This window comes from Pseudomonas lactucae, from assembly GCF_016937615.1.
In the GTDB taxonomy this organism is placed as follows: Bacteria; Pseudomonadota; Gammaproteobacteria; order Pseudomonadales; family Pseudomonadaceae; genus Aquipseudomonas; species Aquipseudomonas lactucae.
Genome location: NZ_JAFHKI010000055.1, coordinates 1 through 48,018 on the forward strand (window position 1 = coordinate 1; position 48,018 = coordinate 48,018).

A 48,018-nucleotide genomic window follows, 5' to 3' on the forward strand; every position below is an offset into this window, starting at 1 on the left:
CTGGCCATGGATGAAGGCGAGATCTTCAACATGTACCACGAGATCCCATCCGTCGCGAAGAAAGCGGCTTGGGGCCTGAAATACACCCGTTCGATCTCCGATCCGAAGTTCGAAACCGGCACCGTCGACACCGACAAGGAACTGCTGCGCAACCTGGTCGCCTACTACTGCGTGCTGGAAGGCATCTTCTTCTATTGCGGCTTCACCCAGATCCTGTCCATGGGCCGCCGCAACAAAATGACCGGCGTGGCGGAGCAGTTCCAGTACATCCTGCGTGACGAGTCGATGCACCTGAACTTCGGTATCGACGTGATCAACCAGATCAAAATCGAAAACCCACACTTGTGGGATGCCGAGATGAAGGAAGAAGCGACCCAGATGATTCTGCAGGGCACGCAGCTGGAGATTGAATATGCGCGGGATACCATGCCGCGTGGGGTGCTGGGGATGAATGCGGCGATGATGGAGGATTACCTCAAGTTCATTGCTAACCGTCGTTTGTCGCAGATTGGGTTGAAGGAAGAGTATCCAGGGACGACGAATCCGTTCCCGTGGATGAGCGAGATTATGGATTTGAAGAAAGAGAAAAACTTCTTTGAAACTCGGGTGATCGAGTATCAGACTGGCGGGGCGTTGAGCTGGGACTGATAAAATAAAGCCACACAAGCTGCCTAACGGCAGCTTTTTCTTGAGCAATTCAATCGTGATGTCATAAAAGCCGAAGCTTAAAACTTAGGAAACTAAAAAGAGCGTTACGGAAGCAGCACCACAAAAAACATAACTTCATAGCGCATAACCGCTCTTTTTATAATTAGCATATACATCTAGTCGAGCAGCAATATCTACAGAGTCCCTTTGAAGATCACTAGTCACTTCAAAAAAATTACCCCACATTGCACACATGATCTTTTCATCCTTGAAGTCCGGACGATCTCCGACATTTCGATCAAACATCTCCCTATTCAAAACAGCAAGATTATTAAGTCTGAGCCAATGATGGGATAAAATCTGTAAGACCTCTGGCTCGACACCAACCTCAGTAAATATACTCCCTACAGTCTCCCAAGTAGAAAGTTGTAGATCCGGATCACGCATTATCTCTCCAACCTTACACAACTCGAACATTCTGCCCAATACTTTTTCATTATACCTAAGCGACTTAACAATCACATCTGCGACATCACCTCTACGCTTTTTCTCGAGACCAGCTTCATGGCGGCGCTGAAATATTGCCAGCCTAAAATTCACATATAGTGCAACTGGGAAACCAAGAATCACGCCACATACAGTTGCAAAAAAGCCTGGAAGAAACTCTATAAAAAAAGCAGACATATAAAACCCACAACACGAAACTTTGCCCTCTAAATAAGCAAAGTAACATTTTAGAGACTGTAGATAATAGCCCTGACTTCTACAGAGCTATTGATGATAGCGAAAACTTATACAGTTCAACCTTCGCCATATGCGTTTTCAAAATCTATTCTTTCTCTACCAAAGTCAATATAGAATTCAGATTCTCTTTGTGGTTTCTAATTAAAGAAAGAATTTCTTTGAGCTTTTGAACATCCCAGGGTTTTTCAGTGCGCCCGCTAAAAACCAACGCCCCATTGACCTGCCTATTCGCAACATGGGCTGCTTGAATTCGATACTGATTAATTTCATCATTAAACCGCCTGAGAACCTCAGAACAATCCTCAGACAGCCTGTCGCCGATCCTTTCTAGGACCTTAAGAACAAGATTAACCTTTATATATAAATTGAGATCTTTTCCAATAAACCGATCTATTGGTCGAGAAACGTGCTTGGCAAGCGCAGAAACATTTATATCTATGCTTTCTTTAAGGCCTTCAACAGCCAGCTCTCTGAGCTCGCCCTCATTCATATAGCGTGACTTAGATACTATACGAAGCAAAATATCTGATAGCAACTCATCCATCTCACTAACAGAGCCTACAACTATCCCTCTAAAATAGTTAGGATGAGCAAGACGATGAAAAGTCGGCTTTATTATTGAAAATATATCATCCGCTAACGACAACCCTCTACTTACGCAAAAAACCCCATCAATATCAAGTCCAAGCAATATCTCTCTTAACTCTCTTGGTTTTTTTGCGCTATAAAAGATTACCTCCCCCTGAGAATACCTACGAAGCTTGGAAAGGAGAGTAGCGCCGGTTTCGTTCTGCAAACCAAGATCGAAATCCACGAGTATTATGTCATAGTTACTATTTCTTCTGAGTTCATCCAAGATCGGATTAATTGTTTCATCATCAAATAATGATATTTTATTAGCCTGCAACTCCAAACCATAAGGAGAAATTTTTCGGTTTAGCTTTTGCTCCACCGCTTCAATGTACTCTAACTGGTCATCAAACCAGAGAGCCCTGTACTGATTTTCCATTATTTATTAACCCTAATCAAAAATGATGCGCCTGGCAGGCTATCCCCTTCGACTACTGAGATAGTACCTTTTAGTGCCTGCAAAACTTCCGTAACGTGATACAACCCCAGACCAGAGCCATCTGTGGTGGTTATTCCTTTTTCAAATATTTGGGAAACCTCTCCTATATCTTTTGAAATACCGTCACCGTCATCCTCAACATAAATCTCTAAAGTATTAGGAGAGATCTGTCTAATATCAAATTTAATTACCGACGCATTCGCCTTTTTAGAATTTTCTATCAGATTATCTATCATAATAGAAACCTCAATTGGAAAAAACTCCAATTCAAAGAGCTTGCTATCAGAAGTCACTACAGCCCTAATACGCTGAATATAAATCGGGCAAATTTTTTCAATATACTCAACTAGATACCTAGTGAAATCCTCAGTAATCTTGCTCGAATTCAACTTAAAGTTTGCTGAAGTAGCAAATCGAGAAGCTGCAATAATTTTTTTATTCAGAAGCATCAAGTTACCGAGCGACCTCTCAAGTTCGACTCGATCCAACTCAATACCGTCACGCACATCAGCTATAGTGCCCTCCAACCGGTGGTGTGCGCTTATTGCGTAAATTATGACCTGATGATGTAGATTCTCTAAAGTATCTTTATCACGACTTTTCAGTGAGGTGAGGAACAGATTTTTTGAACGTTCTGCGTCCAATGCTTTTTTGGTTTTAGCCGCTACCTTTTCAGCTAGATGTCGAGCTTCCCTTTCTCGCTCGGCGTAACGAATTGCTTCAGCTTCCGATTCCTGCAATGCCTGAAACTTATTGAAAGCCTCCAGGGCTCTGGTTCGTAGCCCCTCATCACCGGCTTTATCTGCCAGCGCAGCTAAGTCATTCATTGCACGCGGAAAGTCAGAAATATTGTCGCTCAAAATACCAAAAAGATCTTTATTAAAAAAGTCAACCTTTATATCAGGCACATTAGTTAGCTTTGATAAAACCTGAAGAGCCTTAGCTCTAGCCTCATGTCCTTCTAGAAAGGAAGCATCTTCAAGATCGTTATCAAACTTAAACTTCCAAGTCACTCCAACAACATAATTTTCAAGGCGATATAGACATTTACGTTTAAAACATTCTAAAAGTTCTTCATATGCACTAGTTTCAATCAACCCTTTATCCCGGCTAGATGACTCTTTAAATTTTGCCTCATCGCCATGAACATCTATTCGACCTAATAAGTCCCGCGAACCGAGATAACGTGAGGTACCCTGTTGTTTACGGCGGTCAATACCAAACGTATCATCAGCTTCGTCGCCAACCGGATATACACGAAAACCATTTTTAAACAAAAACACCGAACCAAAACTGATTGAGGAAATGCCCATCCTTCTAGCAAACGTACTTTTTGCCGACCTATTTAAATAAAAAAGATTGCACTCAAACCCTGTACCCTCAAGCTCAAGGTATGGATTAGGCTCAGAAACTTTGTATAAGGTCTCGCCTCTATCAATGAGCTCGGAGATGACCATTCCATCTAAAATCTTAGTTGACAACCAAGTCGTTTTTTGTTGCAACGTTTCAAATATAAAATTCTCAACCGAACTATTCACGATCGTATTTGGCGGCAACTCTCCTTCAAAGTTTGAAATCAACCTTTCATCTTCAGCTAATTGCTCAATACAGTGAAAGTCGATTCCGAAGCTTTCCGATGAACTATTGAAAGGGTTTATCAATTTAGAAAGTGAATTCTTGAGATTGAGTATTCGCTCTCTAGACCAGGTATCCCTTAGCTCATAAATTTTCAGTACAGTCCCGGAGCCTTCAGGAGGAACAACGTTTTTTGGCAACTTAAATTCTGACGTCTCATCATATTGAACTTGCACGTCAATAAAGCTTGCCACCGTAGAATCTTCAAAAGCTCCCCAATTCACTTGCAATCGGGATACAACATCACTATTTAACACCTTGGACATCAAGCTGAGATGAACACCAAGACGGTCACAAGAAAAACGACCTACCCCCTTACTTCCGGCATAATGATGTACGGAGTTATCCCCATCCTCGGTCCCATCACTCTTTGCTGAGTACGCCACGTACAGCCACTTGTTTTCAATGTCTTCAAAAGACATACCTTTGCCATTATCAATAATATAAATAGCATCAGAAAAAAAATGAATATGCACTCGAGTGGCGTGTGCATCATAGGAATTCTTTACCAATTCAAATATTGCAACGTAATCATCAGTTATTAGGTCTCTACCTATAATAGACTTAAGTTGCGGGCTCACCTTAAAGTTCAGCAGCATTCTTTTCATCCCTGTGACTTGCATTTTTTGCGTCTAACGACTTAATTACCTGCGCAATTGCTTCCGACAATAACGGTGGCACCGCATTTCCAACTTGAGTATACCGAGGGCAATCTAACTTCCGACGTTTACCTCCCGTAGTGTACTTACCTAAAAATTCAAACCAGTCTGGGAAAGATTGTAAACGCGCCGACTCTCTCACAGTTAAAATTCGCGCTTCCGAATAATGAATAATATCATCAGGCAACGTCGTCACTGTCGGCGAGGGCTGATTTTTTGCCAACACTGTTATTGCCTGTTTTTTAATCCCAAGACTATCTCTCACGCTCTTCGAAACAGAACGGCCGGGAGTAGATACAAGCTGCAATCTTTTAAAATTTACAATTGTATTAGGCGCATGTTTTGGCAGACGTAAACTATTTGGAGCCCCCTCAGCCCCCTCTCGCATTAAAGATAAAAAAGCAGATTTCAAGTCAGGCTCTGCATACTTTATCTCAAAAAAACCCATTCGATCACTATCGGTCGACTCGACCAATTGCTTTGTACCTATTTCTAAATCAGAAAGCGCCTCAAAAACACTAACAGAACGCTCAACTGGCAAGCTCTTCGCTCTCAAAAAACTTTCGGAATGTTTAATGAGCTCATCAAAAATCGAAACTTTCGTTTTCTTCAAAGAACAAACTATCAAGTATCTATAACGGTTTTGAGGCACCCCAAAGTTAGCGCAATTCACCAAACCAGAACTTACCGAGTAACCCAAACCTTCAAGACTATCAAGAATAAATTCCGCATAAGATTTTTTGCTAAACCGATCATTAATTTCATTACTCTTCGTTTCATTAAATTTAGAAGCAAACCCTGAAACATTTTCGATCACTAAGTACGTGGGTTTCAATATACTAATTAGCTTTAAATATTGTTCAGCCATCTGATTTCGCGGATCCGACGGATTACGTCTTCCAGCAGTTGAAAACCCTTGACATGGAGGCCCCCCGACGACCAAATCAATTGTTCCAGCCAACTCACTGAGCTCCTCAGAAAAATCTGAAAGTAGCTCTTCACAGCTCATAGCATTCATAGGCAAAAAGTCCGGCCAATCGAACTTAAACTTATTACCCTTGATCAGATTATGTTCAAGTGTGGCAAATGCCATTGGATTCTTCTCAATAGCAAAAACCCCAGACATACCAGACTTAAGCAGCCCTAAAGATAGTCCTCCACAACCGGCAAAAACATCAACAAATCGCATTTACACACCATTCAAATATTACAGCCGTCAACGACACTATCTGCTAGATAGATAGGCTAAATAAAAACCATCTTATTTCTACACGTCATAATAATATTAAATGGAGAAAGCACCACACTGCTCTGAAAAATCAAATACTTTGATATCCGTTCAGATTTACGCACTTCCACACTCCCTGTATTGTTTTTTTTAATTAGTTATAAAAACCCGAGCCTTTAGTATTGCTAAAGATACGTATGTGGTGTATCGAAAGCCGTCACGCTACTGGTTTGCCATCATTTTGTCTACTAAGCGCCGACACACCGGTAATTTTGTAACGTACTCGTTCCCTTGACCTACCGCCGTTTCGCTTTTAGTCTGCGCTCCGGTGCCTAAGAAACACCTCACACAGCGGACCGACCGCACCCGACAGTAGCGGTTTTTTTGTGCCTGCGGTTTCCCCGTGGGCATAGAAAATCTCTGTTATGCCGGGAGTGGGCTAATACAAGACCCGAAAGGGGAATATGTCCGGCCCTCTGTGTGGGGTTTCTTAACTCCCGGCACCCAGCCCTAAGAAAGCTGACATCACACAGAGGTAATGGAAAATGCCTAGAATTTTCACCTTCCTCGCGAAGGCTATATGCTGCGTAAGAACCATCCTTCAAGCACTTCCAATTCCGGAGGTGTGCCATGCATGACCCTTTTGTCCCCACCGTCTTTACCCGTCAAAACCTGCCTCTACACGCCCTCCTTCTGGAAAACCAACCATGGTTCTGCGCTCGCGACCTTGGGCGTTTGATGGGGTGGTATCTGGATGAACGAACGACTCGTAAGCTCGATGAAGACCAACGTAAAACCGTAAAACTGCTATTTCACGGTCAGCCAGAAGAAATGCTGATGATCAGCGAATCCGGCGCTTATGCGTTGCTGGTCTATCACTACACACCTGGGAATCGCCTACTGCGTAGCTGGCTCACTCATGAAGTCGTTCCGACATTGCGGGACGAACGTCAGCCTCGGACAGTGGAGCGGCCGTTGCTGAGCATGTTGGATTGGCCTGAGATGTCGCTGAACCTGCTGCATTGGCAGGATGAAGGCTGGATTCGCCTTCGAGACATGCCATATCTGTTGGTCAATCGAACCAACCGGAAAGAGTCGGCAAGGACTCCGTGGTGGCGCAAGCTCACTCAAACTTTCCGAGTGAAGCAGCGAATCTACTAAGGCGGACGACCGCCGAATCCTACCAATGCGTAGGAAATTTCGTAGACGCAATAATGGCTACTCAGTATCGTCGAGGGTTTTCTACCCTCGGCGGCTGTATGGATATTACGAAAGACAAAACGGACTGGAACGACGCGGAGTTGGCAGCAGCGGTCGAGGCTTACTTGAAGATGTTGGCCTGGGAAAAGAACGGCCAACCGTTCAACAAAGCCCTTGAAAACCGCCTTCTACGCGAAGGACCGGTGGCCGGCCGTGCAAAGGGCTCCATTGAATTCCGCATGCAAAATATCTCCACCGTGCTAGACCGTATGGGCCTGGACCGCATTGAAGGCTATAAGCCTGCAAAGAACGTGGGCACAGGCGTAGAGCAACGTATCCGCCAAGCCCTCGCCGCACAGGGTGTATTCGAATCCGACGACGCCGCCCAAACAGCGGATGAGCAAACGCTTATCCGCCGCGCGTCCAAACTGCAGCAGCAACCTTTCCCTAAGCAACCGGACGGCATTGCCCAGCCGCAGAAGGTATCGACCGTCAGCACGGCCTTCGTCCGTGATCCAAAGGTCCGCGCCTGGGTGTTGAAAGAAGCCAACGGCATCTGCGAAGGCTGCGGCTCAAACGCGCCTTTTGAAGTCGACGGTTTGCCATTTCTTGAAGTACATCACGTCAAGCACCTCGCCCAGAAGGGTTCGGATCGCATCTCCAATGCTGTAGCCTTGTGCCCCAATTGCCATCAGCGTTGTCACCGGTCGAGTGACCGGATGGCTTTCACCGAAGTGCTTTACGCCAAGATTGGAAGATTGGCACGGGAGTAAACTCCTGCTGTCACACCTGATGCACACTCAAAAAAATACTAGATAGGACCGAGGCCAACCCGTGAACCCAGACATGCTCGAAGCCGGCCCCGTTGACGCCAAAGTACTTTCCGTCTTTGACTTCGACGGCACCCTCACCCACCACGACAGTTTCGTGCCCTTCCTCAAGTTTGCCTTTGGCACCGGCGCGTTCTATGGCCGGATGGTCAAGCTGGCGGTGCCGGGGCTGCGTTTTTTGGTGCGGCAGGTCAGCCGGGATGAGTTGAAGGCGCAGTTGATTCGCACCTTTATGACGGGCGTGGAAAAGACCTGGGTGCAGCAGAAGGCCGAGGAGTACTGCCAGCGCAATTGGGCGCGGTTGATGCGCCGGCGGGGGTGCTTTCGGTGGAGCAGGAGTTGGGCTCGGGGGCGGTGGTGACCCTGTGTTCGGCGTCGCCGGCGTTGGTGTTGCAGCCGTTTGCCGATCGGCTTGGGATCCGCTTGATCGGGACTGAGCTTGAGGTGGTGGATGGAGTGCTGACCGGTAAGCTGACCGGGAATAACTGCCGGTGTGAAAACAAGGTGCTGCGGCTTGAGGCGGTGTACGGGGATTTGGGCGAGTATCGGCTGCGGGCCTGGGGCGATACGCGAGGGGATCGGGAGTTGCTGGCGGCGGCGCAGGATGCGCATTTTCGGCATTTTCATGCGAAGAAGAAAAAGCGGGCTCGGTTGCAGCGGTGAAGCGGGTGAGTGGGGTTTGCGGGTGAACCGAGGCGCTCCCTTCGCAGCCTCGCTGGGGCTCGACAGCTCCCACAGTTGAGCGGTTCAGGCTTGAGGGTCACGCACTAGCATGGGGTGCTTGGGGTTGAGCGGTTAAACAAGGTTAACTCAATGCTTTTTGATAAAGCCCACTCTTAAAAGATTGGGCTTTTCTGCGAAAGGTATCAGTCGATATCGAATTCGAGACTCACGAGCGTTTTCTATAGCCTTCAGCCGCTGCTGGATTACTTGCCTTAATTCCAGATCATCTAATCGGTCATCTTCAGACATAAAATCGTCAGAAACTGATTCGCCATTGAGGAAGTAGCTGTCCCAGGGGTTTTCTGCCGGGGCGCTGCTTTTTGTTTGAGTCATGGGCATCCCTCCTATGGGTTGGCTGAAGACGATACAAGTCAGATGACTTGTTGCCTAGGCGGAAAATGTATCGATGCAGATGGCAGGTTCGGTATGTAAACCGAGTCGATCCCATCGGAGCCTCGCTAAAGCTCGACACCTCCCACATTTGAGCTGTATCGCCCGGGAGAGCTATGTCGTAGCTTTGAGGTCCACGCCCAAGGCTGTGGCGAAGGCTTTTACCATCGGGCTTCTCGGCGCGTTGTGGCGCAGGATCAGGTTAAACGCCGTGCTCAGGTGAACCTGTTCCGGGCATAGCGCGCGCAAGCGCCCTTCCCTTACCAGTGGCGCGGCGTAGTGTTCCGGCAGGAAGCCAAGGAAGCGGCCAGTCAGAACCAGGATGGCGACGGCTTCAACCTGCGAGGCCGAGGCGGACTGGCTGTCGTAGTGGACGAAGTTGGGCTTGTCACGGTGGATCGCATAGCGATGGTTCACCACTTCATATTGGCGCAGCACCTCGGGCGTAATGTCGTCCGCGGTGAACAGCGGATGTCCTACGGCGCAGTAGACGTGGGCCTTTTCCTCGTAGAGCGGGAAGTAGTCGAATTCTTCACGGCGTTGGTAAACCGGGACGATGCCCACGATCAAGCGACCCTCGACAACGCCGCGCTCAACTTCATCCAACTGCGAGGCGTGCAGGCGCAATCTGATCTTTGGTGATTCGCTATGTAAAGTGCGCAAGGCGGCAATAAGCGGGGAATTAACATCGGAGACGGTGTTATCAATAACGTCCACACTAAGGTCGCCAATCAGCTCATTTTGCGCCGAACTAAGCTTGTCGCGAAAACTGTCCACCGAAGTAAACAACTCGATGGACGCCTGATACACCAACTTGCCTTCTTCGGTCAGCCCGAACCCTTCCCGGCCCCGTGTGCACAGGCGCATGCCGATGCGAATCTCGAGGTCGGAGATCTGTTTGCTGATCGCCGCCAACCCTACATTCGGCTCATTTTGCGCGGCGCTGAAGCCACCGGCTTCGACCACAGCCATAAATACCCGCAGTAACTTGAAGTCCAGGCCGCTCAGTTGCAACAGCCTGGTCACCTGATGCCTGGCGATGTTCGTGTTCACCCTGGGCGAGATGATCATCTACCCGTCGGAATTCCTCTTCATCGACACCATCGCTCCCGACGCCCTGCGCGGCAGTTACTGCGGCGCACAGAACCTGGCGGCGTTTGGCGGCGCGCTGAGCCCAGTGATTTGCGGCTACTTGCTGATCAATGCGGCGCCCACCAGTATGTTCTACGCGCTGGGAGCACTCACGGCCGTGGGTGGCAGCTTGTCCTTCCTGAGTGGGCGACGCGTGGCTGGCACCCGCTGATGCGCGGGCTTGCCTGCTGCCACATTTGGTCTTCGCCCGGGCTGATATTTGCGTAATATCCAGGCATACCCCTGACGGACCCGAGCCCCATGAAATTCGACACGGCCTACAGCCTGAGTCTCGACGATAAGCTGTCGATCTACGACGTAAGAGACCTGAATTTCGACGAAACCGCCGCCTACGATTCGGAGCAGGACAGCTTCCTGTGCCCCAACGATGGCTGCCGCGTGGCGTTCGAGGTGGGGAATGCGCTGGGCACCTTCAACGCCAAGAACGTTAACTACCTGCGCACGCCGCACTTCAAGAACAAGACCAGCACCCGCCATATCGACGGCTGCCGCTACGCCAGCACTCACAAGGCCGCTACGGATGAAAATGATGACGAGCGCGAGGACCACTTCCCCTCGGAGTTTGTGCTGACGCGCCGTCAATACGAACGTAAAACCCCAGCGAGTGACATCGAAGAAAACGTCCCACACGATGACGCGAAGCCCCTTGCACATCGGGCAATCGCTTCTCACAGTGCCAGCGACACCACCCCGGACAAAACCAGCGTGTTCGCTCACCCGGTGGAATGCTACGTCTCCAATATCGACGACAAGGACACGCTCAAATCCATGCCGCTGAAAATCGGCGACCACACCGCGACCTACTGGACGTTTTTCAAGAAGATCGAGTACCTGCAGGACAACAAGGGCTTGATCTACTGGGGCAAGATCAAGGCCATCAAGGACTACACCAGCAGCTTTCGCATCGACTTCGAAAAGAAGGTGTGGCTCGATAAAAAGCCTTACTCAGTCAACGTCTACCTGAGCAAAAAACTTATCGAGAACTACCGCAAACGCACGGCGTTTCTGGAGCAGATCAAGGCGGCGGTGGACAGCGAGCGGGCGTTGTATTGCTTCTTCTACGGGGTGACGCCGGAACTGAAACAGGTGCCCAGCAAGAAAAACCCCGAGCAGACGTTCGGCGTGTTCAGTGCCAATATCGAGAACCTGGACCACCTGATTATTCGGGAGGCGCCGGGGATCGAATAGGCGAAACAGAAAGCCGAAAAAAAATCCAGTTGATGAGCGGTCAAAACAACTGTACAAAAACACAGTATAGTTTGCCCTCCCCCGTCGAATCCTGGAGAACCCCATGTCCTCTCTGGCAATGAGCTCTTTCGTAGAACAGCAGATCGTCCTGCATCAATTCACCGCCAAACACAGCGTACAGGCCCGCGCCATGCTGGGCTGGAGCCGCGAAGACCTGGCCCGCCAGGCGGGTGTAGCGGTGGAAGCGATTCAACAGTTTGAAAGCCAGGCTGACGTGGGTGATGAGACCCGCCTGGCATTGGCCTTTCGGCTGGAGGCTGAAGGGTTGGTGTTTTTTCCGGGGTTTGCGCCGGGGTGGGGGATGAGTGTGCGAGGGGCTTTGCCCATGCCATCAGCGCCACTGGCATATGAGACGGCAGTGTAATTTTTTTTCGCACTGCCTGTTATTCCTATTTAGGTATATTCTCTCATGAGTCAATGGAAACCCCTCTTGTGGGTGGGCGGTAGCAAAAAAGACCTTCAGTTGATGCCCGGCTCGGTTCAAGACATTTTTGGCTTTGCGCTGCATCTCGCTCAAGAAGGTAGCAAGCACCCGCAAACTAAGGCATTGAAAGGATTCGGTGGTAACGCGGTACTCGAAATCGTCGAAGATTACGATGGCAATGCCTATCGAGGGGTACACACCGTTCGCTTTGATTCCGCCCTCTATGTCCTACATTGTTTTCAGAAAAAGTCGACAAAAGGCATTGCAACAACGCAACACGATATACAACTGATCAAACAGCGACTCAAGGCGGCGCAGGATCATGCAGAAGCATCAAAAGGCGATTGAGATCGAAGAGAGCAGTGGCAATGTCTATGAAGATATTGGTCGTGCCAATGCCAGCGAAATGCAGGTCAAGGCGCAATTGGCCTTTAAAATTGGCGAGATCCTCAAGGCTCGTAATCTTACTCAAGCCCAAGCCTCGGTGATCCTTGGGTTATCGCAGCCAAAACTCTCTGAAATGTTGCGCGGGAAATTCAGGGGTATCAGTGAGACCAAGATGTTGGAGTGCTTATCGCGCCTGGGCCGTGATGTACAGATTGTCATTACCGCAGCCCCCTCTACGCGTACTCAGGGACGAATTGAAGTGCTTTTTGCTTGATAGCCCTGCGTACTTACTCACAACTCTCCAAGCAATCGATCCACCAACGCCTCAACCGAATGGTGCGTAGAGTCCAACCGGATCACCGGACACCCCAGCGCCTTCAACCAGGTTTCATGCCGACGCAAGCTGCGCAGGCTGTGGTTGCCTTCGTCGTAGCGCGCGGCCCAGGCCAGGAAGGCAACGCTGTTGTCATGACGGCTGCCGCCTTTGAGGATCTGGTCACCATAGCGTTGCATTTCCCGCAGGCGCAGGCGCTGCAAGCGTACTTGCGGATCCAGACGCAGGAAGACAACGTGGGTGAATTGCTCAATCATCGGGTCACCCCAGCCGCACAGCGAGCCGGACAGCACCCAGCCTTCAAGGCCAGCGGTGTGCTCCTGCAACAGGCGGATGCGCTCCCCCTTGGGTCGAGCCATGGTGAAGGGGGGATCGGTTGGTCGCCAGTAAAAGTCGTCGGTGTCGAAGTAAGCGACGTTCAGTCGTCTGGCCAGGGCAATGCCCAGGGTAGTGGTGCCGGCGCCCGCAGCGCCGAGGATGTGGACTCTATAAGTCATGCCGTGAGCCCATCAGGCCACGCGCGCTGCGATAACTCTGGACCAGGTCTGCCAGCGAATCCTTCGCCCAGCGGGCGCCGTAGAACCACAGCGTCGCGCCGTCATCGAGTGGCTCGCGGATGACCGGATAGCCACTCCAGCAGGCCGCATGGAAGGCATCGCTCTGGCTGTCCGACACCAGGGCATCCAGCCGGTATTCAGTCACCCGTTCATCGATTTCGTTACGGGTATGCTGGTTGAAGTACAAACTATCATCCGGCAGTTGCGCCGGCACCGGCAACAGCTGCGCACCGGCGCTGCGCAGCACATCCAGCGCGCGACTGAACGAAGCACGGTGTTCGATGGGGCATTGCTCATCGCCGCGCTGATATCGGTCGGCAAACCCCACGCGCCTGCCAGCCAAGGTGCGAGCGCAGGTAAAAGCGCTGTTGTTTTGCACCAGCGGCACTTCCACCATCACGGGCTCTGAAGGGTCTACCCCGCTCAAGGCGATCAATGACAACGCAGGGTCACGCAGGGGTTTGAGGGGAAGCGCGAGGGCGTTGTATCCAGGAACCAGAACGCCAGGATGAGCCGGCGCAGGCTCGACATCAAAAGCAACACTGCGCGGGCTCGCGCGCTCGGCGGGAGGATCGGCAGCCGCGGTGCCTGCGGGTTCCATTAACGCAGGCGGCGGTTGCATCGTCGGGCAAGGCAGCCCCGCGCGCCAGTATTTCCTACAGCTGCATTCCATCAGAACGCCCCCTGAAAAGTCTATTTCGGGGGGATGATCGCACCCTTCACCGGCGCTTGTCGCAGCTCTGAAACAGCTTGCAAACTCCTTTTTCCGACAGCAGCGCTATCAGCTCATGAGTGGCGCCTGCGCGCCCTGTGTTTCCACCTCCAGCCACCATGCACAGCCGCGCTCGGGCTGGCTCAGGCTGAAGGCCTGCCCCATCGGTGGCGTGGTAATCGACACATTGCGTTCCCAGGCCAACGCCATAATGCGATCAAACGGTTCATGCCAGGCATGAAACGCCAGGTCGAAGGTGCCGTTGTGGATCGGCAGCAACCAGCGGCCCCTGAGATCGATATGCGCCTGCAGGGTTTGCTCCGGCTGCATATGCACGTGGGGCCAATCGACGTTATAGGCGCCGGTTTCCATCAGCGTCAGGTCAAACGGGCCGTACTGTTCGCCAATGCGCTTGAAGCCGTCGAAGTAACCGGTATCGCCACTGAAAAAAATTCGGCGTGGGCCATCGATCATTACCCAGGAACACCACAGGGTCTGGTTGGCATCGAACAGGCCGCGCCCGGAAAAATGCTGCGCAGGGGTGGCGATAAAACGAAGGCCATCTACCTCGGTGCCCTGCCACCAATCCAGTTGACGGACCTTGCCGCCTCCACCCCCCATTTGATCAACAGGTCGCCCACGCCGAGGGGCGCAAGAAAGTACAGGGTTTTGTCGGCCAATTGCATGACGGCCTTGCGGTCAAGATGGTCGTAGTGATTGTGGGAAAGAATCACCGCCTCCAGGGCGGGAAGTTCTTCTAGGCTGATCGGCGGTTGATGGAAGCGCTTGGGACCGGCCCAACTGAACGGCGATGCGCGTTCGGCGAACACCGGATCGGTTACCCAGAACTTGCCACGCATTTTCAGCAATACCGTGGAATGCCCAAGGCGAAAAACACTGTGGTCAGGCGCCGCCAGCAATTGCTCGCGGGTCAGCGGCTGCACCGGGATCGTTCCCACCGGTCGCGTGCTGCGTGGTTTGTTGAACAGCATGTTCCAGAAGATACGCAAGGTTTTGCCGAACCCGCCGTGTGGCACCGGCGGGTTATTGCTGAAGTGCTCCTGGCCTTGCTCGGCAGGCTGGAGTGCGACAGGCGAAGGGTCGACACGGGAAGAGATAGTGGCCATTACAGAGTGACTCCTACGGTCCGCTCACGAATTACACTGCACAGTGTAGTTTCAAGATTGCAACAAAATCCCGAGCAAGTAAACTACCGAGTGTAATTTTGCCGCCCAAGAGCCGAACGCTACCCATGACTGCCCCTCTACGCCTCACCGACCGCAAACGCGAAGCCATCGTGGCTGCCGCCATCGCCGAGTTTCGGGCCAACGGCTTCGAGGTCACCAGCATGGACAAGATCGCCGCCACCGCCGGCGTTTCCAAGCGCACGGTGTACAACCACTTCCCCAGCAAGGAAGAGCTGTTCGCCGAAATCCTTCACCAGCTCTGGGCCAGCAGCGTGGCGCAACTGGACGTCAGCTACGCCAGCGACCGCCCCCTGCGCGAACAACTGCGCGGTTTGCTGGAAGCGAAGATGAAGATGATGTCGGATGCCAACTTTCTCGACCTGGCCCGAGTTGCCATTGCCGCCACTATCCATTCGCCGGAACGTGCGCAAGATATGGTCAACCGCCTGAGCCAACGCGAGGAAGGCTTCACCCAATGGGTACGCGCCGCCCAGCAAGACGGTCGCCTCTCCTGCACAGACCCGGCGTTTGCCGCCCACCAGATCCAGAGCATGCTCAAGGCCTTCGCCTTCTGGCCACAGATCACCCTGGGCCAACCCACCCTCGATGCAGCCAGCCAGGCCAGCGTGATTGAGTCGGCCATCGACCTGTTCCTGGCCGGTTACGAAATCATCTCTCCTCGGCAGCCGTAAACCTCGGTTGCATGCGCGACATTTAAGGTCGCTTTTGACGCATTCGCCCTCTGTTTTGCGCAAATGGCCTCTAAGGCCACTGATTATTCCAGCGCGAATCACAGACAATATTCACCCTTCTTATCCGATCAACGGTTAGCCCCGCGAGCGCGTGCTGTCGTACTGCAAAAACGAGCTGCCCCAGGAATCTATGGAAAACAGACAAGGCAAAGGGCTTTCGTTCGCCAGGCGTATCTACAGGCCAAGGATCATCGGCGCCGCCATGTGCAGCATCGGCGTGATCGCCGCCCTGTATCCACTGCCGATGCCTGGCTGGATCTGGGTGCTGCTGCTGATCAATGGCGTTGTCTGGCCGCACCTGGCGTATCAATGGCAACCCATGCCAAAGTCCCCTACGACGCCGAACAGCGCAATCTGGTGTATGACGCGCTGTTCAGCGGGTTCTGGGCGGCCGCCTTGCAATTCACCCCGTTAACGACGGTGACGCTGCTGTCGATGGTGTCGATGAACAACGTCGCCGCCGGCGGCAAACGTCTGCTGTTGCGCGGCGCCCTGGCGCAGGTGCTTGGCGCAGCCGTGGCCGCTCTGCTGTTCGGCTTCAAGTTCAACCCCTCTGTCAGCCTGGAGCAGGTGTATGCCTGCCTGCCGATGCTGACCCTCTACCCCATGGCCATCGGCATGGTCTGCTACCAGTTGGCGATCAAATTGTCGGAACATAAACGCGCGCTCAGTGCCCTGAGCCGCATCGACAGTCTCACCGGGCTGCTCAATCACGGTTCGTGGAAAGACCTGCTGCACCTCAAATTCCACCAATGCCAGCAGCAACACAGCCAGGCCACCATCGCGCTGATCGACATCGACCACTTCAAACGGATCAACGACACCCACGGCCATATCGTCGGTGATGCCGTACTGCGCCAACTGAGCCTGGAGTTGCGTCGAAACCTGCGGGACGAAGACCTGGCAGGGCGTTACGGTGGCGATGAGTTCTGTGTGATTCTTCCGCAAATGAGTCAGGAAGAAGCTGCGCGACGCATGGAACGCATGCGCGAAATCTTCAGCAACTACCGCAACCCGCAAATCCCCGAACTGCGCGTGAGCCTGAGTATTGGTTTGGCGGATTACCAGCCCTTCTTCAATGATGCCGCCATGTGGCTCAACGCTGCGGACCGGGCGCTGTATGCAGCCAAGGACACGGGGCGCAACCGCGTGAATGTGAGCGACGCGCTCGTCGCCCGTACGGCTTGAAGCCATCGCACCACATCGCGGCTGAATGTCCTGGCTGGCGGTGGCAAAAAAAAGCAAAATGCCACCACTGGTCGCCATCCCAAAAAAGGTCCTGTCCCTGAGGCGAACTTCTCATCAGGCTGATCACTCTTAACCCTCTGTTACCCCCCGCTGTCAGCATCAGGACGCTGGCAATGAGCACGTCAACCGTAGGCCCGGCGCCGAACGGGGCAGGCGCCCATGCATGGAACCCCCCGACGACGTTTGCTTGCCCGAGCCATCGAACATGCTATTCAACGCGCATAAAAAAACCATCCATTCGCTGCAATGCACGGTCGCTCATCAGGCCAGTATGCTGGACGCGATCGAGCGCTCCATGGCGGTAATCGAATTCGACCTGCAAGGCACGGTGCTGCGGGCCAATGACAATCTGCTCAAGACCCTGCACTACCGCGCCGAGCAGATCGTGGGCCAGCCCCATCGGATGCTGTGTACACCGACGTACGCCCGTAGCGCCGAGTACCAGCAGTTATGGTCAAACTTGCGCCGTGGTCAATTCCAATCCGGGACGTTCGAACGCGTGGCTGGCAACGGTCAATCGGTATGGCTGGAGGCCAGTTACAACCCGGTGCGCGATGACACCGGCCAAGTGATCAAGGTGGTGAAGTACGCCATGAATGTCACCTCGCGCCTGCAAGCCGAAAGCGAAGCCAACGCCAAACTGGAAGCCATCGGCCGGGCGATGGCGGTGATCGAGTTCAACCTCGATGGCAGCATCATTACGGCCAATGCAAACTTCCTGCAGCGTATGGGCTACAGCCTGGCGCAGATCCAGGGCCAGCATCACCGCCTGTTCTGTACGCCGGCGTTGGCCAACAGCTCGGCGTACCGCGATTTCTGGCAGCGCCTGAACCAGGGCGAGTTCTTCAGCGGCCAATTCGAGCGCGTGGATAAAAACGGCCGGCCGGTCTGGCTCGAAGCCAACTACAGCCCGGTGTACGACGCCAGCGGGCGGCTGTGCAAGGTGGTGAAGTTCGCCTCGGACGTGACGGACATGGTCCAGCAACATGCCGCCGATACGGCAAGCGCCGCCCAGGCGTATCACATCTCCCTCAACACCCGGGACATTGCTGAAAAAGGCGCCGAGGTGATCCAGCAAAGCGCCAGCGACATGCGCAACATCGCCGCCGACATCGACAGTTCATCGCACCTGATTGCCAAGCTGGGCGAGCGTTCGCAGCAAATCAGCACCATCGTCAACACCATTCGCGGCATCGCCGACCAGACCAACCTGCTGGCCCTCAACGCGGCCATCGAGGCGGCACGGGCGGGCGAGCAAGGACGCGGGTTTGCCGTGGTGGCCGATGAAGTTCGGCAACTGGCCGCGCGCACCAGCGGCTCGACCACGGAAATCTCCAGCATGATCGCGATGATCCAGGACGAGACCCGCCAGGCCATCGACAGCATGGACGGCACCCGCGACCGCGCAGCCCAGGGCGTGGACCTGGCCAACCGCGCCGGCACGGTGATTTTGCAGATTCGCCAAGGCACCAGCGAGGCGGTGCAGGCGGTGAGCGCGTTTGCCAATGAGCGTGGTGGCCGCTGAGCAGGCCTTGGTTATTCATGCGTCAGACAGGTCGCCACGGCTATAGTGAAAGCCTGTCTCAACGCTGATGACCCGAGCTCGCCATGATCCCAGAAAAGTCCAAAACCGCGCCTGTCGACCACCTGCGTTTCCACCGTCCCCATGCCCACCTGGCCCCCACGTTCGGCAACGACACCTTTGCGCTCAGGGCCGAAGCCTTCGCCCGCTTCTTCGGCACCCCCACCTTTCTGGGTGCGCAAACGGCGATCGTGGTGCTGTGGGTGACGCTGAACGCGACCGGCGTCACCCACTTTGACGTCTACCCGTTCATCCTGCTCAACCTGGCCTTCAGCCTGCAATCGGCGTATGCCGCGCCCTTGATCCTGCTGGCCCAGACGCGTCAGGCCGCGCGCGACAAAGCCCAATCCGATGCCGACGCCCAGCACCGCGAAGCACTGGCGATTGCCAACACCGAGCGTCAGGCCCAGGCCGAACAAACCACCAAACAGTTGCTCGAATTGCTGGAACAAAACACCCGGCTGACCGAAATGACCAAGCAACTGACGGAACACATCGACAGCCTGACGTGCGAAATGCATGAGCACTTCGTACGAAAACCTCAGTAATCCACTCCTACATTTAGACCTGGTTGCGTCCGGTGTTTAAGCGCACATGCCGCGCCAGCTCATCAAACAGCGTCACTACCGAGCGCAGAGCCCGGCAATCCGGGCGCGTGAGCAACCACAGCGCCGTGTCATGCCCGGCCAATGCAGGGCCCAGTGTTTGCAGGCGTTCATCCAGTAAAAAATCCGGCAACGCCGCCGCCCCCAGCCCGGCACGCACCAACTCGGTGACAGACAACATGCTGTTGCAACGATAGCTGAGGCGTACGCTCGGCAGATGCTCGTGACGCCAGGCGACGGTGGGGTGGTCGGGCAGAAAGTCATCCGGCGCGATCCAGGCCAGCTCGGCCAGCTCGCGGCCCACATGGTCACGGGCGTAGTCGGCACTGGCGCAGACTTGGTACGCCACCGTACCGAGGCAACGTCCCACCAGATGCTCGGGCGGCGTTCTGGTCAGGCGCAGGGCGATATCCGCATCGCGGCGGCTGAGGTTGGCGAAATCATTGGAGGTGCTCAGCTCCAGCGTGAGCGCCGGATACCGCGGCATGAACTGCGCCAGCGCCGGCAATAACAGACCTTGCAGTACCGAGTCGGTACAGGTCAGGCGCACCGTGCCGCTGATCACTTCACCGCCCTGCTCCACCCCGATGCGCGCGGCCTCCAGGGCTTGCTCGGCGCGCTCGGCCTGCTGCGCCAGATGGCTGGCCAGGCTGGTGGGCAAGTAACCGGCGCGGCTTTTTTCAAACAGCGTCTGGCCGAGCGCCGCCTCCAGGCGGCGTACTGCGCGAAATACCGTCGACACGTCCACCCGCAACAGCGCCGCCGCCCTCGCCAGGCTGCCGCCACGCACCAGGGCGAGGATCAGGGACAGGTCGGGATAGTCAATTGAGTAGTGCGTCGCTGCATTGAGCATGTGGGCAAACGCCAATATTGATTGCGTGGACGCCAATCTATAGTGCGTACCAGGACACCACAAGCCACGGGATACGCAATGAACGCTCGCACTGTGCACCTCGCCCTGATCGGCGACTACAACCCCGGAGTCATCGCTCATCAGGCCATTCCCGTGGCACTGGAGCAGGCCGCCGGCGCCCTGGGCCTGAGCGTGCGTCCCCAATGGCTCGACACGGACAGACTCCCCGACACCCTGCACGATTTCGACGGTTTCTGGTGCGTGCCCGCCAGCCCCTACCGTGACGCCGATGGCGCCCTGCGGGCGATCCGTTTTGCCCGCGAACAACGCCGACCGTTCCTGGGCACCTGCGGCGGTTTTCAACATGCGGTGCTCGAATATGCCCGCAATGTAATGGGCTGGGCCGACGCCGAGCATGGCGAACTGGCGCCGGATGCCAAGCGCGCCGTCATCACGCCCCTGAGCTGCGCCTTGGTGGAAACCACCGATACCTTACGTCTGGCGCCCTACACGCGCATTTCCGAGGCCTACGGCCGCCTGGATATCGAAGAAGGTTATCGCTGTCGCTACGGCATGAACCCCGCATTCGCCAGCGCATTGCTGGAGGGCGACCTGATCCCCACCGGCCATGACTCGGCAGGCGACCTGCGGGCCGTGGAGTTGCTCGATCATCCCTTCTACGTCGCCACCCTATTCCAACCCGAACGCGCGGCGCTCAAAGGCATCACGCCGGCCCTGGCGATCGCCCTGCTCCAGGCCTGCCAGGCGCAATCGGCATGATCGCCAAGACGCCCGCCCCACCCTACTACGCGGTGATTTTCAGCTCACTGCGCACCGACGGCGATCAAGGTTACTTTGATGCTGCCGGCCGCATGCTGGAACTGGCGCGGGAACAACCGGGGTTTCTCGGGGTGGAATCCGCGCGTGAGGATGGCCTGGGGATTACCGTGTCGTATTGGCGCAGCGAGGCAGCAATCCTGGCCTGGAAGCAGCAGGTCGAGCACCGGGCTGTGCGTGAGCAGGGGCGCTCCACCTGGTACTCGGCGTTTCATACGCGGGTATGCAAGGTGGAACGAGACTACGTATTCCAGCATTGCTCTTCACATGATCTGAAAAAGTGACCCCCTAGCTCACCAAACTGCGCAACGCACTGATCTGTGGAATCTCTACCCGCCGCATATACACGCGCAACGGCTCGGTGATGTTGATGCGATCGTCGATGTTTTGGTCGAGCAGCAACTGGATGCGCTCGCGCGACAGCGTCATGGTTTGCTCGGGGGCCGGCAGCCAGACGAATTCGGCGGTGGGAATGATGCCGTCATCGGCCACGTCCATGCCGAAGGCATCTTCGCTGAAACGTACGATGTACTGGCCGATCTTGCGGTTGAGGCCGACAAAACCCTGGAGTTGATCGGCGGCCTGGCAGATAAGTTCGGATGTAATGCGCATGGTAAACCTCAATGAAAAGCCCCACAGGGGCCGGAAAGATGGTTTACACGCGTGGCAGAAATTACCGTCCTCTGGCGGGCCGGCTTGGGACAGGAGTATTGCAATGCGCTGCCAAAAAACCAAGAAAATTGGCGCCCGCACACGTTAATGTCGGTTTGGTGATAGCGCCTTTCGCAATCAATTGTTAAAAAGGAGGCCTTCTCAAAGCTACCTCCACGAAAGGACTTCGCATATGCCGGTCACGTTTACCAAGAGCGCCTTGCTGCTGGCGCTGATGCTCGGCCTGGGCCAGGCACAGGCTGCCGACCCGATCAGCCCGGCTGAACTGGCCACAAACGAAGGCATTCCCTACCCCGCCGTGATCGCCCACCGTGGCGCCTCGTACGACGCGCCCGAATCCACAGCCGCGGCCTACAAGGTCGCGCGCGACCTGGGCGCCGACTACCTGGAACTGGACCTGCAGCGCAGCAAGGACGGCGTGCTGTTCGCCTTGCACGACAACAACCTGCAACGTACCACCGACGTGGCCAGCAAGTTCCCCGAGCGCAAAGACGCGCCGGCCAACGAGTTCACCTGGAAGGAACTGCAAACCCTCGACGCCGGCAGTTGGTTCAACGCCGCCTACCCGGACCGCGCACGTCCTGGCTTCGTCGGCCTGAAGATCCTGAGCCTGGACGACATCATCAAGATCGCCGAGGGCAACCCGCAGCACAAACCGGGCCTGTACATCGAAACCAAGGAGCCCAAGCAATTCCCGGGCATCGAAGCCGACCTGAAAAACAAGCTGCTGGACAAAGGCTGGCTGAGCTCCGCCGGCTCCAAACTGGGCAAGAGCAACACCGGCGTTGGCCAGGGTAAAGGCCGCGTGGTGCTGCAAACCTTCGAAACCGCCAGCCTCAAAGAGCTGCAGAAAGAAATGCCCAACACCCCGAAGATCCTGCTGTTGTGGGTGGGTGAAGGCAGCATCGAGCCGAAATCCAAGCAGACCTTCGCCGAATCCGGCGAGCCGACCAAGGCCGCCTACTACGCCAAGCAGGAGCCGAAAGACGCCGCCGAATTCGAAAAATGGGTCGACGAAGCCAAAAGCCTCGGCGCCATCGGCACCGGCCCGTCGGCTGAACTGACCGACCATGGTGACCAGAGCTACACCGACCTGGTGAAACCTGAAATGAACAAGCTGACCCACGACAAGGGCCTGCTGGTGCACGTGTACACCGTGGATGAGCCGGTGGACTTCGAAAAAGTCATGAAGGCCGGCGTCGACGGCATCTTCACCAACCGCGCCGCCGAACTGCTGAAGTTCTACAAGCGCTGGCCGTCGTCGAGCGTGCAGGATTTGCTCAACGACTATAAGTACTAACCTAGTCGGTGGCTGTGCGCCATTAAGGATGAGTTAAGTTGCGCTGGTTAATCTGGCGCTACTTAAACAGCTAACCCAAAAAGGACACACCATGAAAACTTTGACCGCTTTGTTCGCCGCCACCGCCCTGACCGTGACTGCCGGCCTGGCCCAGGCTGATGTTCGTCCGGATCACGTCGAAGGCCTGGTCAAGTCCGGCGCCGTGATGCAGTTCGACAAACTCAACGCCGCGCCGTGGCCACTCACCCAGGCGCGACGATTACCGATACCGAACTGGACAACAAACACGGTGTCGCCAATGAGTATGTCTACGAAGTCGACCTGACCGACACCGCGGGCAAGAAGTTTGAAGTCAAGCTCGACGCCAAGACGGGCGCCGTGCTGGAAAACAAACAAGACAACTGAGTTGCCCCACACGCAACCGCGCCACCTTCGGGTGGCGCGGTTTTTTTATCGACGCTGCCAAACCGTCACATAACCGTCATACAGCCTTGCAATGATTCGCCCACGCGATCCTGTGAAACGTCCTACAGGCGCTTTCTCTGCGAGCCTCCATGAACCACAGCCTTGACCACAGCCACCAGGATTCCGATCTGTTTGGCTTGCTTTACGGTTTTCGTTTTCGCCCCGGTGAAAAGGGCGAGCAGATTGATTCAGCCACCGCGCTGGCCGCCTTGCAGCAGCCCCAGGCCCCGGAAGAATTCCTGTGGCTGCACCTGAACCTGGCCCACGCCGCCTGCGAGCGCTGGATGCAGGCGCACCTGGAGTTGCCGGAAGAGTTCTTTGAAGCCCTGCATGAGGGCTCACGCTCCACGCGCATCGAACACGTCGACTCGGCCTTGCTGGCGGTGGTCAACGACGTGGTGTTCAACTTCAGCAGCATGGTCTCGTCCGACATTTCCACGTTGTGGGTGTGCGCCCGCAGTCGCCTGTTGATCAGCGCGCGCCTGCAACCGCTGCACTCGGTGGACAAGTTGCGTTCATCGGTCAAGGCCGGTGAACACTTCCGCTCGCCGCTGGAACTGCTGGTGCACCTGCTGCGCGACCAGGGTGAAGTGCTGACGCAGATCGTGCGCAAGACCAGCATCAGCGTCGACCATATCGAAGACCAGTTGCTGTCCTCGCGCCTGTCCACCAACCGCGCCGAACTGGGCGCGCGCGCCGGGTACTGGTGCGCCTGCAACGCCTGCTGGCGCTGGAGCCGGGTTCGCTGTTGCGCTTGCTCAATCGCCCACCGCAATGGCTGCAAAAGGAAGACGTGAAGGAATTGCGCAAATCCACCGAGGAGTTTGCGCTGATCATCAACGACCTGACGGCGCTGGGCGAGCGCATCAAGTTGTTGCAGGAAGAGATCGCCGCCAACCTCAACGAGCAAACCAACCGCACTCTGTTCACCCTTACGGTGGTGACGGTACTGGCGCTGCCGATCAACATCATCGCCGGTTTCTTTGGCATGAACGTGGGCGGTGTGCCGCTATCCCAGGATCCGGAGGGCTTCTGGATTCTGGTGGCGTTGGTCGCGACGTTTACCTTGATTGCCGGGCGTTGGGCCTTCCGCAAATTCTCTAATTGAAATGCGGTCAACTGTGGGATGTTGTAGACCAGCGGCATAGCCAATCCCGCAAACACTGATCTATCGCAGCATCTTTGTAACATTCTGCAATGACTATGAACGACATCCTTCATTACCTGGATGCTCCGGCATGGCTACCCCTTCCCTGACTGCCTCCACCCACACCTCGGCTGCCAACCCCAAACCCAGGCTGGACAAGAAACCCGGCCTGGTCACTGTGATCATGTTCTTCGCCGTGCTCGCCATGGGCCTGTTGTTCACCGCCTATAGCCTGATGCACGACATGAAGGAGCTGGGCACGGTGGTCACCACCTGGACCCCGTTCCTGCTACTGGGCGTGGCGCTGCTGATCGCCTTGGGGTTCGAATTCGTCAACGGTTTTCACGACACCGCCAATGCCGTAGCGACGGTGATTTACACCAACTCGCTGCCGCCGCATTTCGCGGTGGTGTGGTCGGGCTTTTTCAATTTTCTCGGCGTGCTGCTGTCCAGCGGCGCGGTGGCGTTCGGCATCATCGCCCTGCTGCCCGTCGAGCTGATTTTGCAGGTCGGTTCCTCGGCCGGGTTCGCAATGATCTTCGCCCTGCTGATCGCGGCGATCCTGTGGAACCTCGGCACCTGGTGGCTGGGACTGCGGCCTCGTCGTCTCACACGTTGATCGGTTCGATCATCGGCGTGGGCGTGGCGAATGCCCTGATGCACGGGCGTGACGGCACCAGCGGTGTGGACTGGAGCCAGGCGATCAAGATCGGTTACGCGCTGCTCTTGTCGCCACTGATCGGCTTCGCCTTTGCCGCGTTACTGTTGCTGGCCCTGCGCGCCTTCGTGAAAAACCGCTCGCTGTACAAGGCCCCCAAGGGCGACACCCCGCCGCCATGGTGGATCCGCGGCATGCTGATCGCCACCTGCACCGGTGTGTCGTTCGCCCACGGCTCCAACGATGGGCAAAAAGGCATGGGCCTGATCATGTTGATCCTGGTCGGCACCCTGCCGATGGCCTACGCGCTGAACCGCACCATGCCGGCCGAGCAGTCGTTGCAATTTGCGGCGGTGGCGGAAGTGACCCAGGTGGCGTTGATGAAAACCGCGCCGCAGGCGTTGCCGGGTGATCCGCGGCCGATCCTGTCGACCTACGTGCGCACCAAGGAAGCCACCCCGCAACTGGTGCCCGCCCTCGCCGCCCTCACCGGGCATATCGGTGAAGAAGTAAAAGGCTACGGCTCCCTGGCCAAGGTCCCCGTCGAAGCAGTCGGAAACGTACGTAACGACATGTACCTGACCAGCGAAACCATTCGCTTGATGGACAAGGGCAAAGTCGGCAATTTCGACGCCGACACCCAAGACAAACTGCAACTGTTCAAGCAGCAGATCGACAACTCCACGCGCTTCATTCCGTTGTGGGTGAAGATCGCCGTGGCCATCGCATTGGGCCTGGGCACCATGGTCGGCTGGAAGCGCATCGTGGTCACCGTCGGCGAGAAAATCGGCAAGACCCACATGACCTACGCCCAGGGCGCTTCAGCGGAAACCGTGGCGATGCTGACCATCGGCGCGGCGGATATGTATGGGTTGCCGGTGTCGACCACCCATGTATTGTCGTCCGGTGTGGCGGGGACCATGGTGGCCAATGGCGGTGGGTTGCAGATGCGCACCATCCGCAATTTGTTGATGGCCTGGGTGCTGACGTTGCCGGCGGCGATTGTGTTGTCGGGTAGCCTGTACTGGCTGTTCACCAAACTGTTCTGACCCGACGAAGAATCAACGGTGGGAGCACGCTATGTCCCACCTTTACGGCCGCAAACCAAACTCCACCACGACTTCTACACGCCGATCAGATGACAAACAACTGGACATATCGGCAGGGGCCAGTCCCGCAGGACATTCAACACGCGTTTGCGCGACACCGCGGCCCACGATGCTCTTGTTGTCCTCACTCAGCGGCACCAGTATCGAGCCCAGGTACTGGCTGACGCTGAGGGCGCGGCGCTTGGACAATTCGAGGTTTGAATCACCCTTGGCTTTCAATGGCTGTCGGTCTGCGTAGCCGGTAATCGAAGCTTCGACCACAGATAAGCCAGATGTTTTTGCAAAAGCACGTAGCTGCCGCCGAAACTCATTGATCTTGCGTTTGCCCAAGGCTGTAGGCTCGGCGCCATTGCTTTCAAATAAGGAGCCCGCCTCCAGGTTCAGGCACGCCTTGTAAGACACTGAGCGACGCGTCTTTACGTCCAGTACTTTCAGAACGCTGACACCTTGTCGATCCAGTTCAAGCCGCGCAGCCGGCTCTCCCGATGTTTTAGGCCCCACGATTTCGATCAGGGTGCGTTCACCAAACCCATTCCACAGCACATTAACGTTATGGACAATATTGTTGTCGCCACTGTCGCCGGGACACCCCAGCACCTGAAGCCCCAATGTGCGTGCCGCCGTCGTCAGCGTTTTGTAATTCTCATCACTGAGCACCAGCGAAACGCTCTCTTGCCTGAACCCCAGCTTTTTCATATTGACGTCAATCAGCGCGTTAATAAATGACATGGCCATCAACGGTGCGACGGCCAGCGCCATAGCAAGTATGAACCACCTTACGTTTTCGCGTTGTTGTATGTGCACAGGGTCCGAACTTGGATCCAGTGGCGTCCACTGGATGGTCACCAGAAAAAGCATGAAGCCACTGGCCAACGGAATAATGATGACAAATACATCTTCAAAAAAAATAGCCAACAGCACTAATATAGCTACGAAAAACAAACTGGCAATGGGCATCAACCAGACTGAGTAGTCGTATTTTAATTCAACTTCCTCATCAGCCGTCAGCGCCCTGCCTTCAAGCTCTATAGCCTTTCTTTCCTTCACTTTCTTATATTCTTCATGGGCCAGATGGCCACCGTAAATAATAAAGAAGCCCAATGAAATCCAAAACAGATACAGCACGCCAAACCCAATAGCCAAGAAGATGAAAACCAAGCTATCGCTCAATGTTAAACCCACCGGAAAAAAACCAATTCTCATGCAGTAAATAAGAACAACAAGGACACCCACACCGAGCAGGCACTTAGCGAGCAGCGACGCTACACCATTGAACTTATCAATATTATTTGACACGTACTCTTCCATCCTTGGTGATTAAATATATTGCCTGAATCTATCTGTATCGCGAAACAGGGCCGAATAATAGCCAAGCGCCATTACCCTGTCGACGCTATATTCTCTTTCAACGTGTCGGCCATCCAGTCCATGAACACCCGCACCCGCAGCGGCAAATGTCGCTGGCCGGCGTAGAGCAACGACACGTTCAACGGCGGTGCCGAGAACCCCGGCAGCACCGCCACCAGCTCGCCGCTGGCCAGTTCTTCCCCCATGCCCAGGGCCGGTGCCTGGATAATCCCGAAGCCGCCCAGGCATGCGGACTTGTACGCGTCGGTGCTGCTGACCGTGACGCGCCCGGCCATGGGGATACGTTGCACTTTGTTGCCTTGCAGGTATTCAAACCCCGCCGAGCGTGAGCCCAGCGGGCGTACGTAATGAACCAGGTGATGGTCGGCCAAGTCCGCCAGGGTCTGCGGCACACCATAGCGCTCCAGGTAGCCGGCGCTCGCGCAATTGAGCAGCGGCAAGCTACACAGTAAACGCGCCACCACTGTCTGGTCCGGCTGTGCGCCGACGCGCAGCACGCAATCAAACCCTTCGGCGAGCAGGTCGACCTGGCGGTCGGTGGTGCTGATTTCCAGCTCGATCAACGGGTGCGCATCCATGAACTGCGGCAGGCGCGGCAGGATCAAATCGCGCGCCATGACGTTGGGCATGTCCACGCGAACCCGCCCGGTCAACTGCGCTTCGTCCTGACGGAACAGGCCTTCCAGTTCTTCCATATGCGCCAGCAAATCCTTGCTGCGCTCATATAAAACGCGCCCGTCCTGGGTGGCTTGCACCTTGCGCGTGGTGCGTTGCAACAAGCGCGCACCGAGCAGTTCTTCCAACGCCTGCACATGCTCGGACACCGTAGAGCGCGGCAGGCCCAGGCTCTCGCCGGCCAGGGTAAAACTCGACAGTTCGGTGACGCGCACAAAGGTGCGCAGCAATTCAAGCTTGTTCATGGGATTGTTCGCCTTATCCGGCCAGTGATTCCGGTTCCGCTCTGTTTATCACGTAACAAGCGGACAAATACACTCAATCCCACGCTCACATCTGAAGAGGACTGCACCATGACCCGTAAAATCGCACTCATCACCGGCGCCAGCCGTGGCCTGGGCAAGAACGCCGCACTGCACTTGGCCGCACAAGGCGTTGACATCATTGGCACTTATCACAGCAAGGCCGATGAAGCGCAGGCCCTGGTGGCACAGATCGAACAGTTGGGTGGCCGCGCCGCCATGCTCAAGCTGGACGTTAGCAAGAGCGCGACTTTTGGCGATTTCGTCGGCGACGTGGCCGGCGTGCTGAAGGATGTTTTCGCACAGGATCACTTCGATTTTCTGATCAACAACGCCGGTATCGGCATTCACGCCAGCTTCGCTGAAACCACCGAGGAGCAGTTCGATCAACTGGTGGCGATCCAATTCAAGGGGCCGTTTTTCCTGACCCAACAGTTGTTGCCGTTGATCCGCGACGGTGGCCGCATCCTTAACGTCTCCAGCGGCCTGGCACGCTTCAGCCTGCCAGGTTACGCGGCCTACGCGGCAATGAAAGGCGCGATGGAAGTGCTGACCCGCTACCAGGCCAAGGAATTGGGCGGGCGTGGCATCAGCGTCAATATCCTCGCTCCCGGTGCCATCGAGACCGACTTCGGCGGCGGTGCCGTGCGCGACAACGCCAGCCTCAACGCCATGGTCGCCAACAATACCGCACTGGGCCGCGCCGGTTTACCGGATGACATTGGCGGGGCCATCGCCAGCCTGTTGGCCGACGGCAGCCACTGGATCACCGGCCAACGGATCGAGGCTTCGGGCGGTATGTTTTTGTAGGAGCTTTTCGCGCAGCACGTCATAGCCCCAGTGATACACATAGGTGTACGGCAGGAAGAACAGCAGTACGCCGATGTCGAGGATAAACGCCTGCAGCAGGCTGATCTTCAGCCACGCCGCGATCAACGGCACGCACACCAGGATCAGCCCGCCTTCGAACAGCAACGCATGGAGCACGCGGGTCCATGCGGTGTTCGCCAGTTGCAGGCGCGCCTTGAGGCGGTCGAACAGGCCGTTGAAAATCACGTTCCAGGTCAACGCCATCAAGCTGATCGCCAGGGTGACCATGCCCATTTCCAGGGCGGGCTTGTCCATGATCCACGCCAGCAACGGCGTACAGATCAACAACGCCAGGGCTTCGAAGCCGATGGCCTGGCACACGCGTTCAGTGAGGGATTTGGTAGGGCTCATGACCCGTCTCCGTGAGTGAGGAAGGTTGCCATCATTACCCTTTGACTCGATACTTCATAACCAATAACCATCGATCAGGGCGATAGTCATGGCCTCTCACGAAGTGCTGCAGGCGTTTGTCCAGGCGGCCACTCAGGGCTCGTTTTCCGCGGCGGCGCGCACATTGGGCAAGAGCCAGTCCACCGTCAGCGCGGCGGTGGCCAGCCTGGAGATTGACTTGGATGTGCTGTTGTTCGACCGCAGCAGCCGCAAGCCGACGCTCACCCCGGCCGGCCATGTGCTGCTGCAACGCGCCGAGCACGTGCTGGAGGCCAGCAGCCGGCTGGCGCTGGCGGCGAGTCAGTTGGCCCAGGGCCTGGAGCCGAAGCTGACCATCGCCATGTCCGATACGTACCAGTCCGACCGTTTCGAGCGTGCGCTCAGCGCGTTTGAACAGCGCTATCCGGACCTTGAACTCGAGTGCCTGATTGCCGAGTGCGAAGACCTGATCGCCCTGGTGCAGAGCGGCCGGGCACAGATCGCGTTTATTGAGCATCAGGAGGTTTACCCGCCGGACCTGACCTGCGCGACCGTGGATGAGCGCACTGAAATTGCGCTGTTCGTGTCGCCGAAACACCCGTTGGCGGCGCTCAAGTCCATCACCGCACACGCCCTGCAACAACACCGTGAGCTGCGCCTGGCCAGCATCATCAACCCCAACGAAACCCGCGCCAGCGGCCGCGTCTGGTCGGCGCCCAGTTACCTGATGCTGATGGAGATGGCCCAACTGGGTTTCGGCTGGGCACCGATTCCGCGCTGGCTGGTGGAGCGATTTGGCGGCGGGCAACTGGTCGAACTCACCGCACGCAGTTGGCCGCGGTCGGTGGCGGTGGATGCACTGTGGTCACGCCACCATGCACCGGGGCCGGCGGGGAGTTGGTTGTTGGGCAAGATGTTGGAGTGATGGGCACCGCCCCTCCCACAGTTGATCTTCAGTGCTCAGGCGGGCTGAGTTTGGTCAGGCGGCTTTCGAGGAAGCGCTGTTCCGGGGCCTGCCGGGTCAGGGACAGGGCTTTTTCGTATGCCTCACGCGCGTCTTCCAGCCGTCCCAACCGCCGACAGAATTCCCCGCGCGCCGAGTACGCCAAGTGGTAATCGAGCAAGTCGCCGCGCGCCAGAATCGCTTCCACCTCTAGCAGCCCCGCCAACGGCCCATCGCGCATGGCCAGCGCCACTGCGCGGTTCAATTCGATCACCGGTGACGGTTGGGCCCTGAGCAAGACATCGTAGAGCCCGACAATCTGCGGCCAATCCGTTTGCCCTGCGCTCGGCGCCTCGGCATGCACCGCCGCAATGGCCGCTTGCAGGCAGTAGGGGCCGAAGCGGCGTGTCGTCAGCGCGCGTTCCACCAACGCGCAACCTTCAGTAATCAAGGACGCATCCCACAACAAACGGTCCTGTTCATCCAACAACACCAGTTCGCCACTGGCCGAGGTACGCGCCGCACGGCGGGATTCGTGCAGCAGCATCAGCGCCAGCAGGCCCATGACTTCCGGCTCCGGCAGCAACTCCATGAGCAAGCGCGCCAGGCGAATGGCTTCGCCGGTTAGTTCTTCGCGGGTGAGGTCGGCGCCGGTGGATGCCGAATAACCCTCGTTGAACACCAGGTAAATCACGCGCAATACGCTGTCGAGGCGCTCTGGAAGCTCAACCAGCGACGGCACTTGATAGGGGATTTTCGCCTCGCGGATCTTGCCCTTGGCCCGCACGATGCGCTGGGCGATGGTGGTGGGCGTGACGAGAAACGCCCGGGCGATTTCCTCGGTGGTGAGGTCGCAGATCTCACGCAAGGTCAACGCCGCCTGGGCATCGGCGGCCAGCGCCGGGTGGCAGCAGGTAAACATCAGGCGCAGGCGGTCGTCTTCCACGTCGTCAACGCTCCAGTGCGCCGCTTCCAATGCGTCGGCCTGCGCCTGCAAGAGCGGGGTAAACCGCGCCTGGCGGCGCAGGCGGTCAATGGCCTTGAAGCGCCCGGTAGAGACCAGCCAGGCGCGGGGGTTGCCTGGCATGCCGTCCTGCGGCCAGCGTTCGACCGCGACGAAGAACGCCTCGTGCAGGGCGTCTTCGGCGAGGTCGAAATCCCCCAGCAGGCGGATCAGGGTGGCGAGCACGCGCCGCGATTCACTGCGGTAGATCGCCTCGATCCGCGGCGTCAATCGCGCAGGTCCTCGGTCACCAGCTTCACCAAACGGTCGAGGCTCTGACCCCAGCCGTCGTGAAAGCCCATGGCTTCATGGGCCTGCTTGTCCTCAGCATTCCAATGCATGGCGCGGGCGGTGTAGAGGGTCTTGCCGTCCTGCTCCTCGAAGGTGACCTCGGCGCTCATGAAGGGTTTGCCCGAGGGGATCCAGCCCGGCTTGAACGCATCGGTGAACACCAGCCGGTTGGGCGCGTCGATCTCCAGGAACACGCCTTGGGTCGCGTACTCGCTGCCATCCGGCGCGCGCATCAGGGTGCGAAACAGCCCACCGACCCACAGGTTCATTTCGCACTCGGGCGTGGTCATGCCGTGGGGGCCCACCATTGTTGCAGCAGCGTGGGGTCGGTCCAGGCGCGGAACACCCGACTACGCGGTGCGTCGATCAGTCTGCTGATGGACAGTTCAAATTCGGCAGGTTGCAGGGACATGGGATAAACCTCCTGATTATTAGGTTTGTTGTACTCAGAGATTCAACTGGCGCACCGGGCGCACTTCCACGCTGCCGACCCGAGCAGCCGGGATGCCAGCGGCTACCTGGAGCGCTTCGTTGAGGTCCTTGGCCTCGATCAGGTAAAAGCCGGCGAGCTGTTCCTTGGTTTCGGCAAACGGCCCGTCGGTGATCGACAGCTTGCCGTTGCGCATACGCACGGTGGTGGCGGTGCTCACCGACTCCAGCGGCTCGGCCGCGAGCATGCGCCCGCTGGCCTGGATAGCCTGGGCGTAAGCGAAACATTCAGGGTCGGCAGGGCTGTCGGACGAGGTGTGCAGCACCTGCTCGTTGCTGTAGATCAGGCACAGGTATTTCATGGCGTTCTCCGTTTTTGGACTCATGACTATAGTTCGCGATGCTCAAGGTTTCAGGTCGAACAGCGCGGTGCCTTTCTCCATGTCGAACGGTGCCGACCAATGCTCATGCACCACTTTCCATTCGCCATTGAAACGCTGATAACCGGCGGTGACGCGCATCCAGCACGTCTTGTCGCCACCGCCGCAGTGCGCCAGCCAGTGGGCAAATGCGCTGTCCTGGGCCTGCACAATGCGCAGTTCGTGGAACTCGAAAATACCGGGGCCCGGGCAATGCTCCATGCACGCCGCCCAGTGCGCGCGGTAAGCGGCCTTGCCCTTGAATTGCAGGGCGGTCACGGCGTCGAACGAGACGATATCGTCGGCGTAATAGCTGACAATCCTGTCGATATCGCGGGCCAGTACGGCATGTTTCCATTGTTCGATCAGGGTGTTGATTGCAGTGCTCATGGCATTGACTCCTGGGGTGAGAAATCATGGAAGACACCCTTAGTCGAACGCGCCGTGGACGAATCGACAGACCACTGAAAAATAATTTCGCCCCCGTCAAACCCGATAGACTGCGGCCTTACTTGCAGCCGCTCGGCCACTCCCAATGCACACCCGCCTTGTCGCCTACGAGACGCTGACCGCCGTACAGAAACAGCAGGTCAGCGCCCTCGAAGTCCACCCTGAACAGTTGCCGTTTTGCGGCGACATGTATTGCGCGCTCAATAGCCTGTTGGCCAAACCCAGCCCCGGCGTCAAAGGCTTTGCGCTGCTGGCCGACGACCTCCCCGTGGCCTTCCTCCTGCTCAAACGTCCGCCGTGCCTGCCCCATTGGGCCGATGAGCACAGCGCCACGCTGCATGCCTTGCAGGTGGATCGCCGCCAACAAGGCCGTGGGTTCGGCAAGGCGTGCCTGCAGGCGTTGCCGGCAGTGGCGCTTGAGGCCTGGCCGCAAATCAAGAGCCTGGAGCTGTCGGTGGACACGGACAATGTCGCGGCGATGGGCTTGTATCTGGGGCTCGGGTGGGTGGACTGCGGGGAGGCTTATAAGGGGCGGGTCGGCTACGAGCGCAGGTTGAGCTGGGCACTTCATCCGAAGCGATAAATGTCACGTAAACATGATGTTCAGAGGCCCATGTCATGTTTACGCGACATTGCTGCCTCTCAGCCCCTCTCCCCCACCGGCAACCAGATCTCCACCGTTCCCGTGCCTTTGTGCGCATCAAAATCGGCACTGTAGCGCTCGAAATCCGCCCCCATCACCTTGTAGCCCGAGTGCGGCAACCACTCGAACATGATGCGCTCGTAGGTCTGTTCCAACGCCTGCACCGGGCCGTGATGCGCGAACACGGCATAGTTGAGCGGTGGAATTTCGATCACTTCAAAGTTGCTCGGCACAGCGCTTTTGGCCGGGACTTCCACGCCGGCCATGTAATCGAATTCGCCGTGCTGGGGGTTATGGCAAACCCCATAGGTGACACCGCCGACACGTTCTTTGATGTCTTTGCGGCAACGGTCGAACAACTCCCACAGCTGCGGAATATCGCCGATGGTGGCCTTCGAATAACGACCTTTTACCCCGGCGATCACCAAGGCCTTGCCTGCTTCCATGCGTGGCTCCAGCGGTTGTCTTGTCTGCTGATCCATACGAACAGTCTCCTTCTTATGAGGGAACAAACCCGGATCGAGTATAGGGGCATTTGCACACGCTGCTCCAAGCAGAAAATTTTCCCACGCATCTGGACAACTGGCCATCATCGACCGTATTGTCTGCCCCGCAGGCCACCGCAGTGGCCGACGTCGCTCGGACGGTTCCGGGCGCTTACGTACTTCGAGGCAACAATGGCCGACCAAGGTTCGCCGCGCCGCTTTGCGCGCATCGATCGACTCCCCCCTTATGTATTCAACATCACTGCCGAGCTGAAGATGGCTGCGCGTCGGCGCGGCGAAGACATCATCGACTTGAGCATGGGTAACCCCGACGGTGCCACGCCGCCGCACATTGTCGAAAAACTTGTGCAAGTGGCCCAGCGTGAAGACACCCACGGCTACTCCACGTCCAAAGGTATTCCACGGCTGCGCCGGGCGATTTCGCGCTGGTACAAAGACCGTTACGAAGTGGAGATCGACCCCGAGTCCGAGGCCATCGTCACCATTGGTTCCAAGGAAGGTCTGGCGCACTTGATGCTGGCCACGCTGGACCAGGGCGACACCGTGCTGGTGCCCAACCCGAGCTACCCGATTCACATCTACGGTGCGGTGATTGCCGGCGCCCAGGTGCGTTCGGTGCCGCTGGTTCCGGGCGTGGACTTCTTCGCCGAGCTGGAGCGGGCAATTCGCGGTTCGATTCCCAAGCCAAAAATGATGATCCTCGGCTTCCCATCCAACCCCACCGCGCAGTGCGTGGAGCTGGATTTCTTCGAACGTGTGATTGCGCTGGCCAAACAGTACGACGTGCTGGTGATCCACGACCTGGCCTACGCCGATATCGTCTACGACGGCTGGAAAGCCCCGTCGATCATGCAGGTGCCCGGCGCCAAGGACATTGCGGTGGAATTTTTCACCCTGTCCAAGAGTTACAACATGGCCGGCTGGCGCATCGGTTTCATGGTGGGCAACCCGGAACTGGTCAACGCCCTGGCCCGCATCAAGAGCTACCACGACTACGGCACCTTCACCCCGCTGCAGGTAGCGGCGATTGCGGCGCTCGAAGGCGACCAGCAGTGCGTGAAAGACATCGCCGAGCAGTACCGCCAACGCCGCAATGTGCTGGTCAAGGGCCTGCATGAACTGGGCTGGATGGTCGAGAACCCGAAGGCGTCGATGTACGTCTGGGCCAAGATCCCCGAACAGTACGCCGCCATGGGCTCGCTGGAATTTGCCAAGAAGCTGCTGCTGGAAGCCAAGGTGTGTGTGTCGCCGGGGATCGGCTTTGGCGAGTATGGGGATGATCACGTGCGCTTTGCGCTGATCGAAAACCAGGACCGGATTCGCCAGGCGGTGCGCGGCATTCGCGGGATGTTCAGGGCGGATGGGTTGGCACCAAAAACTGGCGCCTAACTCGGTCAAAATGTGGGAGGGGCAAGCCCCCTCCCACATTTGATTGCATTCCAACACTTGTCTGGTGGTGTGGCTTACACCACCAACGACAGCAACATGATGAAGATCAACGCCACGATCGACAGAATGGTCTCCATCGCCGTCCAGGTCTTGAAGGTCTCGGCCACGGTCATGTTGAAGTACTGTTTCACCAGCCAGAACCCCGCATCGTTGACGTGAGACAGGATCAACGAACCCGCCCCCGTCGCCAGCACCAGCAACTCGCGGTTGACCCCAGGGATCATCCCCACCACCGGCACCACAATGCCCGCGCCTGTGATGGTCGCCACAGTCGCTGAACCGGTGGCCACACGAATCACCGCCGCCACCAGCCATGCCAGCAAGATCGGGTTGATCTGCGCGTTCACAGCCATATGGCCGATCACGTCGCCGACGCCGCTGGTCACCAGCATCTGCTTGAAGCCGCCCCCGGCGCCAATGATCAGGATGATCGCGGCGGTGGGGGCCAGGCTGGCGTCGAGCAGCTTGAGGATCTGCTTGGCGTGGATGCCCTGACGGGTACCGAAGGTGTACAGCGAGAGCAACAGCGCCAGCAGCAAGGCGGTGATCGGGTGACCGATCATGTCCATCCAGTTGCGCACCACGTTGCCTTCGGCGAACGCGATGTCAGCAAAGGTTTTGAGCAGCATCAGGAACACCGGCAACAGCACGGTGATCAGGGTGATGCCGAAACTTGGCAGCGACTTGTTATCGGTTTCGCGGGCCAGTTGGTCGACCAGCTCCTGGGACGGATTGCCGGGGATGTACTTGGCAATGAACGTACCGAAGATCGGGCCGGCGATGATGGCGGTCGGCAGTGCGACGATCAGGCCGTACAGGATGGTCTTGCCAATGTCCGCGCCAAACACGCCGATGGCCAGCAGCGGACCCGGGTGCGGTGGCACCAGGCCGTGCACCGCCGACAGGCCGGCGAGCAGCGGGATGCCGATCTTGATCAGCGACACGCCAGTGCGGCGCGCGACGATAAACACCAGCGGAATCAACAGTACAAAACCGATCTCGAAGAACAGCGGGATGCCCACCAGGAACGCGGCAAACATCATCGCCCACTGCACCTTCTCCTTGCCGAAGGCGCGGATCAGGGTCTGGGCGATCTGATCGGCACCGCCGGACTCGGCCATCATCTTGCCGAGCATGGTACCCAGCGCGAGGATGATGCCGACAAAGCCGAGCACCCCGCCGAAACCGTCCTGGAACGCCTTGATGATCTTGTCCACGGGCATGCCCGAGGTCAGGCCCAGGAAGCCGGCCGCGATGATCAACGCAATAAAAGGGTGAACCTTGAACTTGGTGATCAGAACGATCAGTCCAATGATGGTGACGACTGCATCTAACAGCAGGTACGACTCGTGGGACATGCCAAACATGGGGGTCTCTCCTGTTTGTTGTTGTTATTAAAGCGGGTGTTGAACTTCCTGCCGGGGACAGCGCTATCTTTTCCGGCAAAAAATTAATGAGTTGGTTCAAAGCCGTGCTTGAGCCACCAGGCGTTGGTTTGCCTGGCCAGTTCCTCGACGCTGTCTTCGCTGGCGTTGAGGGCCAGGGTCAGCGGCTCGCCCTTGGGCGATTCGAGGGTGGCGAACTGGCTGTCTATGAGGCTTGCCGGCATGAAATGGCCGGGGCGATGGGACACACGGTCCGAGGCCACTTCACGGGTCAGTTCCAGAAAGACGAAACCCAGGCCCGGCGCGGCTTCACGCAGATGGTCGCGGTATTTTTTCTTCAGGGCCGAGCAGGTGAGCACCGGATGTTCACCGGCTTCAAGAGAGCGGCGCAGTTCATCGCAGAGGATGTCCAGCCAGCCGGCGCGGTCGTCGTCGTTGAGGGGGTGGCCTGCGCTCATCTTTTCGATATTGGCGGCGGGGTGGAAGCTGTCGCCTTCAATGGCAGTGGCGCCGTTCAGCCGGCACAGGGCCTCGCTGACACTGGTCTTGCCGCAGCCGGCGACGCCCATGATGACCAGGGCGGTAACAGGTTGACTCATGAAACACCTCAAGACGCAGATAGCGCTACCTTTGCATGCCCTAAGGCGAGTGCAAAAACAGGCTTTTCCCGCGCCGTCTTGTCATTTTTATGGAGTGACGCGTGCATCCGCTCCAATCATTTGAACCGAGTCAGGCAACCCAAAGTTCAATAATTTGCAGCCATTTGGAGACAGCGCTACCTTAGTGCCTCGATTTTTGTTTGGCAAGCCGCCTGATGACCTCCAAGAACGATAAAAATACGCGCACCACGGGTCGCCCGACCCTCAATGAAGTCGCCCGTCTGGCCGGCGTCAGCCCGATTACCGCTTCGCGCGCCTTGCGCGGCATCAGCACCGTGGCCGTTGAGCTGGTCGAAAAAGTCCAGCACGCCGCCGCCGAACTCAACTACGTGGTCAACCCCGCCGCCCGCGCCCTGGCCTCGGCCCAGAGCCATTCGGTGGTGGTATTGGTGCCGTCGTTGTCCAACCTGCTGTTTATCGAAACCCTCGAAGCCATTCACCAAGTGCTGCGCCCCAAGGGCTTCGAAGTGCTGATCGGCAATTTCCACTATTCGCGCGATGAAGAAGAAAACCTGCTGCGCAACTACATGGCTTACCAGCCGCGGGGGTTGCTGCTGACGGGCTTCGATCGCACCGAAAGCGCCCGACGAATGGTCGAGGCCAGCAACGTGCCCTGCGTGTACATGATGGACCTGGACCCGAATGCGGGCGTGAACTGCGTGGGTTTCTCGCAATTGGCCGCGGGCGAAACAGCGGCGGCGCATCTGCTGTCCCGTGGGCGCAAACGCCTGGCCTATATCGGCGCACAACTGGACCAACGCACCTTGCTGCGCGGCGAAGGGTTCCGCCGGGCGCTGCAACAGGCAGGCAAGTACGACCCGGCGCTGGAATTGCTGACGCCGCGCCCTTCTTCCGTGGGTCTGGGCGGTGAGCTGTTCCTGCAACTGCTGGCCGCGCATCCGGATGTGGACGCGATCTTCTTCGGCAACGACGACCTGGCCCAGGGCGCGCTGCTGGAAGCCATGCGCCATGGCATTAACGTACCCGAGCGCGTGGCGGTGCTGGGCTTCAACGACTTGCCCGCATCGTCATTCATGGTGCCGCGCCTGAGCAGCATCAGCACACCACGGGAGGCGATTGGTCGGCGTTCGGCGGAGCACTTGTTGACGATCATGGCGGGCAACAAGATCGCCAAGCCGGTGGTGGACATGGGGTTTGAGTTGCAAGTGCGGGAGAGCACCTGAACTTCAATAGGTAGGACGCCTGTAGGACCGGGCTGACATTGCAGTAAGCGCCTTGCTCCACTGCCTACGCATACGTCAGAATCCGCCGGCTTGTGCGCCTGGGTGGCGGTCTTTAAGGTTTGTCGGTCGCTGAATTTTTCGGTGATCGGGTTTAGTAGCCCGACTATTGGTCACTCTTAGTGCACGAGCCTTTTCTGTTTTATGGCGGCTGTGCGTAGGGCATCTTCGGATGCGCCGGCTTTGAGTGTCCACCGGTCTACTAACCTGCGTACAGCTGCCACCCATTGTTTAGTAGCGATACGGTGAAGGCTCCTATCAGGATGCTCTAATGATCAAAGAAATCGATACGCCGCCAACCACCCTCTTCACCGTCATTCCCGATGTCTCCACCGAAACCCTGCTGATCAACAGCTACGAAACCGTGTGTTCCGTCAGTACCTTGTTGCTTGATCTGTCCAATGACCTCAGTGGTAAACAGCGTGATGTTGCATTGGCCATTCATCAACTGAGCGAGCTGTCCGTCTTGCTGGTGGGCAAAGCCATGGACCAACATACACCGCGCTGTTGAGACCTTTACTCGGTCAAAATGTGGGAGGGGGCTTGCTCCCGATATAGGTAATCCGCACCGCTATCGGGAGCAAGTCGAATCGTCGAACAGCCCCTCCCATATGTTCAACCGTGCCCACTTGAGATATCGCGCAGCTGCCTATCCCCTGCTAGATTGATCATTTTCCAAATGCCAGGGAACCACCATGGGCCACTCACTGAAAATCCTCGGCCGCACCTCCTCCATCAATGTGCGCAAAGTACTCTGGACCTGCCTCGAACTGGGCATCGATTACACGCACCAGGACGACTGGGGCATCGGCTTCAAACCCACCCAATCCCCCGAATTTCTCGCGCTGAACCCCAACGCGCAAATCCCGGTGCTGATCGACGACCATGGCGTGCTGTGGGAATCCAACACCATCTGCCGCTACCTCGTCGGCCTGTACCAACGTTATGACCTGCTGCCTGCCGAACCCGCGCCACGGGCGCGGGTGGAGCAGTGGATGGACTGGCAGGCCACCGAACTCAACCCGTCGTGGGGTTACGCGTTCCATGCCCTGGTGCGCCGCAACCCCGACTATCAGGACCCGCAACGCATCAAGGCAGGTGTACATGCCTGGAACGACAAGATGGGCCTGCTGGAACAACAGCTTGTTCGCACCAATGCCTACGTAGCCGGCGAGGAATTCACCCTGGCCGATATCCTCATCGGCCTTTCGGTGCACCGTTGGCGCATGACCCCCATGGAGCATCCGCCCTACCCCGCCATCGCAGCCTATTACGAACGTCTCAGCCAACATCAGGGCTTCAAGACCTTCGCCCTCGACGGCCATAACTGACTGAGCGTTCCCGCCATGCCCGCACTCTCTGCCACCGACGGCATCGACCCACTCCGTGCCGCCCATATCAGCGCCCGCATCGATCGTCTGCCCGCCGTCGCCACCGTCTGGCGCCTGGTGGCGCTGTTGTCGATCGGTGGTTTTTTCGAGCTGTATGACCTGTTCCAGACCGCCTATATCAGCCCCGGCCTGATCAGCGACGGGATCTTCCACACCGGCAGCGAAGGCGTGTTCGGCTTCTCCGACCAGGCGGCGTTCGCCTCGGCGACCTTTCTGGGCCTGTTCCTCGGCGCCAGCCTGCTCAGCCCGATTGCCGACCGCTTCGGGCGCCGGGCGATCTTCACCTTTGCGCTGATCTGGTACACCATCGCCACGGTGTTGATGGGCATCCAGACTTCCGCCCTGGGCATCATCTGCATGCGTTTTTTGGTGGGTATCGGCCTGGGCATCGAACTGGTGACCATTGACGCCTACCTCTCGGAACTGGTGCCCAAGCGCATGCGCAGTTCGGCGTTCGCCTTTGCGTTTTTCATCCAGTTCCTGTCGGTGCCGGCAGTGGCGTTGATGTCATGGTGGCTGGTGCCCCAGGCGCCGTTCGGGGTTTCCGGCTGGCGCTGGGTGGTGCTGAGCAGTGCGGTGTTTGCGCTGTTTATCTGGCAACTGCGCAAGCGCTTGCCGGAATCACCGCGCTGGTTGGCGCAAAAGGGCCGCTTTGAAGAAGCCGGCGCGATCATGGACAGCCTGGAAACACGCTGCCAAAAGGATCATGGCAAACCGCTGGATAAACCCGAACCGGAGGCCGTCAGCGTGCAGGGCAGCGGCCGTTTCGCCGATATCTGGCAGCCCCCGTACCGGCGGCGCGCGCTGATGCTGATCGTGTTCCATGTATTCCAGGCCATCGGCTTCTTCGGCTTCGGCAATTGGCTGCCGGCGCTGCTGTCGGGTCAGGGCGTGAGCGTGACCCACAGTTTGCTCTATGCCTTCATCATCACCCTCGCCTGCCCGTTGGGGCCGTTATTGTTCGTGAAGGTGGCCAACCGCTTTGAGAACAAGTGGCAGATCGTCGGTTCGGCCATGGGCGCGGTGATCTTCGGCAGCCTCTTCGCCCTGCAAACCACGGCGGTAGGTCTGGTGGTGTGTGGGGTGATGATCACCTTCTGCAATGCCTGGCTGAGCTTCAGTTATCACTCGTACCAAAGCGAACTGTTCCCCACCAATATCCGCGCGCGGGCGGTGGGGTTCTGTTACTCGTTCAGCCGCTTGTCGACGGTGTTCAGCAGCCTGTTGATCGGTTTTATCCTCGAACACCTGGGTACGCCAGGCGTGTTGGCGTTCATCGCCAGCAGCATGCTGATCGTGATGATCACCATCAGTTGGTTCGGGCCGCGTACGCGTAACCTGGCGTTGGAAAATATTGCTCATTGACGGCAAGGCTTGGCCGCCTGCGGGACAATACTTGCCGCGACGGCCACTCCCCCCCAACAAATACGGGAGTTTTGCGCCCGGCACGCTATTTGCTCCAGCAGTTACACCGTACATTTCCCCAGGTGACCGATCATGCTGGTTAACAACAACACCCAAGCCGTGTCGACCGTGCAACAGATCAAGCGCCCCGACATGGACCCCGCCAACGCCGCCGCCAGCGCGCTGTACAGCGGAGCCCTGCAGGCGGTGCAACAAAGCGTGACCGTGCCGGCCGCGCAGAAGGAACTGGACAAGGCGACCGACCGTATCGACGAAGCCTTCGCCAAGACCCGTGTGCAGTTACAGACCAGCGCATCAACCAGCGATGTACCGGCGACCAGTTCCGCCTCGGGCGCACGCGCCGAGTTCACCGACTACATGAGCAAATCCCCGGCCGAGCGCGTTCGCGAGCAACTGCTCAAGGAACAGGGCTTGACCGAGGCGGATGTGCAGGATATGTCGCAGGAAAAACAGGATGCGATTTCCAAGCAAGTGGCCGAGCGGCTCAAGCAGCAGCAAGAGCAGCAGGTAGCGGCGAAGACGGTAGACCCGAAGGCGCAGGTGGTGAAAGAGACCCTGGCGGCAATCTAGGCCGCCCTCAGGTCAAAGGTGGGAGGATTGAAGGTGATCAGTGCCCGAACAACCCGCTCTCGGACTTCTTGGCTTTTTTGTCCGCGCGTTTTTCATCGGCAGTCTTTGCCGGTTTTTTCTTCGCGGCTTTCTTTGAATCCATACCTTTGGCCATGCTGCGTACTCCACTGTGAAGGGACGGCGCATTGGGTATACCACCTATTGCCCGGCAGAAGGCGCTTATAATCCCCGGTCCTTCATATCGCCTGACTGAACACCATGCCCGAATTCCCCATCGACCTGCTGGCAGAGCCCCTGTGGCCGCTGCTGAACAAGTTTTATCGCAGCCACAATTCAACGATGAAGGCGCTCAAGGGCGGGCGTTTGTGGGTGGCGCGCGATGGCGAGATTGTCGCCGGGTTGTGCCTGACGCCGGTGGTGGGTGGGCAGTGGCTGACGGGGGTGTTTGTGGCGCCGGAGTATCGCGGCCGGGGGTTGGCGGCGCGGTTGATTGCTCACGCAGTAGCCTCCTGCGAAGGGACGGTGTGGCTGCTGTGCCATCCGGACCTGGAAGGGTTGTATCAGCGCATGGGGTTCTCCCAGGACACCGTGCTGCCGCAATCGCTGAGCGAACGGCTGGTGCGCTACAAGCGCAACAAGCCGATGATTGCGATGGGTTTGGAACCGAATAACAATCACAACCCCCTACGTGAGGGCGATGTTCAAGTTACTCGTCAGCCGTCGGATCCATGTCCGGAAACATCACGTCGATAAACCCGAACTTGCTGAAATCGGTAATCCGCGACGGGTACAACCGACCGATCAGGTGGTCGCATTCGTGCTGCACTACCCGCGCATGGAAGCCATCGGCGAAACGTACGATGGGTTCGCCCTTCGGATCAAAACCCTCATAGCGAATCTGCTGGTAACGGTTTACCGCGCCGCGCAGTCCAGGCACCGAAAGGCAGCCTTCATAGCCCTCTTCCAACACCGGGCTGAGCGGTGTGATCAACGGGTTGATCAGGATGGTCTGCGGCACCGGTGGCGCATCCGGATAGCGCTCACTGGCTTCGAAACCAAAGATCACCAGTTGCAGGTCGACGCCGATCTGCGGCGCGGCCAGGCCGACACCGCCCACGTGCTCCATGGTCTGGAACATGTCGTCGATCAATTGCCACAGCTCAGGGCTGTCGAACATTTCCGGCGGAACCGGAGGGGCGATACGCAGCAGGCGTTCATCGCCCATTTTCAGGATTTCACGGATCATTGATCAGACTTCATCAGGGAGGGGCTTGGAGTGGTCACGGCCGAGGCCGGAGACATGCTGTTTTTCCTGCGCGGGCGCATCGAAATCCTTCGCACCCGGCGCCTTGCCTTCGGCCGACATATGTTCGATCACGGCATTCATCTCCGCCCCCAGCAACAGCACCGCGGCAGAAATGTAGAAGTACAGCAGCAGCACGATGATCGCACCGATACTGCCATACATGGCGTTGTAGTCGGCGAAGGTCTTGACGTAATAGCCAAAGCCCAGCGAGGCGACGATCCATACCACCACCGCGAGCACCGAGCCTGGGGTGATAAAGCGAAATTCCTGCTCGACATCGGGCATCACGTAGTACATCAGGGCCACGGCAAACATCAGCAGAATCACGATCAGCGGCCAGCGCACGATGGTCCATAGGGTGACCACGAACTCCTGCATGCCGATCTGCCCGGCCAGCCATTCCATCACCTGCGGGCCGAGCACCATCAGCGCGGCGGCGGCCAGCAGCATGCCGGCGATGCCGACGGTGTAGAAAATCGACAGCGGGAAGCGCTTCCAGATCGGCCGGCCTTCCACCACGTCGTAGGCGGCATTCATCGCGCTCATCATCAGGCGCACGCCGGCGGAAGCGGTCCACAGCGCGATCACGATACCCACCGACAGCAGGCCGCCCTTGGATTGCTGCAACTGGTCGATCACCGGGTTGACCTGCTCCAGGGCCTGGGGCGGCAACACCAGTTCCGACTGCAGGCGCAGCCAGCTGAAAAAGTCAGGCAAATGCAGGAAACCGATCAGGGCAATCAGGAACAGCAGGAAGGGAAACAGCGAAAACAGCATCTGGTAGGCCAGCGCCGAGGCGTAGGTGGACATCTCGTCGTCGACGAATTCCTTGACGGTGCGCGCCAGCACCTTGTGCAGCTTGAGACCATCGAGAACCGGAAAGATCATAGCGTCTCCTTTTCGCCGCAAAGAGGGTGAGATCGTGGGCGACTCAGGGGCCGTTTTCTACATCAAAGTAGCCCATTTGGCGACTTTGAAACAATTTCGAAAGTTTAGTTGCACAGGCAGATACAAAAACGGCCATCCGTGGATGGCGTCGGGCGGCTGGGATGAGCCCGCCGAAGCGACTTATTCAGTGGCTTTTTTGACCGCGTCCTTGGTTTTGCCGATGGCTTGCTGAGCCTCGCCTTTTTTCTCCTGGATCACGCCTTCAGCACGCAGCTTGTCGTTATCGGTGGCTTTGCCGACGCCTTGCTTGACGTTACCGACAGCCTCGTTCGCCATGCCTTTTACCTTATCGGAAGTGCTGCTCATGGTATGACTCCTGAAAACAATCAAATGGTTTTTGGTCACTACGTAACGGTTGACCCGAGGCCGTTCGACGGAGTTTCAATTATTTTCGGCAGGCATTTCATCGAAAGGAACAGGTTTGGCTTTATGTTTTGCAGCCAACCCATGAGAATGCCCGGCACATTCAGGCCATACCGCTGAATAACAGATCCCGTAGGAAGGTTATGAAACTCAATAAAGCACAGGCCATCGCCCGCAGAAACCAGGAACTGGGCGGTGCCGTACTCGGCGTCAACAACTGCCACTTCACCGACCTGGACCGCAAACGCAACATCTGGTGGTTCGACCTGCCGCTGGCGCGGATTGCCGTGGGCCAGTACGAGTGGATTCACCTGTTGATGCACAACGCCGAGTCCGACCAGTTGCTGCACCTGAAGGTGCCGACGGCGTTCCTGCGGGAGAAGCTCGAAGGCTTGGTGGTGCGTAATGCCGGCAAGCGCAAGCCGGAGATTACTCTGGAGCTGAGCGCGGACAAGGATTCGTTCTTGAAAGATGTGCGCCCGGCGGGTGCGGGTGTGAACTTCGCGCAGTTTGCCCTGTAAAAACACAGGACAAAAAAATGTGGGAGGGGCGGTGCAACGAATCGTCGCACCGCCTCCACATTCGGATTGCGTTACTTTTTAAGACCGAGTTTCTTCAGTTCTTCATCGCGCAACTCACGCCGCAGGATCTTGCCCACGTTGGTCGTCGGCAGGGCATCGCGGAACTCCACGGCTTTGGGCACCTTATAGCCGGTGACGTTGGCGCGCATATGCTCCATCACCTGGTCCTTGGTCAGGGTGGCCCCCGGCTTGACCACGATGAAAATCTTGATGTGTTCCCCGGATTTTTCGTCCGGCACGCCGATGGCCGCGCATTGCAGTACGCCCGGCAGGGTCGCCAGTACGTCTTCCAGCTCGTTGGGGTACACATTGAAGCCCGAGACCAGGATCATGTCCTTCTTGCGGTCGACAATGCGCATATAGCCGTCCGGCTGAATGATCGCGATATCACCGGTTTTCAGCCACCCTTCGCTGTCGAGCATCTCGTCGGTGGCGTCCTGGCGCTGCCAGTAACCCTTCATCACCTGCGGGCCCTTGACGCACAGCTCGCCGACTTCACCGAGGGCCAGTTCGACACCGTCATCGGTGATGACCTTGCACAGGGTCGAGGGCACAGGAATGCCGATGGTGCCGAGTTGGATATGCTGGATCGGGTTCACCGTGGCCACCGGGCTGGTTTCGGTCATGCCATAACCTTCGCAGATGCCACAGCCGGTCACGGTTTTCCAGCGTTCGGCGGCCGCCAGTTGCAAGGCCATACCGCCCGACAGGGTGACCTTGAGCGCGGAGAAGTCCAGCTTGCGGAAGGCTTCGTTATTGCACAGCGCCACAAACAAGGTGTTGAGACCGACGAAACCGCTGAACTTCCATTTGGACAGCTCCTTGACCATCGCCGGCAGGTCGCGTGGGTTGCTGATCAGGATGTTGTGGTTGCCGATCAGCATCATCGCCATGCAATGAAAGGTGAACGCGTAGATGTGGTACAGCGGCAACGGTGTGATGAGAATCTCGCAACCTTCATTGAGGTTGGAGCCCATCAGCGCCTTGCACTGCAGCATGTTGGCGACGAGGTTTCGGTGGGTGAGCATCGCGCCCTTGGCCACGCCGGTGGTGCCGCCCGTGTATTGCAACACCGCCACATCGCCGCTGGCGGGGCTGGCATCGTTGACCGGTTGGCCATGGCCCTTGGCGAGCACGTCGTTGAACTTGATCGCCTGCGGCAAGTGATACGCCGGGACCATTTTCTTCACATACTTGATGACGCTGTTGATCAGCAGGCGCTTGAGCGGCGGCAGCAGGTCGGCGACTTCGGTGACGATCACGTGCTTGACGGACGTCTTGGGTACGACCTTTTCCGCCAGGTGGGCCATATTGGCCAGGCAAACCAGCGCCTTGGCGCCGGAGTCGTTGAATTGATGTTCCATTTCCCGCGCGGTGTACAGCGGGTTGGTGTTGACCACGATCAGGCCGGCTCGGATGGCACCGAACACGGCGACCGGGTATTGCAGAACGTTGGGCAGTTGCACGGCGATTCGATCGCCGGGCTTCAAATCGGTGTGCTGTTGCAGGTACGCGGCGAAGGCGCCGGACAATTCGTACAACTCACCGTAGGTGATTGTCTTGCCCAGGTTGCTGAAAGCCGGTTTGTTGGCGAAGCGCTGGCAGGACTGCTTCAGTACCGCCTGAATATTTGGATACTCGTCTGGATTGATGTCTGCAGCAATCCCGGCGGGGTACTTATCCTTCCAAAAGTCTTCGTGCATGGAAGCCCACTCCTCAGCGACGCGAATTCATCATCGCATTTGATGCGATTATTATTGGTGTATGTTTTTTTAAGGTGAATCTGGCGCTTTCAAGCTGGCCGAGACGTCACAAAGCGCGCCGAGAGTAGCAGCTTTGCCAAGGGCCGACTAGAGCCAAACGAGGGCCCTACAGTCACTATCATGACTGTCCTACAATATTTGGTCACACTTCAAACAAAGCTGAAATACCCCAGCGAGGGGCCCTGGGATAAAGCTTTCAGCACAACATAAAACAAATGTGGGAGGGGGCTTGCCCCCGATGGCGGTGTTTCAGTCGATACATCTCGAGACTGCTCCATCGCCATCGGGGGCAAGCCCCCTCCCACATTTTTTGA

Annotated in this window: 46 protein-coding genes and 10 pseudogenes; 31 read left to right on the forward strand and 25 right to left on the reverse strand. The window is 57.2% G+C overall.

The window, feature by feature from the left end; all coding sequences use genetic code 11:
• On the forward strand, nucleotides 1-648 hold a 648-nt coding region (locus tag JWR98_RS11050; RefSeq protein ID WP_139271538.1), incomplete at its 5' end, for a ribonucleotide-diphosphate reductase subunit beta.
• Between the two features lie 135 nt (nucleotides 649-783).
• Here JWR98_RS11050 and JWR98_RS11055 read toward each other — a convergent pair.
• The 4 genes from JWR98_RS11055 to JWR98_RS11070 all read right to left on the reverse strand — a co-directional run bounded on the left by JWR98_RS11055 (nucleotide 784) and on the right by JWR98_RS11070 (nucleotide 5,944).
• The gene (locus JWR98_RS11055; RefSeq protein ID WP_205490030.1) at nucleotides 784-1,332 is read right to left on the reverse strand and encodes a hypothetical protein; all 549 of its coding nucleotides are present in this window, start codon (nucleotides 1,330-1,332) and stop codon (nucleotides 784-786) included.
• Nucleotides 1,333-1,477: 145 nt separating this feature from the next.
• Complete coding sequence (locus JWR98_RS11060; protein WP_205490032.1) at nucleotides 1,478-2,401, reverse strand: hypothetical protein; 924 nt, start codon at nucleotides 2,399-2,401, stop codon at nucleotides 1,478-1,480.
• Nucleotides 2,401-4,695: an ATP-binding protein gene (locus JWR98_RS11065; protein WP_205490033.1), complete on the reverse strand. Its 2,295-nt coding sequence runs from the start codon at nucleotides 4,693-4,695 to the stop codon at nucleotides 2,401-2,403. The genes JWR98_RS11060 and JWR98_RS11065 overlap by 1 nt, the downstream gene beginning before the upstream one ends.
• Complete coding sequence (locus JWR98_RS11070; protein ID WP_205490035.1) at nucleotides 4,679-5,944, reverse strand: DNA cytosine methyltransferase; 1,266 nt, start codon at nucleotides 5,942-5,944, stop codon at nucleotides 4,679-4,681. The genes JWR98_RS11065 and JWR98_RS11070 overlap by 17 nt, the downstream gene beginning before the upstream one ends.
• A gap of 669 nt (nucleotides 5,945-6,613) precedes the next feature.
• Here JWR98_RS11070 and JWR98_RS11075 point away from each other — a divergent pair.
• The 3 genes and pseudogenes from JWR98_RS11075 (at nucleotide 6,614) to JWR98_RS11085 (ending at nucleotide 8,676) form a co-directional block, all read left to right on the forward strand.
• Entirely contained in the window at nucleotides 6,614-7,144 is a 531-nt protein-coding gene (locus JWR98_RS11075; RefSeq protein WP_205490037.1) for a BRO-N domain-containing protein, read from the forward strand.
• Between the two features lie 98 nt (nucleotides 7,145-7,242).
• Nucleotides 7,243-7,956, forward strand: coding sequence for an HNH endonuclease (locus tag JWR98_RS11080; RefSeq protein ID WP_205490039.1), 714 nt, complete (start codon nucleotides 7,243-7,245; stop codon nucleotides 7,954-7,956).
• 73 nt (nucleotides 7,957-8,029) lie between these two features.
• Nucleotides 8,030-8,676, forward strand: a pseudogene (locus tag JWR98_RS11085) (HAD-IB family hydrolase).
• A 147-nt stretch (nucleotides 8,677-8,823) separates the two neighbouring features.
• Here the strand turns inward: JWR98_RS11085 and JWR98_RS11090 are convergent.
• Nucleotides 8,824-9,069: an AbrB/MazE/SpoVT family DNA-binding domain-containing protein gene (locus tag JWR98_RS11090; RefSeq protein ID WP_205490040.1), complete on the reverse strand. Its 246-nt coding sequence runs from the start codon at nucleotides 9,067-9,069 to the stop codon at nucleotides 8,824-8,826.
• A 171-nt stretch (nucleotides 9,070-9,240) separates the two neighbouring features.
• Nucleotides 9,241-10,197: a LysR family transcriptional regulator gene (locus tag JWR98_RS11095; protein ID WP_425273180.1), complete on the reverse strand. Its 957-nt coding sequence runs from the start codon at nucleotides 10,195-10,197 to the stop codon at nucleotides 9,241-9,243.
• Between JWR98_RS11095 and JWR98_RS11100 the strand changes: the two are divergent.
• The 5 genes and pseudogenes from JWR98_RS11100 to JWR98_RS11120 all read left to right on the forward strand — a co-directional run.
• A pseudogene (locus tag JWR98_RS11100) lies at nucleotides 10,157-10,429 on the forward strand (MFS transporter); the annotation flags it as partial. The gene JWR98_RS11095 and the pseudogene JWR98_RS11100 sit on opposite strands and share 41 nt — an antisense overlap.
• 89 nt (nucleotides 10,430-10,518) lie before the next feature.
• The gene (locus JWR98_RS11105; RefSeq protein WP_205490044.1) at nucleotides 10,519-11,466 is read left to right on the forward strand and encodes a hypothetical protein; all 948 of its coding nucleotides are present in this window, start codon (nucleotides 10,519-10,521) and stop codon (nucleotides 11,464-11,466) included.
• Between the two features lie 103 nt (nucleotides 11,467-11,569).
• Nucleotides 11,570-11,890, forward strand: coding sequence for a helix-turn-helix domain-containing protein (locus JWR98_RS11110; RefSeq protein ID WP_078734386.1), 321 nt, complete (start codon nucleotides 11,570-11,572; stop codon nucleotides 11,888-11,890).
• 45 nt (nucleotides 11,891-11,935) lie between these two features.
• Nucleotides 11,936-12,298, forward strand: coding sequence for a type II toxin-antitoxin system RelE/ParE family toxin (locus JWR98_RS11115; RefSeq protein WP_263974325.1), 363 nt, complete (start codon nucleotides 11,936-11,938; stop codon nucleotides 12,296-12,298).
• Nucleotides 12,273-12,611 carry a helix-turn-helix domain-containing protein gene (locus JWR98_RS11120; protein ID WP_078734388.1) on the forward strand — a complete coding sequence of 113 codons (339 nt, stop codon included), beginning with the start codon at nucleotides 12,273-12,275 and terminating at the stop codon, nucleotides 12,609-12,611. Before JWR98_RS11115 ends, JWR98_RS11120 begins: the two co-directional genes overlap by 26 nt.
• A gap of 17 nt (nucleotides 12,612-12,628) precedes the next feature.
• Here the strand turns inward: JWR98_RS11120 and JWR98_RS11125 are convergent, their stop codons facing one another.
• The 3 genes and pseudogenes from JWR98_RS11125 to JWR98_RS11135 all read right to left on the reverse strand — a co-directional run bounded on the left by JWR98_RS11125 (nucleotide 12,629) and on the right by JWR98_RS11135 (nucleotide 15,067).
• On the reverse strand, nucleotides 12,629-13,168 hold the full coding sequence (locus tag JWR98_RS11125) for an AAA family ATPase (RefSeq protein ID WP_205490046.1): 540 nt from the start codon (nucleotides 13,166-13,168) through the stop codon (nucleotides 12,629-12,631).
• Complete coding sequence (locus JWR98_RS11130; RefSeq protein ID WP_179119949.1) at nucleotides 13,158-13,901, reverse strand: hypothetical protein; 744 nt, start codon at nucleotides 13,899-13,901, stop codon at nucleotides 13,158-13,160. Before JWR98_RS11130 ends, JWR98_RS11125 begins: the two co-directional genes overlap by 11 nt.
• A gap of 108 nt (nucleotides 13,902-14,009) precedes the next feature.
• Nucleotides 14,010-15,067: pseudogene (locus JWR98_RS11135) on the reverse strand (MBL fold metallo-hydrolase).
• Between the two features lie 125 nt (nucleotides 15,068-15,192).
• Here JWR98_RS11135 and JWR98_RS11140 point away from each other — a divergent pair.
• The 5 genes and pseudogenes from JWR98_RS11140 to JWR98_RS11155 all read left to right on the forward strand — a co-directional run bounded on the left by JWR98_RS11140 (nucleotide 15,193) and on the right by JWR98_RS11155 (nucleotide 19,257).
• Entirely contained in the window at nucleotides 15,193-15,819 is a 627-nt protein-coding gene (locus JWR98_RS11140; RefSeq protein WP_205490048.1) for a TetR/AcrR family transcriptional regulator, read from the forward strand.
• 289 nt (nucleotides 15,820-16,108) lie between these two features.
• A pseudogene (locus JWR98_RS11145) lies at nucleotides 16,109-17,067 on the forward strand (diguanylate cyclase).
• Between the two features lie 355 nt (nucleotides 17,068-17,422).
• A pseudogene (locus JWR98_RS30170) lies at nucleotides 17,423-18,103 on the forward strand (PAS domain-containing protein); the annotation flags it as partial.
• A gap of 114 nt (nucleotides 18,104-18,217) precedes the next feature.
• Nucleotides 18,218-18,652, forward strand: a pseudogene (locus tag JWR98_RS30175) (methyl-accepting chemotaxis protein); the annotation flags it as partial.
• Between the two features lie 83 nt (nucleotides 18,653-18,735).
• Nucleotides 18,736-19,257, forward strand: a complete 522-nt coding sequence (locus JWR98_RS11155; RefSeq protein WP_078734394.1) for a DUF1003 domain-containing protein — start codon at nucleotides 18,736-18,738, stop codon at nucleotides 19,255-19,257.
• A gap of 13 nt (nucleotides 19,258-19,270) precedes the next feature.
• Here the strand turns inward: JWR98_RS11155 and JWR98_RS11160 are convergent, their stop codons facing one another.
• Entirely contained in the window at nucleotides 19,271-20,167 is an 897-nt protein-coding gene (locus tag JWR98_RS11160; RefSeq protein ID WP_205490049.1) for a LysR family transcriptional regulator, read from the reverse strand.
• Between the two features lie 78 nt (nucleotides 20,168-20,245).
• Between JWR98_RS11160 and JWR98_RS11165 the strand changes: the two genes are divergently transcribed.
• Both JWR98_RS11165 and JWR98_RS11170 read left to right on the forward strand, forming a co-directional pair.
• Nucleotides 20,246-20,947 carry a CTP synthase C-terminal region-related (seleno)protein gene (locus JWR98_RS11165; RefSeq protein WP_205490052.1) on the forward strand — a complete coding sequence of 234 codons (702 nt, stop codon included), beginning with the start codon at nucleotides 20,246-20,248 and terminating at the stop codon, nucleotides 20,945-20,947.
• A complete protein-coding gene (locus JWR98_RS11170; RefSeq protein WP_078734397.1) occupies nucleotides 20,944-21,288 on the forward strand; it encodes an antibiotic biosynthesis monooxygenase family protein in 345 nt (114 codons plus the stop codon). Before JWR98_RS11165 ends, JWR98_RS11170 begins: the two co-directional genes overlap by 4 nt.
• 4 nt (nucleotides 21,289-21,292) lie before the next feature.
• Here the strand turns inward: JWR98_RS11170 and JWR98_RS11175 are convergent, their stop codons facing one another.
• Nucleotides 21,293-21,616 (reverse strand): DUF2025 family protein, encoded by a 324-nt coding sequence (locus tag JWR98_RS11175; RefSeq protein WP_078734398.1) that lies wholly within the window; start codon nucleotides 21,614-21,616, stop codon nucleotides 21,293-21,295.
• 232 nt (nucleotides 21,617-21,848) lie between these two features.
• Between JWR98_RS11175 and JWR98_RS11180 the strand changes: the two genes are divergently transcribed.
• The 4 genes and pseudogenes from JWR98_RS11180 (at nucleotide 21,849) to JWR98_RS11195 (ending at nucleotide 26,295) form a co-directional block, all read left to right on the forward strand.
• Nucleotides 21,849-22,976 (forward strand): glycerophosphodiester phosphodiesterase family protein, encoded by a 1,128-nt coding sequence (locus JWR98_RS11180; RefSeq protein ID WP_078734399.1) that lies wholly within the window; start codon nucleotides 21,849-21,851, stop codon nucleotides 22,974-22,976.
• Between the two features lie 91 nt (nucleotides 22,977-23,067).
• Nucleotides 23,068-23,381 (forward strand): annotated as a pseudogene (locus JWR98_RS11185) (PepSY domain-containing protein).
• A 149-nt stretch (nucleotides 23,382-23,530) separates the two neighbouring features.
• Nucleotides 23,531-24,549 (forward strand): annotated as a pseudogene (locus tag JWR98_RS11190) (transporter).
• A 130-nt stretch (nucleotides 24,550-24,679) separates the two neighbouring features.
• A pseudogene (locus JWR98_RS11195) lies at nucleotides 24,680-26,295 on the forward strand (inorganic phosphate transporter).
• A 42-nt stretch (nucleotides 26,296-26,337) separates the two neighbouring features.
• Here the strand turns inward: JWR98_RS11195 and JWR98_RS11200 are convergent.
• Nucleotides 26,338-27,651: an OmpA family protein gene (locus JWR98_RS11200; RefSeq protein WP_179119950.1), complete on the reverse strand. Its 1,314-nt coding sequence runs from the start codon at nucleotides 27,649-27,651 to the stop codon at nucleotides 26,338-26,340.
• Nucleotides 27,652-27,734: 83 nt separating this feature from the next.
• Nucleotides 27,735-28,643, reverse strand: coding sequence for a LysR family transcriptional regulator (locus JWR98_RS11205; protein WP_205490054.1), 909 nt, complete (start codon nucleotides 28,641-28,643; stop codon nucleotides 27,735-27,737).
• Between the two features lie 108 nt (nucleotides 28,644-28,751).
• Between JWR98_RS11205 and JWR98_RS11210 the strand changes: the two genes are divergently transcribed.
• Nucleotides 28,752-29,510 (forward strand): SDR family NAD(P)-dependent oxidoreductase, encoded by a 759-nt coding sequence (locus tag JWR98_RS11210; RefSeq protein WP_205490055.1) that lies wholly within the window; start codon nucleotides 28,752-28,754, stop codon nucleotides 29,508-29,510.
• On the opposite strand, the gene JWR98_RS11215 is transcribed toward JWR98_RS11210, so the two are convergent.
• A complete protein-coding gene (locus JWR98_RS11215; protein ID WP_205490056.1) occupies nucleotides 29,409-29,921 on the reverse strand; it encodes a multidrug/biocide efflux PACE transporter in 513 nt (170 codons plus the stop codon). The genes JWR98_RS11210 and JWR98_RS11215 overlap by 102 nt on opposite strands.
• Nucleotides 29,922-30,009: 88 nt before the next feature.
• Here JWR98_RS11215 and JWR98_RS11220 point away from each other — a divergent pair, with 88 nt between their 5' ends.
• Entirely contained in the window at nucleotides 30,010-30,864 is an 855-nt protein-coding gene (locus JWR98_RS11220) for a LysR family transcriptional regulator (protein ID WP_003175691.1), read from the forward strand.
• A 28-nt stretch (nucleotides 30,865-30,892) separates the two neighbouring features.
• On the opposite strand, the gene JWR98_RS11225 is transcribed toward JWR98_RS11220, so the two are convergent.
• From JWR98_RS11225 to JWR98_RS11240, 4 genes and pseudogenes are all read right to left on the reverse strand, one after another.
• Complete coding sequence (locus tag JWR98_RS11225) at nucleotides 30,893-32,116, reverse strand: RNA polymerase sigma factor (protein ID WP_078734408.1); 1,224 nt, start codon at nucleotides 32,114-32,116, stop codon at nucleotides 30,893-30,895.
• A pseudogene (locus JWR98_RS11230) lies at nucleotides 32,113-32,588 on the reverse strand (SRPBCC family protein). Before JWR98_RS11230 ends, JWR98_RS11225 begins: the two are co-directional and overlap by 4 nt.
• 34 nt (nucleotides 32,589-32,622) lie before the next feature.
• Nucleotides 32,623-32,967 (reverse strand): YciI family protein, encoded by a 345-nt coding sequence (locus tag JWR98_RS11235; protein ID WP_078734410.1) that lies wholly within the window; start codon nucleotides 32,965-32,967, stop codon nucleotides 32,623-32,625.
• A 42-nt stretch (nucleotides 32,968-33,009) separates the two neighbouring features.
• Nucleotides 33,010-33,414: a YybH family protein gene (locus JWR98_RS11240; RefSeq protein WP_205490057.1), complete on the reverse strand. Its 405-nt coding sequence runs from the start codon at nucleotides 33,412-33,414 to the stop codon at nucleotides 33,010-33,012.
• 145 nt (nucleotides 33,415-33,559) lie between these two features.
• Here JWR98_RS11240 and JWR98_RS11245 point away from each other — a divergent pair, with 145 nt between their 5' ends.
• Complete coding sequence (locus tag JWR98_RS11245) at nucleotides 33,560-34,057, forward strand: GNAT family N-acetyltransferase (protein ID WP_205490058.1); 498 nt, start codon at nucleotides 33,560-33,562, stop codon at nucleotides 34,055-34,057.
• 59 nt (nucleotides 34,058-34,116) lie between these two features.
• On the opposite strand, the gene JWR98_RS11250 is transcribed toward JWR98_RS11245, so the two are convergent.
• A complete protein-coding gene (locus JWR98_RS11250) occupies nucleotides 34,117-34,599 on the reverse strand; it encodes a GyrI-like domain-containing protein (RefSeq protein ID WP_078734414.1) in 483 nt (160 codons plus the stop codon).
• Nucleotides 34,600-34,794: 195 nt separating this feature from the next.
• Here JWR98_RS11250 and alaC point away from each other — a divergent pair, with 195 nt between their 5' ends.
• Nucleotides 34,795-36,012, forward strand: a complete 1,218-nt coding sequence (gene alaC, locus JWR98_RS11255) for an alanine transaminase (RefSeq protein WP_078734415.1) — start codon at nucleotides 34,795-34,797, stop codon at nucleotides 36,010-36,012.
• Between the two features lie 74 nt (nucleotides 36,013-36,086).
• On the opposite strand, the gene JWR98_RS11260 is transcribed toward alaC, so the two are convergent.
• Nucleotides 36,087-37,439: a GntP family permease gene (locus JWR98_RS11260; protein WP_078734416.1), complete on the reverse strand. Its 1,353-nt coding sequence runs from the start codon at nucleotides 37,437-37,439 to the stop codon at nucleotides 36,087-36,089.
• A gap of 83 nt (nucleotides 37,440-37,522) precedes the next feature.
• The gene (locus JWR98_RS11265) at nucleotides 37,523-38,056 is read right to left on the reverse strand and encodes a gluconokinase (RefSeq protein WP_003175702.1); all 534 of its coding nucleotides are present in this window, start codon (nucleotides 38,054-38,056) and stop codon (nucleotides 37,523-37,525) included.
• A 212-nt stretch (nucleotides 38,057-38,268) separates the two neighbouring features.
• Here JWR98_RS11265 and gntR point away from each other — a divergent pair, with 212 nt between their 5' ends.
• The 6 genes from gntR to JWR98_RS11295 all read left to right on the forward strand — a co-directional run bounded on the left by gntR (nucleotide 38,269) and on the right by JWR98_RS11295 (nucleotide 43,496).
• Nucleotides 38,269-39,300 carry an HTH-type transcriptional regulator GntR gene (gntR, locus tag JWR98_RS11270; RefSeq protein ID WP_181408585.1) on the forward strand — a complete coding sequence of 344 codons (1,032 nt, stop codon included), beginning with the start codon at nucleotides 38,269-38,271 and terminating at the stop codon, nucleotides 39,298-39,300.
• 328 nt (nucleotides 39,301-39,628) lie between these two features.
• A complete protein-coding gene (locus JWR98_RS11275) occupies nucleotides 39,629-39,868 on the forward strand; it encodes a DUF6124 family protein (RefSeq protein WP_003175704.1) in 240 nt (79 codons plus the stop codon).
• A 184-nt stretch (nucleotides 39,869-40,052) separates the two neighbouring features.
• On the forward strand, nucleotides 40,053-40,688 hold the full coding sequence (locus tag JWR98_RS11280; RefSeq protein WP_141063309.1) for a glutathione S-transferase family protein: 636 nt from the start codon (nucleotides 40,053-40,055) through the stop codon (nucleotides 40,686-40,688).
• A gap of 15 nt (nucleotides 40,689-40,703) precedes the next feature.
• Complete coding sequence (locus JWR98_RS11285) at nucleotides 40,704-42,113, forward strand: MFS transporter (protein ID WP_205490059.1); 1,410 nt, start codon at nucleotides 40,704-40,706, stop codon at nucleotides 42,111-42,113.
• A 132-nt stretch (nucleotides 42,114-42,245) separates the two neighbouring features.
• The gene (locus JWR98_RS11290; protein WP_205490060.1) at nucleotides 42,246-42,743 is read left to right on the forward strand and encodes a hypothetical protein; all 498 of its coding nucleotides are present in this window, start codon (nucleotides 42,246-42,248) and stop codon (nucleotides 42,741-42,743) included.
• Nucleotides 42,744-43,001: 258 nt separating this feature from the next.
• Complete coding sequence (locus JWR98_RS11295) at nucleotides 43,002-43,496, forward strand: GNAT family N-acetyltransferase (RefSeq protein ID WP_225908674.1); 495 nt, start codon at nucleotides 43,002-43,004, stop codon at nucleotides 43,494-43,496.
• Here the strand turns inward: JWR98_RS11295 and def are convergent.
• From def to JWR98_RS11310, 3 genes are all read right to left on the reverse strand, one after another.
• On the reverse strand, nucleotides 43,450-43,989 hold the full coding sequence (gene def / locus JWR98_RS11300; protein ID WP_003175712.1) for a peptide deformylase: 540 nt from the start codon (nucleotides 43,987-43,989) through the stop codon (nucleotides 43,450-43,452). The genes JWR98_RS11295 and def overlap by 47 nt on opposite strands.
• Before the next feature lie 3 nt (nucleotides 43,990-43,992).
• Nucleotides 43,993-44,937 (reverse strand): YihY/virulence factor BrkB family protein, encoded by a 945-nt coding sequence (locus JWR98_RS11305; RefSeq protein WP_078734423.1) that lies wholly within the window; start codon nucleotides 44,935-44,937, stop codon nucleotides 43,993-43,995.
• Between the two features lie 180 nt (nucleotides 44,938-45,117).
• Entirely contained in the window at nucleotides 45,118-45,303 is a 186-nt protein-coding gene (locus tag JWR98_RS11310; protein ID WP_078734424.1) for a CsbD family protein, read from the reverse strand.
• A 200-nt stretch (nucleotides 45,304-45,503) separates the two neighbouring features.
• Here JWR98_RS11310 and JWR98_RS11315 point away from each other — a divergent pair, with 200 nt between their 5' ends.
• Nucleotides 45,504-45,881: a hypothetical protein gene (locus JWR98_RS11315; protein ID WP_003175715.1), complete on the forward strand. Its 378-nt coding sequence runs from the start codon at nucleotides 45,504-45,506 to the stop codon at nucleotides 45,879-45,881.
• Between the two features lie 71 nt (nucleotides 45,882-45,952).
• Here the strand turns inward: JWR98_RS11315 and fadD1 are convergent, their stop codons facing one another.
• Entirely contained in the window at nucleotides 45,953-47,644 is a 1,692-nt protein-coding gene (fadD1, locus tag JWR98_RS11320; RefSeq protein WP_078734425.1) for a long-chain-fatty-acid--CoA ligase FadD1, read from the reverse strand.
• Nucleotides 47,645-48,018: the final 374 nt, after the last annotated feature.

Coding starts and splice junctions, on each gene's coding strand:
- JWR98_RS11055 (WP_205490030.1), bottom strand. CDS start 1,332: ATGTCTGCTTTTTTTATAGAGTTTCTTCCAGGCTTTTTTGCAACTGTA.
- JWR98_RS11060 (WP_205490032.1), bottom strand. CDS start 2,401: ATGGAAAATCAGTACAGGGCTCTCTGGTTTGATGACCAGTTAGAGTAC.
- JWR98_RS11065 (WP_205490033.1), bottom strand. CDS start 4,695: ATGCTGCTGAACTTTAAGGTGAGCCCGCAACTTAAGTCTATTATAGGT.
- JWR98_RS11070 (WP_205490035.1), bottom strand. CDS start 5,944: ATGCGATTTGTTGATGTTTTTGCCGGTTGTGGAGGACTATCTTTAGGG.
- JWR98_RS11075 (WP_205490037.1), top strand. CDS start 6,614: ATGCATGACCCTTTTGTCCCCACCGTCTTTACCCGTCAAAACCTGCCT.
- JWR98_RS11080 (WP_205490039.1), top strand. CDS start 7,243: ATGGATATTACGAAAGACAAAACGGACTGGAACGACGCGGAGTTGGCA.
- JWR98_RS11090 (WP_205490040.1), bottom strand. CDS start 9,069: ATGACTCAAACAAAAAGCAGCGCCCCGGCAGAAAACCCCTGGGACAGC.
- JWR98_RS11095 (WP_425273180.1), bottom strand. CDS start 10,197: ATGATCATCTCGCCCAGGGTGAACACGAACATCGCCAGGCATCAGGTG.
- JWR98_RS11105 (WP_205490044.1), top strand. CDS start 10,519: ATGAAATTCGACACGGCCTACAGCCTGAGTCTCGACGATAAGCTGTCG.
- JWR98_RS11110 (WP_078734386.1), top strand. CDS start 11,570: ATGTCCTCTCTGGCAATGAGCTCTTTCGTAGAACAGCAGATCGTCCTG.
- JWR98_RS11115 (WP_263974325.1), top strand. CDS start 11,936: ATGAGTCAATGGAAACCCCTCTTGTGGGTGGGCGGTAGCAAAAAAGAC.
- JWR98_RS11120 (WP_078734388.1), top strand. CDS start 12,273: ATGCAGAAGCATCAAAAGGCGATTGAGATCGAAGAGAGCAGTGGCAAT.
- JWR98_RS11125 (WP_205490046.1), bottom strand. CDS start 13,168: ATGACTTATAGAGTCCACATCCTCGGCGCTGCGGGCGCCGGCACCACT.
- JWR98_RS11130 (WP_179119949.1), bottom strand. CDS start 13,901: ATGGAATGCAGCTGTAGGAAATACTGGCGCGCGGGGCTGCCTTGCCCG.
- JWR98_RS11140 (WP_205490048.1), top strand. CDS start 15,193: ATGACTGCCCCTCTACGCCTCACCGACCGCAAACGCGAAGCCATCGTG.
- JWR98_RS11155 (WP_078734394.1), top strand. CDS start 18,736: ATGATCCCAGAAAAGTCCAAAACCGCGCCTGTCGACCACCTGCGTTTC.
- JWR98_RS11160 (WP_205490049.1), bottom strand. CDS start 20,167: ATGCTCAATGCAGCGACGCACTACTCAATTGACTATCCCGACCTGTCC.
- JWR98_RS11165 (WP_205490052.1), top strand. CDS start 20,246: ATGAACGCTCGCACTGTGCACCTCGCCCTGATCGGCGACTACAACCCC.
- JWR98_RS11170 (WP_078734397.1), top strand. CDS start 20,944: ATGATCGCCAAGACGCCCGCCCCACCCTACTACGCGGTGATTTTCAGC.
- JWR98_RS11175 (WP_078734398.1), bottom strand. CDS start 21,616: ATGCGCATTACATCCGAACTTATCTGCCAGGCCGCCGATCAACTCCAG.
- JWR98_RS11180 (WP_078734399.1), top strand. CDS start 21,849: ATGCCGGTCACGTTTACCAAGAGCGCCTTGCTGCTGGCGCTGATGCTC.
- JWR98_RS11205 (WP_205490054.1), bottom strand. CDS start 28,643: ATGAACAAGCTTGAATTGCTGCGCACCTTTGTGCGCGTCACCGAACTG.
- JWR98_RS11210 (WP_205490055.1), top strand. CDS start 28,752: ATGACCCGTAAAATCGCACTCATCACCGGCGCCAGCCGTGGCCTGGGC.
- JWR98_RS11215 (WP_205490056.1), bottom strand. CDS start 29,921: ATGAGCCCTACCAAATCCCTCACTGAACGCGTGTGCCAGGCCATCGGC.
- JWR98_RS11220 (WP_003175691.1), top strand. CDS start 30,010: ATGGCCTCTCACGAAGTGCTGCAGGCGTTTGTCCAGGCGGCCACTCAG.
- JWR98_RS11235 (WP_078734410.1), bottom strand. CDS start 32,967: ATGAAATACCTGTGCCTGATCTACAGCAACGAGCAGGTGCTGCACACC.
- JWR98_RS11240 (WP_205490057.1), bottom strand. CDS start 33,414: ATGAGCACTGCAATCAACACCCTGATCGAACAATGGAAACATGCCGTA.
- JWR98_RS11245 (WP_205490058.1), top strand. CDS start 33,560: ATGCACACCCGCCTTGTCGCCTACGAGACGCTGACCGCCGTACAGAAA.
- JWR98_RS11250 (WP_078734414.1), bottom strand. CDS start 34,599: ATGGATCAGCAGACAAGACAACCGCTGGAGCCACGCATGGAAGCAGGC.
- alaC (WP_078734415.1), top strand. CDS start 34,795: ATGGCCGACCAAGGTTCGCCGCGCCGCTTTGCGCGCATCGATCGACTC.
- JWR98_RS11260 (WP_078734416.1), bottom strand. CDS start 37,439: ATGTTTGGCATGTCCCACGAGTCGTACCTGCTGTTAGATGCAGTCGTC.
- JWR98_RS11265 (WP_003175702.1), bottom strand. CDS start 38,056: ATGAGTCAACCTGTTACCGCCCTGGTCATCATGGGCGTCGCCGGCTGC.
- JWR98_RS11275 (WP_003175704.1), top strand. CDS start 39,629: ATGATCAAAGAAATCGATACGCCGCCAACCACCCTCTTCACCGTCATT.
- JWR98_RS11280 (WP_141063309.1), top strand. CDS start 40,053: ATGGGCCACTCACTGAAAATCCTCGGCCGCACCTCCTCCATCAATGTG.
- JWR98_RS11285 (WP_205490059.1), top strand. CDS start 40,704: ATGCCCGCACTCTCTGCCACCGACGGCATCGACCCACTCCGTGCCGCC.
- JWR98_RS11290 (WP_205490060.1), top strand. CDS start 42,246: ATGCTGGTTAACAACAACACCCAAGCCGTGTCGACCGTGCAACAGATC.
- JWR98_RS11295 (WP_225908674.1), top strand. CDS start 43,002: ATGCCCGAATTCCCCATCGACCTGCTGGCAGAGCCCCTGTGGCCGCTG.
- def (WP_003175712.1), bottom strand. CDS start 43,989: ATGATCCGTGAAATCCTGAAAATGGGCGATGAACGCCTGCTGCGTATC.
- JWR98_RS11305 (WP_078734423.1), bottom strand. CDS start 44,937: ATGATCTTTCCGGTTCTCGATGGTCTCAAGCTGCACAAGGTGCTGGCG.
- JWR98_RS11310 (WP_078734424.1), bottom strand. CDS start 45,303: ATGAGCAGCACTTCCGATAAGGTAAAAGGCATGGCGAACGAGGCTGTC.
- JWR98_RS11315 (WP_003175715.1), top strand. CDS start 45,504: ATGAAACTCAATAAAGCACAGGCCATCGCCCGCAGAAACCAGGAACTG.
- fadD1 (WP_078734425.1), bottom strand. CDS start 47,644: ATGCACGAAGACTTTTGGAAGGATAAGTACCCCGCCGGGATTGCTGCA.